Raw genomic sequence first — 55740 nt, forward strand, 5'->3', positions numbered from 1 at the left:
GGCATCGAGGCCGGCGCCGACCGCCTCGGCAACCTGGTCGACAACCTCCTCGACATGTCCCGGCTCCAGACCGGCACGGTCGCCCCCGTCATCCGGTCCGTCGACCTCGACGAGGTGGTCCCGATGGCCCTGGGCGGCGTACCCGAGGACTCCGTCCACCTCGACATCCCGGAAACCCTCCCCATGGTCGCCGTCGACCCGGGCCTGCTGGAGCGGGCGGTCGCCAACATCGTGGAGAACGCCGTCAAGTACAGCCCGCCCGGCACCCCCGTGCTCGTCGCCGCCTCCGCGCTGGGCGACCGGGTGGAGGTACGGGTGGTGGACCGCGGGCCCGGGGTCCCGGACGCGTCGAAGGACCGGATCTTCGCCCCCTTCCAGCGCCTCGGCGACGCCCCCCGCGGCGCCGGCGTGGGCCTCGGCCTGGCCGTGGCCCGGGGCTTCGCCGAGGCCATGGGCGCCACGCTGGACGCCGAGGACACCCCGGGCGGCGGGCTCACCATGGTCCTCAGCCTCCGCCGGGCGGCCCCCGGCGCCGCGCCGGAGCCCCCGACCGGGCAGGATGAAGCGGAACACACCCGACAGAAAGCAGGCCCTTCATGACCCGGGTGCTCGTGGTCGAGGACGAGCCGCAGATCGTGCGCGCCCTGGAGATCAACCTGAAGGCGCGCCGCTACGAGGTGGACACCGCGGGCGACGGGGCCGGGGCGCTGGAGCTCGCGGCCGCCCGCCACCCCGACGTGGTCGTCCTCGACCTCGGACTGCCTGATATGGACGGGGTCGAGGTGATCAGGGGGCTGCGCGGCTGGACCCGGGTGCCCATCCTGGTCCTCTCCGCCCGGCACAGCTCCGACGAGAAGGTCGAGGCCCTCGACGCGGGGGCCGACGACTACGTCACCAAGCCCTTCGGCATGGACGAGCTGCTCGCCCGTCTGCGCGCCGCCGTGCGCCGGGCCGAGCCGGCCGCCGCGGGGGAGGCCGAGGTGCTGGTCGAGACCGAGGGCTTCACCGTGGACCTCGCCGCGAAGAAGGCCGTCCGCGAGGGCCGGGACGTGCGCCTGACCCCCACCGAGTGGCACCTGCTGGAGGTGCTCGTGCGCAACGCGGGCCGCCTCGTCAGCCAGAAGCAGCTGCTCCAGGAGGTCTGGGGGCCCTCGTACGGCACCGAGACGAACTACCTGCGCGTCTACATGGCCCAGCTGCGCCGCAAACTGGAGGCGGACCCCTCGCACCCGCGGCACTTCATCACGGAACCGGGTATGGGCTACCGCTTCGAGCGGGGGCCCGCACGCCGGTAGGCTCTCTGTATGAGCGCTGTACCTCATCCCGAGAAGCCCGCGAAGCCGGCGAAGCAGGGCGGCCGGTTCCGCCGGATGATCGAACGCCTGTCGACCTCGCAGGAGGAGCTGCACTCCGCCGAGCTGCAGGAGGACGCCGAGGCGGCGGGGTGCACCCGGATCTGCGACTGCAACGACCGCCAGATAGTCAAGGTCACCGGTACGCTGCGCACGGTCACGCTGCGGCCGCGGGCCGGGGTCCCGGCCCTGGAGGCGGAGCTCTTCGACGGTTCCGCGGCCCTGGACGTGGTCTGGCTGGGCCGCCGCTCGATCGTGGGCATAGAGCCGGGCCGCAGGATGATCGCCTCCGGCCGGATCGCCATGAGCCACGGACGGCGGGTCCTCTTCAACCCGAAGTACGAACTCCGACCGCTCGGACAGGAGCAGTAGCCGGTGACGTCATTCGACAAACCGACCGCCGACCAGCAGGACCGCGGTACACCGCCCGGACCGGACGCGCCCCCGGCGCAGACGTCCCAGGACGAGGTGAAGGCCGCGACGCAGGCCGCCCTCTTCGATGCCTTCGGCGGCATCCGGGGCACCGTGGAGACGATGCTCCCCGGCCTGCTCTTCGTCATGATCTACACGTTCAACAAGGACGTGAAGATGTCGGCCATCGCGGCGGGCGCCGTGGCGGCCCTGCTGGTCGTCGTACGGCTGCTGCGCAAGGACACCGTCAAGCACGCCTTCAGCGGGGTCTTCGGCGTCGGCGTGGGCGTGGCCTTCGCCCTGTTCACGGGCTCGGCCAAGGGCTTCTACCTGCCCGGCATGATCTACGGTGCCTGCCTGGGCGCCGCCTTCACCATCTCCGCGCTCGTCGGCTTCCCGCTGCTGGGCGTGGTCCTGGGCCCGGTGTTCCGGGAGAACCTTTCCTGGCGCACGCGCAACCCCGGGCGCAAGCAGGCGTACACCAAGGCCAGCCTGGCCTGGGGCATCATCTTCCTCGCCAAGTACGCGATCCTCTTCCCGCTGTACTTCTGGGGGGACGCGACCCAGCTCGGCTGGGTGCTGGTGGCGCTGAAACTGCCGCCGATGGTCCTCGCCGTGTACTTCACCTGGGTCTTCCTGGCGAAGGCCCCGCCGCCCATCGACGTGATCGCCGAGTGGGAGGCCGAGGAGAAGGCCGAGAAGGAGCGCAAGGCGGCGGCGCGCGAGGCGTAGCCGGTACGGCCGGCCCGCACCGGCCGGAGTGTACGAAGAGGGCCCCGCCGCCGTGGAGACACGGTGGCGGGGCCCTCTTCTGCGTGCGGCCGGTGCGCGGCGGCTTCGGCGGATCAGCCGTCGCGGCGGGCGTTGAGCAGCTCTTCGAGCTGCTCCTCGCGGGCCTGGGCGGCCACGAACAGCAGCTCGTCGCCCGCCTCCAGGCTCTCCTCCGGGTGCGGGGTGAGCACGCGGTTGCCGCGGATGATCGTGACGAGCGAGGTGTCCTGGGGCCAGTCGACCTCGCTGATCAGGACCCCGGCCATCGGGGACTCCGGCGGCAGGGTGAGCTCGACCAGGTTGGCGTCGCCGTGGCTGAAGCGCAGCAGGCGGACCAGGTCGCCTACGCTGACCGCCTCCTCGACCAGGGCGGACATCAGGCGCGGGGTGGAGACGGCGACGTCCACGCCCCAGGACTCGTTGAAGAGCCACTCGTTCTTCGGGTTGTTGACCCGGGCGACCACGCGCGGGACGCCGTACTCGGTCTTGGCCAGCAGGGAGACGACCAGGTTGACCTTGTCGTCGCCGGTGGCGGCGATGACCACGTTGCAGCGCTGGAGGGCCGCCTCGTCGAGCGAGGTGATCTCGCAGGCGTCGGCCAGCAGCCACTCGGCCTGCGGCACCCGCTCCACGGAGATAGCGGTGGGGGCCTTGTCCACGAGGAGGACCTCGTGGCCGTTCTCCAGCAGCTCGCCCGCGATGGAGCGGCCCACGGCGCCGGCCCCGGCGATCGCGACCCTCATGCCTGTGCCTCCTCGGGGCCGTCGGCGAAGGCCGCCTCGACCTTGTCGATCTCGTCCGTGCGCATCATCACGTGGACGAGGTCACCCTCCTGCAGGACCGTCTGGGAGCTGGGCAGCATGGCCTCGCCCAGCCGGGTGAGGAAGGCGACGCGGACCCCGGTCTCGTCCTGGATCCGGCTGACCTTGTGGCCGATCCACAGGGGGGAGATGTGGACCTCGGCGAGCTGGACCCCGCCGCTCGGGTCCCGCCACAGCGGTTCGGCGCCGGAGGGCAGCAGACGGCGCAGCATCTGGTCGGCCGTCCAGCGGACGGTGGCGACCGTGGGGATGCCCAGGCGCTGGTAGACCTCGGCGCGCTTGGGGTCGTAGATGCGGGCGGCGACGTTCTCGACGCCGAACATCTCGCGCGCCACGCGGGCGGCGATGATGTTGGAATTGTCACCGCTGCTGACCGCGGCGAAGGCTCCCGCCTCCTCGATCCCGGCCTCGCGCAGGGTGTCCTGGTCGAAGCCGACGCCGGTGACGCGGCGGCCGCCGAACCCCGACCCCAGCCGGCGGAACGCCGTGGGGTCCTGGTCGACGACGGCGACCGTATGCCCCTGCTGCTCCAGGGTCTGCGCCAGAGCGGAGCCCACTCTTCCGCATCCCATAATGACGATGTGCACGGCCGTCCTTCCGGCTGTCAACAGTTTCGGACCCGTGTGGGGTTCGGACTCGGACTCCACAGGGTCTCAGACCATGGGCCAAGCTACACACGCGCCGTCACCAGTGTGACCTCTTGCGGGCAGCCGGACCGCAATTGGAGCGACGTTGGGGTGGTGGTTGGCCAGCGTACTTTTCGAACGCTTACCATCCTCTCCGTGTCCAAACTGACCGACGTGCCCAAACGGATCCTGATCGGCCGGGCGCTGCGCAGCGACCGCCTCGGGGAAACCCTCCTCCCCAAACGGATCGCGCTCCCCGTCTTCGCCTCCGACCCCTTGTCCTCCGTGGCATATGCCCCCGGCGAGGTGCTCCTCGTCCTTTCCGTCGCGGGCGTATCGGCGTACCACTTCAGCCCCTGGATCGCGGTCGCGGTCGTCGTGCTGATGTTCACCGTGGTGGCGTCGTACCGGCAGAACGTGCACGCGTACCCCAGCGGCGGCGGCGACTACGAGGTCGCCAACACCAACCTGGGCCCCAAGGCCGGCCTCACGGTGGCCAGCGCGCTGCTCGTGGACTACGTGCTCACCGTCGCCGTGTCGATCTCCTCCGGAGTCGAGAATCTCGGTTCCGCCGTGGACTTCGTCATCGAGCACAAAGTGCTCTCCGCGACGGTCATGATCCTTCTCCTCACACTGATGAATCTGCGCGGTGTGAAGGAATCCGGAAAACTCTTCGCGATTCCCACCTACATCTTCGTGTTCGGCGTCTTCGCCATGGTCGCCTGGGGCGCCTGGCGGGGGATCGTCCTCGACGAGACGATGAAGGCCCCGACCGCGGATTACGAGATCAAACCCGAACACCAGGGACTCGCCGGGTTCGCGCTGGTCTTCCTGCTGCTCAGGGCCTTCTCCTCCGGCTGCGCCGCGCTCACCGGCGTCGAGGCCATCAGCAACGGCGTCCCCGCCTTCCGCAAGCCCAAGAGCCGCAACGCGGCCACCACCCTCGCGCTGATGGGCGGCCTGGCCGTCACGATGTTCTGCGGGATCATCGGCCTGGCGATGGCCACCAACGTGCGCATGGCCGAGCACCCGGCCAAGGACCTCTACGTGGACGGCGCCCCCGTGGGCCCCGACTACGTCCAGCACCCCGTGATCTCCCAGGTCGCCGAGGCGGTCTTCGGCAACGGCAGCTTCTTCTTCATCCTGCTCGCCACCGCCACCGCCCTCGTGCTCTTCCTCGCGGCCAACACGGCGTACAACGGCTTCCCGCTCCTCGGCTCGATCCTCGCCCAGGACCGCTACCTGCCGCGCCAGCTGCACACCCGCGGCGACCGGCTCGCCTTCTCCAACGGCATCGTGCTCCTCGCCGGCGCCGCGATACTGCTGGTCTGGCTGTACGACGCCGACTCCACCAAGCTGATCCAGCTGTACATCGTCGGCGTGTTCGTCTCCTTCACCCTCAGCCAGATCGGCATGGTCCGGCACTGGAACCGGCACCTCGCCAAGGAGCGCGACACCGCCAAGCGCCGCCACATGCTGCGCTCGCGCGCGATCAACGCCTTCGGCGCCTTCTTCACCGGCCTCGTGCTGGTCGTCGTCCTCGCCACCAAGTTCACGCACGGCGCCTGGGTCGCCCTGCTCGGCATGGTGATCTTCTACGGGACCATGACCGCGATCCGGAAGCACTACGACCGCGTCGCCGCCGAGATCGCCGCCGCCGAGGGGCCCTCCGAGGACAGCGTGCGCCCGTCGCGGGTCCACTCCATCGTCCTGGTCTCCAAGGTCCACAAGCCCACCCTGCGGGCCCTCGCCTTCGCCAAGCTGACCCGCTCCGACAAACTGGAGGCGCTCAGCATCAGCGTGGACCCGGTCGAGACGAAGGCCCTGCGCGACGAGTGGGAGCGGCGCGGGATCAACGTCCCGCTGAAGATCCTCGACTCCCCGTACCGCGAGATCACCCGCCCCGTCGTCGAGTACGTCAAGGGGCTGCGCTCGGAGAACCCGCGCGACGCCGTCAGCGTGTACATCCCCGAGTACGTCGTCGGACGCTGGTACGAGCACCTGCTGCACAACCAGAGCGCCCTGCGCCTCAAGGGCCGGCTGCTCTTCACCCCCGGAGTGATGGTCACCTCGGTGCCGTACCAGCTCCAGTCCTCCGAGCTCGCGAAGAAGCGGGCGAAGAAGCGCCAGGACTGGAACGCGCCGGGCGCGGTGCGCCGCGGGCCGGTGGACACCCGGCCGAAGGAGCCGAGCGGCAGGCCGTAGAGGCGGGCCGTTGCGGCAGGTCTGAGCGGCGGGCCGTAGAGGCAGGCCGTTACGGCAGGTCTGAGCGGCGGGGCGCGGGCGCTGGCCGGGCGGCCCGGTGGCCGCCGTAGGGCGGCCGCGGGGCCCGGTTGGTGAAGGGCCGGGCGGAACCGGCGTAAACTGACGGGTCGGCCGCCCGGCCTTCCGTTTTGCCGTGAACCCCCTGACGGGCCGGCGGCCGTCCCGCCGCCCGGCCCGCCGGCTGCCCCGCACCCCCCCGACCGATGGAGAGTCCCCCCGCCATGACCGAGCAGAACGCAACCCAGTCACTGGTCGGGGAGGAGTACGAGGTCGAGGTCGGCCCCGTCGCGCACGGCGGCCACTGCATCGCCCGTACCGCCGACGGCCGGGTCCTCTTCGTCCGCCACGCCCTGCCCGGCGAGACCGTGATCGCCAGGGTCACCGAGGGCGAGGCGGACTCCCGCTTCCTGCGGGCCGACGCCGTCACCGTCCTCACCGCCTCCAAGGACCGGGTCGAGGCCCCCTGCCCCTTCGCCGGCCCCGGCCGCTGCGGCGGCTGCGACTGGCAGCACGCCAAGCCGGGCGCGCAGCGCCGCCTCAAGGGCGAGGTCGTGGCCGAGCAGCTGCGCCGGCTCGCCGGGCTCACCCCGGAGGAGGCCGGCTGGGACGGCACCGTCATGCCCGCCGAGGGCGACAAGCTGCCCGCCGGACAGGTGCCGCAGTGGCGGACCCGGGTGCAGTTCGCCGTGGACGAGGAGGGGCGCGCGGGCCTGCGCAAGCACCGCTCCCACGAGGTCGAGGCCGTCGACCACTGCATGATCGCCGCCCCCGGGGTCTCGGAACTCGGCATCGAGAAGCGCGAGTGGCCCCAGATGGCCTCCGTCGAGGCCATCGCCGCCACCGGCTCGGGCGACCGCCAGGTCGTCCTCACCCCCCGCCCCGGCGGCCGCCTCCCGCTCGTCGAGCTCGACAAGCCGGTGTCCGTCCTGCGCGTGGAGGAGAAGGACGGCGGGGTCCACCGCGTCCACGGCCGCCCCTTCGTCCGCGAGCGCGCCGACGGCCGCACGTACCGCGTCGGCATGGGCGGCTTCTGGCAGGTCCACCCGCAGGCCGCGGACACCCTGGTCCGCGCCGTCATGCAGGGCCTCATGCCGCGCAAGGGCGAGATGGCCCTCGACCTCTACTGCGGCGTCGGCATCTTCGCCGGCGCCCTCGCCGAGCGCCTCGGCGAGACGGGCGCGGTGCTCGGCATCGAATCCGGCAAGCGCGCGGTCGAGGACGCCCGCCACAACCTGGCCGACTTCCCGCGGGTCCGCATCGAACAGGGCAAGGTCGAGCAGATCCTGCCGCGCACCCGGATCACGGAGTGCGACCTGATCGTCCTGGACCCCCCGCGCGCCGGCGCCGGCAAGGCCACGGTCCGCCACCTCGCCTCCCTCTCGGCCCGCCGCATCGCCTACGTCGCCTGCGACCCGGCCGCCCTGGCCCGCGACCTGGCCTACTTCGCCGCAGAGGGCTACCGCGTCCGCACCCTGCGCGCCTTCGACCTCTTCCCGATGACCCACCACGTGGAGTGCGTCGCGATCCTTGAGCCTGCCGAAAAGGGCCGTTGACCTGCGGTTTTGTTGAGTGTGCATTATGTGCGTTACGTGCGTTACGGGCGATATCTTGACGCATATCTGACGCACGTGACGCACGTTTGACGCACGCCTGACGCACGCCCGGCTTGTTTGCTGACGTGTCGTCAGCAGCAGAAAGCCGCCCTCCCAACCGGTATGACAACCGGGCTGGAAGGGCGGCTTTCTGCTGTGCGGATACCCGTGGTGTGCCGTCTCCCGCAGCACCCACGACCAACGGTGAGCTGACACGCTCTGTAGTCACCTCCCGGTGAGGAAATATGCCTGCGATGCTGAGCGTTGGGGGCATCCACGGAGAGGGGAGGTGTTGGAGCTGCGGTTGTTCCAGACAGCGGACGGGAACGTGAGCGAGTTCGCACCACGGCTTGCTGAGGCCGAAGCAGACGTGCAGCGCCTCGTAGAGGCGAACATGGAGGCGCTGTTGGGGGTCCGGTTCTTGGCGTCCGAGTACGGCACAGGACCCGTCCACGCCGGCCGAATCGATTCGCTGGGCCTCGACGCGAACGGGGCTCCAGTCGTTGTCGAGTACAAGCGCGGCACGGATCCAGGCGTGATCAATCAGGGACTCTTCTACTTGAGCTGGCTCGTGGACCATCGCAGCGAGTTTGAGCAACTGGTCCGCGACAGGCTCGGATCGGACGCTGCGGCCCGGGTACTGTGGAGCGAGCCCAGGTTGATCTGCGTGGCCGGCGACTACACCCGTTACGACCTCCATGCTGTGCGTGAGCACTGGCGCAGCATTGACCTGGTCCGCTATCGCTTCTTCGGCACCCGCCTTATCGGACTCGAGACTCTGGCTGCTGCCACCGGGCGTTCGACGCACCGCAGGCGGAAGCAGCGCACCGAGCCGGTGGGGGCGGGGTGCAAGTCGATCGTCGAGCTGGCGGCAGCGGCGGATGAGGCCCTTCTCGGCCTCGGCGACGGCATCACTAAAGTGCGGCGCAAGCACTACAGCGCCTATCGCCGGCTGCAGAATTTCGCAAGCATTTGCCCGCCGCAGCGAACCAAGGTCCACGTGTACCTTTCGCTCGACCCCGCAGAGGTCGACCTCGTCCCCGATTTCATCAGGAACGTGCGGGGCTTGGGGCACCACGGAACAGGCGACCTTGAGGTACGACTGCGGACGGAGCGAGACCTGGAGCGTGCCCTTGACCTGTTTCGCGCCAGTTATGCGGCGGCGTGAACGGCCAAGCGAACGCGCAACGACCTTCGAGTCGTGAGATTCGAGTTGGTTCTTCTTCGTGAGGCTGCCTTTCGACGGGTGGGCAGGAAGTGGCGGTGGAGTACCCATCATCCCGAGATTCCCCGGTTAGGCTAACCGGGGAATCTCGGGTACCTTTCGCCGCGCGTCGAGACCATGCCGCTCCTCAACAGGGGGACCAGTAAGATCGTCGGCCCCTGCTGGGCGGTTCACTGTTGTCACCTCTCGCCGAGGAATTCCCTAGCACCGCGGAGCCTGATGCCGAGTCGGTCTTGCGTGGCCTGGCTGTCGAGGCGCACGTCCAGGGCACCCGGCAGCCGAGTGTCCGCGCGGCGTCCTGCGGGCAGCAGGGAGGGCGAGATGCCGTCCCGGCGGGCAATGAGCACGCCCAGCGAGTAGCGGCTGAGTGCGTCGGTGCCGGCGAGGTGAAAGACGCCGGCCTCGGTCGAGAACGCGAGATTCCACAGGCCGGCCGCAAGGTCGGCGACGTGGATGGGGCAGCGGATGTCGTCAGTGAACAGGGCGCCCTCGCGCTCGTTGGCGGCTAGCTCCCGTACCACCCGTTCATGTTCGGAACCGCCGTCGCCGATGATCAGCGAGGTGCGGACGACAGCCGCGTCCGGGCACAGAAGCCGTACGGCGGTCTCGCTGGCGGCCTTCGCAGCCCCGTACGGGGTAATCGGGTCGGGGGCGCAGGTCTCGTCGTACCGCGCCCTGCCGATACCGGAGAAGACGGCATCGGAGGAGACGTGCACCAGGCGGATTCCGAGCCTCGCGGCAGCCAAGGCGACGTGCATGGAGCCGTCCGCGGTGACCGCCCAGTCCGCCCCGCTACTGCTCACGTTGATCACCACGCGAGGCGCCACGGTAGTCAGGAGCGCATCCACCTGTACGCGACTTCGGATGTCGAGCTGGTGCCAGACGCCTTCCTGCGTGCGGCCGGGGCGAGAATGGTACGAGGCGTCTGCCTCCCAGCCCCGCCCCCGTGCTTGACGCAGCAGCTCCGTTCCCAGGAACCCGCTGCCACCGATGATCAGCATCTTCATGCCGCCCACGCTAGGCGGTCGACCGCTCGGCCCGGCAGCGGTCGTCACGAAGTGATGCTGGTGCGCGCGCACCAGCCGTCGGCCGCCGGGCCGCCTACTGGTCCCGCTCCTCCGCCGGGGTCGGCTTTCGATGTCGACCCCGGCCTTTGCCCATTGATGGCCGGTCCCACTCCGCAGGCTTCGTCGGCACGGGCGGAGGCGGATATAGAAGTGACTGGGCAGCGGCCAGATTCTCGGCAATGCCGACCACCTGCCACTCCGTGCCCGTCCACTCTTCGATCGCTCTCGGCGCGGCCGGGTCGACATGGGCGCCACGGTGAGGACCGTTACCGAGCGGCACCGCGCGCCGCTTGCCCATCGAGGCGGCCCTGCGCTCGGCGCGCCGGCGCGCCCACTGTTCCAGTGGTTCGTCTTCCTGCATCCAGGCATCGTGGCCGAGTTCAGGTCTGGGCCGCCACCCTGTCCCTCGGATGAGTGATGACGCGTGGTGCGGTCACTCGATGGGGGGAAGTGCGAGGCGGGGTGTAGACCTCCTGCATGTGCCTCCGTAGCGTGCCTGTTCCAGAAATCAGGGCAGCCGTGGGGGAAGCGGCTCATGGAGGGGTCGGGGGATCCGATGGATGGAAACTGGGCGTCGTTCGGGCTGTGCCGGGCGGGAAACGCGGACGACCTCTTCGTCGAGGGGGCAGCCCAGAACCGAGCAAAGGCCTTGTGTGCAGGGTGTCCTGTGCGCGCCGAGTGCCTTGCTCACGCTCTCGACGAGCGGATCGAGCACGGCGTGTGGGGCGGCATGACGGAACGGGAGCGGCGTGCGCTGCTGAAACGCCGCCCCACCGTGCGGTCTTGGGCCGATCTCCTCAGAGCAGCACGCCGGGAGCACGACGCCGCGCTGGCCCCTTCTGCGCTCCGTACCGCCTAACCCTGTGTGCGAGTGCGGGCTGGAGCGAGTCCTGCTGAAGGAGGGGCTCCGTCGGTGGCAGCTGCTGGGACGCCCCTCTGGGAGCGTCCAGGTGCAGGACGTGTCGTTCAGCGGCGATACGCGCGAGGCTGAGGAGCGGCGGCCGGGAGCCGAACGGCGGTCGTTGGAGGAGGCGTCGCGCGAGGAGTAGGGGCGAGCGCTACGGCGGTCGAGGCCAGCTCGGCGAGGAGGTCCTCGGAGGCGCCGGCGGAGAGCCGTATCGTCCATGCTGCGCGGTCGAGGTCGTCGCCGCCATGCACGGTCCAGCGGTCGGTCGTGGAATGTGGGGCGTGCTCGAAGGTGATCGAGCGGTCCTTCGCGGTCCAGCTGGTGTGGGCGGGGTGGCTCGCGGGGTGCCAGCCTGCGGCCTGCAGGATTTCGTGCGGGCCTTCGCCGGACCAGACCGGAGGAGCGTCGAGGTGCTGCAGGATCGCCGCGATCAGGAGGGTGGGTGTGCCGGCGGTGATCGTGGTGTACCACAGGCGTTCGCCGACAGGGCCGTCGTACTCGGCGATCGTCCAGGCGACGTCGGTGCGGTGGCGGGCCTCGTGATCGAACTCGACCCGGGAGAGAAGGGATTCGTGGACAGCGATCGTCGTATCGTCGAACGGCCGATACCTCTCCCACTGCGGGAGGCCGTCGAAGAGGGCCTGCAGGAAGGATTCGTGCTCGCCAGGTCCCGCGGTAGGCGGCTCGACTGTGGGTGCCACGGTCTCCCGGTGATCGGCCTGCGCTGCTCCCGTCAGGACTTGGCGAACGGTGCGTTCGAGGTCGGTCAGCGGGGCGGGGCCGGGGCGGACGGCGACGGAGTACAGCCGGTGGAACTCGGCGATGGCCTCCGTCTCGCTCTCGAACGTGGAGGTGACCTGCCGGACATGGTTCTCGCCGTGGAGGTGGACGTGGCGCCGGACGCCGGTGGCGGAGCTGGCGACGGCGACGGTGTTGAGTCCGTCGTCGGCGTGCAGGTGGACGACGAGGCGGCCGTCGGCGATGTCGTCGTGGATGCGCTGGGCTTCAGCGCTCACCTCGCGGACTTCCTCCGTCGTGCACCAGGGGAAGGGGTAGTTGCTCCACTCCCACTCGGTGTTGATCTCGTCCTGGAGGCCGGGTGCGATGTCCACGGTGAAGCCGCACCGCTTCAGCTGCTCGGCCGTGATGCCGGCGTAGTGGGGCTCGTCGCGGTCGATGCGGGCGAGCACCATGGTGGTGGGGCTGGTGCTGCGCCAGCCGAGGTCGTGGAGGTGGGAGCGGGCTGCGTCGGCCGTGGGGCCGCTGGTGGTGGCGATGACACCGGGGTGGTGGTCAGGGTGGAGGGCGAAGTGGATGTGGGCGTTGGCAGCGGCGTGGAGCATCGGGGTCCTTCGGCTAGGGGACTCGCCCGGCGGTGGGTTGCCGGGCCGGGGGAGGGACTGGGGCACGCTGGGTGGTGAGGGGACCGCGCGGACCGGCTCGTGGGCTGGTGGATTCAGCGGATGAAAGGGAAGCCGGTAGCGGTCGAGTGGCGTTCTGCCAGCGGCTGCGGACGGTTTGCAGGTCGGCGAGTGCGCGGCGGCTGCCGGTGACGAGCTGGTGCACGGTATTGGCCGGGTCCGCGGTGTAGGCGGTGATCTGCCGGGCCGCGAGCAGGGCTCGGGCAAGCAGGTTCCGTTCGAGCAGCCGCTCCCCCCAGTAGTCCGCGGAGCCGACGGGCTCCGACAGCAGGGCGATCACGGCAGCCGGGGCGATGCCGGTGGCCAGGAGGCCGCGCTGCTGGGCCTCCCACAGCATCGTGACCGGGTCCACGGGATCTCCACGGTGGGCCAGCGCGGTCACGGCCTGCCACAGGCCGGAGTGGACAGGGTCGAGGAAGTCGTCAGCGGTCAGCCAGCGCATCTCCCGGACCTGTTCCGGCCGAGACACGACGCAGGCGAGCAACCACTGCTCAGCCTCCCGGTCTTCGTCCCGCTCGGCCGACCGAGGGGGCGACGGTAGAGGGGTGCGGGGCAAGGGGCGGGCGTGGGAGGGGAACCGTTCGGCCAGGTGATCGAGGTGCCGGACGAGGGCGTCGGCGGCGGACAGAGTGTGGCGGGGCCGGTCCGGCACGGTGGTGTCCATGGCTGCCTGCGCGAGTTGCTCGGCGTGGAGGCCGATGGTGCGCCGGGCGTGCTCGGCGTGGATGACGACGGCGTACGCCGCCACGTGCTGGGGCTGGGGGCAGGCGGAGATGAGGGTGTGCATGTAGGAGGGGGTCAGGCCCGGCGCCTGCGGCCGGGCCTTGGCCAGGACGGCAGTGAGCCAGGCGAGCCCGGTGCTGCTGGTCACTTCCTCCGGCGTGGGGACCTCCCGCATCGCTGCGAAGACTGCGGCGTGGACGGGACTGTCGAAGAACGAGGGGCCGAGGTCCTCCACGACCTGAAGGAGCGCCGGCTGGAGAAGGACGGCACCGAGGAGCGCCTGCTCGGCGTAGTGGAGCGGGGGCCGCTCGGTCGGTTCGTGCAGATCCTCGGCATCGGTGTCGGGGGTGGGGTGCATCAGGCGGCCAGGGCGAAGTCGTCGGCGGTGAGCGTGCGGTCGAGGTGCGGGGCGAGGAGGTGTGCGGCGAGCCGGGGCGGGACGGCGTTGCCGATCTGGGAGAACCTGGCGCCCTTGGTTCCCTGCCAGGGGTAGTCGGCAGGGAAGGTCTGCAGGGTGCCGGCCTCGGCGGCCGTTATCCGGATCGGCGCCGGCGTCTCCTGGGCCTGGACGTGGTCCGGGTGGGCGACCCAGGTGCATTCGTTGGCCCGGTGACCGAAGAACAGCGTGCCCGCAGGCTCGTCGATGCTTCTGACGGTTGCGTTGGGCTGGTTGTTGCTGCGCAGGGCCCAGGTCCAGTGGGTGGCCTTGCTGGTGCACGTCGGGGCCGGTCCGGAGGCCGGGCTGCTGCCTCGCGTTCCGTACCGGGCCGTCCAACCCGCTCCGCGGGTCTGGGGCTTGAGGACGATGTCCGAGGGCGCCGGGGGCTCTGTCCATGTCCCGCGGTCGCGCGCGTCGGCCAGGGTCTTGCGGGCGCCGGAAGGGAAGGGCTCGGGGCCACCGCCGGGTCCACCACCGGCGCAGACAGTCGGCACGGGGCGATCGGTGGCGCCCCAGCCGAGTGCCTCGGCCATGGACACCCACCGTTCGCGGCCGGGCCCGAAGAGGGTCTCCGGCTCCGCGAAGCGGGCGTGCGTCAGCGGCGGGGGTTCGGCAGTTCGGACGCGCGAGGCGAGGAGGATCGCTCGCTTGCGCGTCTGCGGGACGCCGTAGTCAGCCGAGTTGAGGATTCCGGTCCAGGCGGAGAAGCCCCAGGACCGCAGGATCGCGGCGTACTGCTTCCACAGGGGGAGGACGTCAGGGACCTCCTCCATCGCCACCCAGTCCGGCTCGCCCGCCGAGGCGAGGGCGCGGAGGTAGCGCATCGGCTCTGCCGCCAGGAGGGAGCGTTCGTCCCGGCAGGCGCCGAGGAGCTTCTCGCGAGTGTCACGGCCGGCGGCGAGGTCGGCGACCGCCTGGTGCACCAGCGGCTGGTCGACCAGCCCCAGACGCTTCCCCGCCATGCTCCACGCCTGGCACGGCGGGGAGGCGATGAAGCCGCGCGTGCGCCCGGCGAAGATCCCGGCCGGATACATCGCGACGTCCGTACGGATGGTGAGCAGGCCAGCGGCGGCCCGTGTCTTGCACGCCCACTCGTCCCACTCCAGTCCGACGTCCCGGATCCCGAAGCGGCGGAGAGGGACGCTCCAACCGCCCGGGCCGGCGAACAGGTCGATCACGAGATCGCGGCCCGTGATCACGCCGACAGCCCGAAGTCGTTCTGGACCGGGTCGGCTTCGCCACGGCACGACCAGGGAGAGCAGCCATTGACGACCCCGTCTTCCAGCGCAGAGGCCGCCTCGTCGCCCAGTGCTGCACGTTCCGCGGCGGTGACATGGTCGATCGGTGCCTGGTCGAGGGGGACGCGAGACCGGTGGAGGAAGGCTTCGCCGAGCAGCTTGTTCCCGGTGGCGTTGGCCCGCGCGTTTCCCTGGCGGATGGCGGCGTCGAATTCCACGACGTCTTCCCATTCGGCAGGTGAGGTGTCGCGTATGTGCCGCCACTGGGCATTTCCGTGGAAGGGGCAAGTTATTGAGAATCGAGACAGGGTTGTGACCTTTCCTCTGTGGCAGGCGAAGCCCGCGTGGATCGGATGAGACGGACGTGGTAGACACGCGGCATGGCTGCGTTCATGGCGTTCTTCGATGGTTCGACCACCACTCGGAGGGTCAGCTCAGCCGTCGTGACTGCCGCGATCACGGGCCTTTGGCCGAAAGTCGAAGTCGACCCGACGCGACTTAGCGAGGCATGTGCCTTCAGCTGGAGCTTCTGCACGGATGAAGGTCCGGGTGAGGTGTTCATGCCGGAAGATGCGACGGGCCTCTATCTGGATGCGGCCCTGGCGGACTCTGCGCAGCTCGCATGCTTGCTGCGCCAGTGGATGCCGGACTCGGTCGACTTGGTGTTCTGCGATCAGGGTTACAACTTCGATGTTCGAGTAAGCCCGGGTGTCGCAGTGGCGGAGCTCATCGAAGAGGTGGACGACCAGCCCTGATGAGACTGTGTCGTGGCAGAGAACGCTCGCCTGGTCAGGGGAGATGGCTCTGTCGACCGGTGGGAGGGTGTAGCCATGGAAATTGCCAACCGTACGCTGACAGTCGATGTGATCACGGCACTGAGGTACTGGCCTGGTGTCATCTGGGGAGGTCAGAAGAACCCTCCGGACCCGGTGGATCTCACGGTTCTGCCACCTTTCTTCAACGACGTGCTGCTGGAACTTCCCTGGTGGAACCGCGACTGGAAGGTCCGCGATGTCGAGCCGGGCCTTCCGGTGGAGATCGAGGGTGATCGCCACGGCCAGCCTTCAAGGGTCACGGAGGTGTCAGTGCCGGGCACGGTCGGTTCCAGCGGTGGTGAGAGCCTGCCTTTCGTCGCGAAGGTCGCGTTTGCGGGCGACCAACTGATCGGATTTCAGGCCAAGATCGGCGAAGTGGTCCTCAGCCCTGCCCTCGCCCCTGCTGGGCGGCTGGAGCCACATCCGTTCGCAAGGGTGCTCACCGGGTTGATGGACTTGCGCGGGATACCGGTCAAGGCGATGGCAAGGGAAACTGCACGATCGATGTCCACCATCCACATGCTTCGCAGCGGCAGTCTCAACCCGGGGCCGCTGCTTACCCAGGAAATTGCCAAGGCTCTGGGCATGTCCGAAGCGGACGTCAGAGTCATCGCTGGACTTGACGACGGCAGGACTCGGTAGCTGACAGGCGACGGCGTCACGATGCAGCGTTGCCGTCAAGCGACTCGCTCACCGGGCGTCCTTTTGCCGGGCGACGGTGTCCGTGAGCTGAGTGAGGGGGATGAAGGCGGACCCTGTTCCGAGTTCTTTGGGCGTGGGCCCGGCGGGAGTCGGGATGTCGGCGAGTCTCTGGACGAGGGCGGTGACAGCGTCGCGGTCGCCTTCGAGGGCTTCGCGTTCGTCATCGGTGAGGTTGACCTGTTCGAGCATCTTGTTGATGCCGTCCTTGACCGCGAGGAGCTGGCCCTTGGTCGATTCCTTGGGGACGTAGAAGGGGCAGCGGGCGCAGGCCATGCGGTGGGGGCACTTGGCGAAGAAGTCGTAGCTGCAGTAACCGTCGCCGAGGTCGTAGTACTTCCAGGGCTGTTCGCCGCCCGCGGCGGCGCCGGTGAGGATGCTGTCGCGGTCGATGAGGACCTCGATGGTGCGGATGTTGCGGGCGAAGTAGTCGGCCTTCCGGTAGGCGGCGGTCAGGGTTCGTTGGAGGATCTTGGCGTAGTAGCGGGTGCTGGCGGGGTGCTTGTGGCCGAGCCATTGCTGCAGGTCGCCGAGGGTGAGGGGGTCGCGGGCGTTGAGGAGTTGCGTGGCGATGGTGCTGCGGGCACGGTGGCTGGTGAGGGCGCCACGGGAGTCTTCGGCAGGGATGCCGGCTTTCTGGCAGAGGGCCGGGATGATGTTGTCGTTGAGGTAGGCGTTGCCCACCAGTTGGCCGCGGTGGCAGAAGAGGTGCTGGCGGGGTAGGCCGGTCTTGCGGTCCGCGAGGTCGGGCTGGGGCGAGCGGACGAGTTTCCAGGCGTCGATCAGTTCTCCGACCAGAGGGTCGACGGGCTTGGCGAAGGGCCGGCTGGTCTTGTTCTGCGGGATGTGCAGCAGGCAGATGGGGTAGGTCTCGCCGGTCCGTTCGTCGGTTCCTTCGTCCCAGGTGATGCAGTCCAGGTCGAGGCGACGCAGCTCGTCCATGCGGCAGCCGGCGAACAGCCAGACGCCGACCATGGCCCGGACCATCTCGATGGGGTAGTAGGTGGCCTGCCAGCCTGCGGAGCGGGCCCGCGGGGTGCCGTAGGGCTTGAGGTCCTCACTGTTGAGCGTCAGCCCTGCGGCCATGAGCTTGGCCCAGGTCGCGTCGTCGATGATCCGCGGGTTGGGTCCCATGAGCGCGCGGAGCGACAGCGGCATGCTCAGCACCTGCCGCGGGTCGAACCTCGGCTTGATCCACTCCCATTCGATGAGGTCGTTGAAGAAGCCTCGGATGCTGTCGATCCGGTTGGCCTTCCCGGCGGGGCTCAGCGGCTGGCCGAAGCGGGAGCGGTTGCGGCTGTGCCCGGCCCACTGCCCGACGTTGGCGGTCATCGTGTCGGCTATGTACTCGGCCGCGATGTCGCGCGTCCAGTGCTCGGGAGCGATCGCTTCAGGGTGCTTCTCGGCTGCCCAGCGGCCAGCGACCAGGATGGCCGAGAGCATCGACCGCTTTGTCCCGGGTTCGTGGGTGACTAGCCGCATCCACCGCAGGGCCGCATCCCGCCACGGGGACGGGACCGTGGCCAGAGCTGCGGTTTCCGGTCCGGCCTTGTCCTGGTTGGTGCGTAGGGGCGAGGAGATGATGCCCTTGTCGGCCAGGACGCGGGAGATCTTGAACAAGCCGCGGCGGCGGCTCGTCGCGCCGGTGGAGCGGTAGTGCTCCATCAGGTCTTCCAGGAGGGGTTCGCGCAGGTCCTCCAGGTGAGGGCTGTTGTTGCTCAGGAGCACGTCGATGGTCGCGTTGCGGACCTGCCAGGGCAGGAGGTGGGTGGAGTTGCGCCAGGCCGTCAGAGTCTCCGCGATGGCATCGACCGCGGGCTGGATGGCCTGCGGGCCGAAGACGAGATCCGCGAGCCGGGCCAGACTGGTGATGCCGGCGGTGCCGTGCAGGCGGTGGTGGCCACCGAGCTGGTGGCCTAGAGCCGCCACATGAAACCGGAAGGCCCCGGCCTCCGCTGCGGCCTCTGCCCAGGTTTCCTCGTCCCAGGTCCAGTACGGCCTCTGCTGCCGGTGGACCTCCTTCAGCAGGCGAAACCGGGCCGAGCGTGCCTTGCCCGGATCCCAGGCGGATGTGACCTTGTCGATCGGGATGATCAGGCGTGCCAGATCCTCCGCTGCCCGGGCGTGCATCGCATTCAACGGGGCGATGTGCTCCAGTGCGGTCACCTCCTTCGGTATCAGGTCGGGCAGCAGGTGCATGGTCAGCCGGTGGCCGGGGGTGTGGTTCACGGTGTCTCCAGAAGACGGGCGAGGAGCCGCTCGCGGTCGGCGTGGAGGGTGGTGTTGGCCCGGTGGAAGCGTGCTGCGAGCTCACGGCCGGACAGGTGGATGTAGCGCATGGTCGTGGCCAGGTCGCGATGGCCGGCGTACTGGGCGATCTGGTCGATGGTCCAGTCGGCCCGGGCCAGGTCCGTCAGCCGCAGGTGCCGGAACGTGTGCGTGGAAAGGCGGCTGACGCCGGATGTGCTGCTGAGACGTTCGACGATCTTCGACCAGCTCGACGCTCCGAGCGGACCACCCGGGTTCCGATTCGAGGTCGATCGCAGCAGCGGTCCGCCGACCCTGCCGACCGAACTGCGTCGCTCGGCCAGGTAGGCCATGAATAGCTGGCCCGTCGCCTCCCCGTAGGTGACTTCCCGCGACCGCTTGGACTTTGTCGTCTCCGCCCTCAGCCGGATCAGACTGTAGGCGGGATCGAAGTCCTCGCCGGACAGCTGGACGAGTTCCTCGCGGCGTAGGGCGCCGTCGTAGGCGAGAGAAACCATGAGACGGTTCCGCAGTGGCTCGGCACGAGCCGCCTCAAGGATCCGCTGCCAATCGGCCTCCGTCGGTATCCACGGCGCTTGCTCGATACGCCGCACCAGACCCCGCTTGGGCCGGCGCCCTCGTCTGCCCGCCTGCCCGCGCCGAACCGGGTTCCGCTCCCGCAGTCCGTCCTCCACCAGGAACTCGTAGAAGGATCGGACCGCCACGAGCCGCTGCTGCACCGTCGCGTTCGCCAGCCCCGGGCCCGCCCGACTCGCGCCCTTCCCCCGCGGCCGGCCAGGCGGGCGCTCCAACATCTCCCCGACCCACGCCGCCACTGTGTCCGCCTTCGCGTACAGCGGTTCCGTACCCTCCACAGCGCAGAACCGCAGATGGTCCTCCACCGCGCGGCCGTACGCGTCGATCGTGTTCGGCGCCCGCCCGATGTTCGCCATGAACTGCAACCACCTGCGGGCTTCTTGATCCGCTGCCAGGGTAGGGAACTTGCCCCACGGGACATCGACCATGGCTCCAAGCTAGCCCCAGCCGATTCCACATAAGGCAGCCGAGGCAGCTGGACTTCGGGGTGTCGGCGAGACCGAGAGAGGTGAGATAGCGGACGCAGTCCGAGCGGGACCAGTCCATCTCGATCAGCGGGTGCAGGTTCCGCATGTACTGGACGTCGGCGTCCTTGGCGCGGTGGAATTCGTCGGTGGATATGCCGATCCACTGCTCGACGAATATGCCCTTCGGTACGCGGGTCGGGTACGGGTAGCCGAGGATCTTCCGGATCGTCTTCTTGATGGGCTTGACCTTGTATTCCCCGGTGCACTGGCGCCTGGTCATCCCAGGTCGGCCGTCCCTGTTCAGGATGTAGAGCGGCATCGAGGCAAAGCGGTGATCGGGGTTAAGGGCGTCGTTGCGAATATTGCCCGAGGAGACGCGAAGGATCGGTATCCCGGCAGGGGTTGCTATCTCTTCTTCGAGGCGGTCGAGGTGGCGGTAGACGGATTCGGGTTCCCAGCCAGTGTCGGCGAATATCGCGTAGTCGACCTTGGGGAGGATTCCTTCCGCAGAGAGCGCGAGTAGCGTACTGGACTGAACTCCGGCACCGAGGGACAGGGCGCGGAACTGGGGGGTGGGGGAGAGCGAGCGAGAAATGGAAATTCCTTGGGCGAGGTGAAGGAGAGGCGTGATCGAGAGGCGGGCGAGAGGGGGGAGGGCCGGTGTGGGGCGAGGAGCCAGGTAGGCGAGGAGGCGCAACCGGGCGCCGGAGGGGCCTCGGCGGTCAGCGGGTGCGTGCCCGAACGGGCTGGACAGCCGTCGCGCGAGGACGCGCGTCGGCAGGGGCCCTGCCGAGACGCGATGCGAGTGCGAAGCATCCGGTGTCGGTCAGGTGGAGGCGGACCGACCGCGAACCGGGTACGGGGCGGCGCGCTTCGCGCAGGACCCAGCCGCGAGATTCCAGGGACCGGACGGTGGCCATCGAGATCGAGACCCGGTCGTGTCGGGCCGAAACCCACTCCCCGGTTCCGTGGGCTTCGACCGTGATGTACCCGGACGCCGCCGCGTGCAGCGCGGCGTACTGCGCGGGCGACATCGGCAGCGGCCTGCTGACGCCGTTCCTCCCGGAGCGGAGGGCGACGGCGAGACCGGTGGCGGCGCCCACCGCGTCGGGCGCACCCAGCGCGGTCAGCATGTCCGCTTGCCGCAGATGGCGACCGGCGTCGAGGAGGGTGTCGAGAACACGTCCGGGCGGGTACGGCGGCGCCGCGCGCTCCTCAGGTTCCAGCTCGCCGAGGTAGACACTGACCCACGCCAGATGCTCGTCGGCCAGCTGAGCCTGGGCGGCCAGGAGCCGCAGGCGGCTGAACGTGTCACCGAGGGCCGGGCTCCTGTAGATCCGGACCGTGCCGAGTTCGGCCGCCACCGATTCCGCGGCCTGGCGGAGGGCACCGGCGCGCTCGGCGAGATCCAGGGCCCTGGCCGGGGCGCTGGACTCACCGAACTGGAGGGCGGCGAGGTGGTCGCGGAATCGTGTGGTCTGACTGGCGAGGGTGAGGACCGAGGCAGGAGGAGCGTCCGCCACCCACTCTCGATCCGCTTCGTGTGTGCTCGTCATCGCTGTCGTCCGGTCGCGCCGGCGGCGGGAGGCATCGGCAGCGGGGTGGCGCCGGGCCCGGAGCGGCTGGTGGTGAGGCTGATCTGCTCTGTCCGGCCCCGGGCTTCGGAGTCAGCGGCGGTGCGGCTGGGGGGCGGGGTTCCCGCAGGGTCGGCTTCGAAAGCCGGGGCGACGCGGTCGAGGGTCGTGGCGATGAACTGGGCCTGGTCGAGGGCCTCGCGGAGATATTCGGCGGTGTTGTCGGGGAGCTGGTCCCACTGGGCCCGGTACTGGTAGCGCTGGATGATTTCCGCGGCGTTGCGCATCTGCTCGGCGACCTGCCGCAGAATGGCGACCTGCTGGTCGCGTGCTGTCGCGGTGTGGGTGGCCTGGAGGAGTTCGTCCAGCGCGGTCGGCAGCGGATCGTCGTCTGCGGGCAGTCCGAAGAGCGTGGCGTGAATGACTTGGGCGAAGCCCGTGACCGGGCCGCCGCGGGAGCGGTGGTTGTAGTCGGCCGCCGCCTGCCGGCGGACGCCGAAGCTCACGGTCACGTCACGGGGCGCGGCGCCGGGGCGGATCTGGTCGGCGAGTGCACGAGCGACATCGTGCGCGGTCGGGATGTCGGGGGACGTGGGAGAACCTCCATTTGTAAGGGGGTAGTTCGCAAGGAGGGGTGGCTCGGTGCGGGGTCGTCGGCGGGCCATCCCGAGAGGGGGTGTGGTTGAGGGCTGCGCGGGTGGAAATGGCTGACCCTTACGGGCAGGGGGCCTTCCCGGGCCCGCGCCGGCCGGGTCAGTGGCGAAGGCCGGCAGCGGAGGAAGGGCGTGCGGGACGTGGGAGCGCCTGTGCTGACGGCAACGAGGTAGACACGCCCGGCTCCGGGCGCTGGCCGGCGGGCGGCCTTCGTACGGTGAGTACGGGTGCGGGGGAGCCGTCTGTCGTGACGCCGAGCACGCGGTCGCCCGGAAGCAGCTGGTCGGCGGTGATGGTGATCAGGTCGTGCACCGCGGCAGGCTCGGCCTGAGGGCTCCAGCCCAGGGCGTGAAGTACGGATTCCAGCGGAAGTTCGTGCTGGGCCATGGCGTAGCGCAGGGTGCCGACGGGGATCTGGGTGTGCCGGGCCCAGTCCTCCAGCCCCATGCTGAGGCCGTAGGCCCTATGAGGAATGCCGGTGCCCAGGGTCGAGCGGTTCTGTGGCTCCGCGGCGATGGCCTGTTCGGGATCCCAGCCCTGGGTGAGGCGCCGTCGGATGGTGGTAGTGCTGCAGTTCGCACGCGGGTCGACGCCCCAGTGGCACAGCGGCTTGGTCTCGCCGAACGCGGTGATGTGCATGGTGAAGTCCGGGCCGTCGGCTCCCTTGAGCAGGGCTTCCTCGAAGGTCATCCCGAACTTCGTGATCCGGTTGTAGAGCGTGTGGTACTTGATCCCGGACTGGTCCGCCCAGCCGCGCAGGGTCAAAGTCCTTTCCTGGTAGGTGTGTTCCAGCACGGGCTTGTCGTGGCGCTGCCGGGTGATGGCGTCCTCCGGGAGCCACCCGAGAGCGAGCCGAGTCCGCAGGGCTTCGCGGTTGACCGCGCAGCGGGGGTCTTCGGCCCAGGACGCCAGCGGCTTGGCCTCACCGAACGCGGAGATCTGCCCGCGGGCCAGTTCCCACATGTAGCGGTCTCGGCGCCGCTCCTTCGGCCAGGCCGTGCGTCGGCCCGCAGGCGTCGACTGGGCGACGGGACCGGGCGCTTTGCTGGAGGAGGGATCGTTCATGTGCGTTCTTTCATCTGGCCCCCTGGACTCGGGTACCGGTTCGGTCGGAGGAGTTCGTGGCCGTTGCTGCCGGCCGTGTGCTCAGGGCGGGGCCTGACGGCCTGCCGAATGTGGCCGGCGAGCTCGAGGACGTGAGCGGCGAGCGGTGTCTGGTCGAGCGTGTCACCGGGCTGTGTCATCGGCTTCGCCTCCGTGAGGCGGCGTCGCCCAGCCCGCCGAGCGCGTGCGCGACGTGCGCACCCAGCGGCTGCTTCCCGTTGAGCGGCGTCAGCCTCGCCTCGCTGAGAGCGAGGAACGGGATGTCGCCGTGGGCGCGCTCGACCGGGTCAGGCGTAGCCAGGAAGGTGAGGAACTGGGCGGCCAGCTCTTCCGGGAGGTCGCCTTCGGCTCGGAGCGACCAGTGGGTGCCGAAGCCGTCGTACACGGAGTGCTCCACGCGCCAGGGCCCGCCCGGTTCGTGGTGCATGGTGCAGTGCCCGTCGGGCGAGGTGAACGAGGACCCGTCCGTGGTCCATCCGTTCAGGTCGGCGATCTCGGGGACCGATCGGGCGGTGAGGGGGATCCGGTCGGCATGCCGCGTGTCGCCAAGGAGCTGGGGCAGGGCCTGGGTGATGGCGGCAAGGGGTTCGAGCGGGGTGAGGTGGGTCGCGGTGATCTTCCAGAGAGGATCGTGGTGCGCGATCGTCCACCATCTCCCGTGGGCGTTGGTCGGTGCGAAGTCCAGCAGCAGGTCGTGACCTGGGCTGTCCACGCTGATGTGGCCGGATGCCGGATCGTGGACGTGGTCCCATCCGAACAGGTGGATCAGGGGGCCGAGGACATCCGTGAGCCGGTCACCCGTGCCGGCCAGGTGCCGGGGCGACACGAGGAAGCGGCCTGTGGGGTTACTGTCCATGGCTACCTGCTCCGGGTAGAGAAGGCGTCGGCCCGCGTGGGCGCGGATGGCACCGTGCTCAGGGCCGGCCGAGGCGTCGCGGAGGTGGCCAGGTCGATCAGGAGCTGGTCCTCGGCACGGGCGGCGGCGGAGGCCAGCCGCCGGGAGAGGTTCTGGGCGAGACCCTGGTAGGTGCCGGCGGCGCGATCGAGTTCTTCCGTTGCCTCGGAGAGGTAGCTGCGGCTGGTATCCGCCGTCCGGTCGCCGTCCTCGTAGAGGAGGGCGTCGGTGCGGCCGGTGATGCCGTACGCGCACAGGGAGGCGGCGACGGAGATCCGCAGGGCTGCCTCCGACATGTAGGCGAGGTTCTCGTGGCCGTTCTTCATGACGGCGTACTGGCTGGTCGAAAGGACGTCGAGCTGCTGCAGGCACCTGATCGCCAGCTGGTGGGTGCGTACGGCGATGGGGGCGATCTCCCGCACGGGCCGGGCGATCTCGCCGGCCCGGACGCCGTCGATCTCGGTGCGCAGGTCGCCCAGCTCGCCCGGCAGGAGCCCGAGGAGACGCGTCTGTTCGGCGAGGTCGATGATCTTCACTGGTCTCCACGAAGAGGGGATGTGCGGACAGGGCTGGGCCGGTCAGGGGGAGTTCTTACGCGGCCTGGTCGAAGTCGCCCTGAGGCGGCTGCTGTTTGGCGATGGCGCGGGCGGTGATGGCCTTCGATGCGCGGGCAGAGGCGGCTGCGAGTTCGTCGGAGCCGGGTTCGGCGTACCAGGGGCGGAGGGCCAGCATCGCGACTCTCATGCCGGTGGCCAGGCACAGGGCAGAGCCCTTGGGCAGTGCGCGGATCGCGTCGGCGGGCAGGATCCGTTCCTGCCGCATCGACACCGAGGTGGACTTCCCGGACTCGGAGGTCGAGGTGGATGTTGTCTCGACGTCGTGGTCGCCGACCATCCGGCTCAGCTTGTCGGCGAAGTCCGGATCGTCGATGCCGGAACCGATGATCTTCACGGTGGCCGCGCTCCACATGGCGTCCATGCCCGCGTCGCCCCACACCTTCTGGCCCTGGCGGTAGGACTGCAGGATGGTGATCGGGATGATCCCGCGGCTGCCGAGGTGCGAGTACAGGTCGGGAAGATCGCTGATCTTGCAGACATTTGCGGCCTCGTCGAGGATCGCGAGCATCGGCGGGTCCAGTCGCCCGCCGGCGCGCTCGGCCTGGGCGGTCGCGGCCCGCATCACCGAGTCCGCGCACGCCGCGATGAGCGCGCTCGCGCCGCCTCCACCGTCCTTCGACAGCAGGAACAGGGAGTCGGTGGAGGTGACGAAGTCGGCGGGGCGGAACTCGGCGACGCTGCTCTGTGGGGTGACCCAGGCCGCGATGTCCTGGTTGAGCAGGGCGGAGGCGTACTGCCTCGCGGTCTCGTAGATCCCGTCACGGGTTTCCGGCGGGCCTTCCACGGTCCCCTTCAGCTGGGAAGCGACCGCGGTGAACTTGTGGTCTCGCAGGATGTCCAGCGGGGTACGGTCCGCCGGGAAGGCGAGCCATCCCATCACGTCCGTGATCGGCCGCTCGTCCAGGGCGGCAGCCAAGAAGAGCTGCGCCAGGATGTTGGATCCAGCCTTCGACCAGAAGTCGCCCTGCTGACTCGCGTCGACGCTCGCGGCGAGGAAGTGCCCGGCGAGCCGTCCCGCGCCGTCGAGAGTCTTGGCATCGGCGAGCGGGTTCCACCACATCGTCCGCTCGGCGTGGGCGATCTGCTGAGGGTCCATCGACCACACCCGCCCGACCTGGCAGCGGGCGTCGAAGCACGCCGTATAGGCATCGCCGGCCGCCTTGTTGGACGTGAGCAGGACGGGCCCAGGGGCGGCCAGGATTGACGGGATGGCCAGGCTGGTGGTCTTTCCCGAGCGCGGGGCCATGATCGCGACGGCCACATCCTCGAAGCCCATGCGGACCTCGTGGCGGGTCCCGGCGAGGTTGCCGACCAGGATGCCGGCGTCGCGGGGGGCGATGTGCTTGGAGTTTTTCAGGCTCGGACGCAGGGAGCGGGCCTTGGCTTCCACGGCCTTGGCGAGCAGGGGCTGGATGTCGCGGGCCGTCGCCATCCCGGCGACGGTCTTCTTCCTGCCGCCGCCGGCCCGGTTCTTGTACCGCATCCACAGGAGGCCGGCTGCGACGGCGAGGAGCAGGGTCAGCAGGACGGGGATGACGCGCGTGGTCAGGAGCAGGGACGTTTCTCCGGCTGCTGGCCAGAGCTGTTCGGGGCGAAGGAGGGCGTCCCCCGGGCGGTAGGGCACCCAAGGGCCGGTGCCTGCCGCCCAGGCGGCGATGTTGCTGCTCAGCCAGGCGATGGAGGCGGCGGGAAGGCCGACGGCGAGGGCGGCGAGGAGCACCTTCAGGGCTATGTCGTAGCCGTCGGAGCTGGAGGAGGGGGCGGATCGCAAGCGGAGGGTCCTTGGACGATGTGGGCGGGGAGCGTCAGCGGGTGCGGCGGCGCGGCGATGGGGGCGTCGGCGGCGCGGGCGGCGTGCTCGCGCGGCGGGCGGCGAGTTGCTCGATCCGCTCCGGCAGCACCCGGGCCACGCTCTCCGCCGGCTGCTCCTGCCACCGCAAGGCGACCCGGTGGAGGGAAAGGCCCTGGGTCTGCTCGGAGGAACGGCACACCGGCTCGGGGTCGGCGAGAGCCGCGAGGAAGGCGGCCACGAGCACCCGGGGCGTGGCGCCGGAGAACCTGGCCTTCCACACGGGGTCGTCCGTGTAGAGGCTGGCCGTGACGCGCCAGTCGGTGCTGCCGGAGTAGTTGTGGCGCTCCCCCCGGACACGGTTGTCCGGGGAGCGGAAGTCGCTGGTGGAGGCGACGTCCCATCCAGCCCGCGTGAGCACCCTGTACGGCTCGGCCATCGCTGCGGCGTTGTAGCCGGGGTGGCTGAGCGCGTCGGTGACCGCAGAGATCAGCTCGACGGGGGTGGCGCCGTCGAACGATGCCTGCCACTGCGCACCCGTGCGGCCGTCACGGTGGGAGAGGTGCCACCACGGCTCGTTGAGGGCCGGTTCCAGGCGGAGCATGGACTTGTGGTCCGGGCTGGTCAGGATGACGCGGGGCATGAGCGGGTCCTGCCCGTGGCTCCATCCGGCGCCGGCGTGCAGAGCCGCGGTCCCCCACGCCGGGTCGCCCGGGCCGGCGAGGTAGCGGGGGGAGACGAGCGCCTGCGCGACCTTCGGGGTCTTCATCAGCGCCTCCCCGCCGGTCGGGCGGGCGTCGTAGCTGGAGCCGGGACCGGTATCCACCGGGCGGGCGCCTTGTGCGCGGCAGCGTGGATGTCGAGGAGGGTGTGGCCGGCGGTGGCCCACGTGCCGAGGTAGCCCCATGCCTCCTCGTTGCGCTCGGCTACGGAGTCGACGAACTTCTCCGGCGAGACGGGTGCGACGCGGTGGGTTTCGCGGACCTCGGCGTGCTCGCGGCGCAGTTCGTCCAGCCGGTCCAGCGCTCGGTTCAGCTCGCGCAGCTGATACGCCCATTGAGGCGAGATGTCGCCCGCGGGGAGGTGCTGCAACTGGACGGAGGCCGTGGCGAGGAGCTGGCGGGCGCCGGGCCGGACGGGCAGGAACGCTCGCCAGGTCTCGGAGTCACGCTGGACCATGCGCCAGCCGTAGGCGACTTCATCGATCGCACGGCCTTCGGCATCAGAGTGCTCATCGGAGTAGGCGTCCCAGGCGGCGAGGACGGTCTCGCTCTCCGCCAGAAAGGTCTTCAGCTTTGCGAGCAGGAGGGGGTGGGAGTAGGAGGGCGTGCTCAGGGCGGATCCTTCGGTGCGGGGTGGGGCAGGCAGGCCGACTCAGGTCAGCGCCGGCGTGCGGGGGCGGCTGCCGGTGAAACGGGGCCCGTAGGGGTGGTGATCGTGGGGGGCGCGGGCCGGTAGCTGCGGGCCTGGGCGAGGCGATTGCGGTGTGCGGTGACGATGCGGGTGCCGATCCCGACTTCCCGCCCAACGCGAAGGTGGGGGCCTTCGTCGATCTCGAAGCGGGGACGCAGCACGGGAGCCGGGTCGCAGAGCGCGGTGGCGATCGCGTTCAGCACGTGGCCAGGGGCGCGCGAGTCCAGGGCCACTCGCCACAGGAATCCCTCGGGGCCGTAGGGCCCCCAGTTCCGGGCGGCCTCGACCTCCCAGCCGCACAGGCCCATGGAGGGCGAGACGCGCCGCTCGGCCACGGTGGTGCGGTCGGGGGAGACGACCTTGTGCCCGCCATCGCCGTCGGCTGTGTGCTTCCAGCCCTGCTCGGCGAGGATGCCGGCCAGGTCGTCGGAGGCGCTGTCTGGCGTAGGGCGCACGAGAGCGTCGGTGAGTCCGGCGATGATCTCCACGGGCGCGTCCCCGGTGAACGAGGCGTACCAGTTGTCTCCGAGCGTGCTGTGGACCTTCCACCAGCCGTGGAAGTGGTGAGGCGATGGCTTGAAGACGAGCTCGTGCTGACGGTCGGGGCTCTTCATGCGGATGACCGGGTGCAGGGGATCGGAGTGCACAGTCCAACCGGCGGCGTACAGAGCGTGGGTGATGTGCCGGGGATCGCCGGGGCCGGCCAGGTAGCGGGGTGAGACCGGCGAGCCGAGCTTGCTCAGGTAGTCGTCGTTGAAGGCATCCAGCTGACGCGAGTCGATCACGGAGGAGCTGCTCCTTCAGATGGCATTCATCGGGTTCGGGCTCCGCCGCTCGCTGCGTACGGGCGGGCGGGAGCGGGCTTGCGGGTGCGGGCGCGGGCGGCGGCCCAGGAGTTCCGCCCCCAGGTGGTGGCGCGGGCGGCGGTGATCCGGGCCTGCTGCCATGCGCTGAGTTCCGAGGGCCGTACGGATACGGAGGTGACCTGGATCCACTTCGAGGGCGGGACGTGTCCGCGGGGCCGCATGGCCGGTTGAGGGTCGGCGAGCGCGGCGGAGAAGTTCTCGATCAGGTGCATCGGGGTTGTGGAGGAGAAGACCGCGTCCCAGGTCCGGCCGTGCTCGGTGCGGGCGCCGGCCCACCAGTGCGCCTGACCTGGCTCGTTCTGGTGGAACTGCAACCAGGCGTTGCGGTCGGGACTGATGGCGGTGAAGTGCTGGTCGCGCTCGGTTTCCCATTGCTGCTGCTGGAGCGGCGACCACGGGTTGGGGGCGTGGGCCGAGCGGTCTCGGGTGAGGGCGTCGGTGAACCCGGCGACGATCTCCACCGGCGTCTGCCGGGTGAAGGTGACCCGCCAGGCCGCCTCGGTCGCGGTGGCCTGGCCCTGGATGTGCCAGCCGCCCGGGTGCTGTCCGTCGGGGTGTTCGATGGGGTCGTAGACGACGCGCACCAGGTGGTCGGCGCGGTCGAAGACGAGAGGCCCGCCGGTGACGGAGCGGTCCGTCCAGCCGGAGGCGCGCAGGAACTCGGTCACGTGCCGGATGTCACCGCCGCCGGCCAGATGCCGGGGCTCGACGAGGTAGTGCTGCTCGGCCTGGTCACCGGCCCCCCAGTTGGGGTGCTGTCGAGGGCTCACCGGTGCCTCCGTACGACGAGGGGAACCGGCACGGGCGGCTTGACGGGCGTGGTGGCGGGGGTGCGGGCGGCGACCAGGGTGTCGAGGTGCTCGTCGAGGTCGAGGCCGATGTCGTTGAGCTCGTTGGCGGCTCGCCCCAGGGCGAGCCACACCTCCGGCGGCAGCAGTCCTTGCGTGGCCTGCTGTTGGGCGAAGCGGCTGGCGGTCGCGGCCAGAGTGGTGAACGCGCCAAGGGCGCCGTGCTCGGGGTCGAAGACGTCGGCCAGGACGGCGATTGTGTCCGGTGGAGTGCCGGGCCGGGTCAGGTACTCGTTGAGGTGGTCGAGCCGGGCGGCGATGCTGCGGGCCTGGTAGGCGCCGTAGGTACGGGGGGTGGGCTGTTGGTTCAGGGCGTGGCTCCAGTAGCGGGGATCGGTGCGAGCCGGGGGTGCGGTCAGCGCCGGGGGCCCGGCGGGCCGGCGGCCGGGGGCGGCGGAGGCTGGGAGGGATCCGCGTTCGGCTTCTGCGAGGTGCGGTGGGCCAGCATGCTCTGGGCCCAGGCGGTGACGTCGAGTTCCTCGGGGTCGATGTTGACGTTGAACCCGGCGATCATGAGCGGGAGGATCGCGCGGGTGGCGAGCTGCCGCTGGGCTCTCTGGCCCAGACCGTCGGGGGTCTCGTGCCAGGTGTAGACGGGCCCGGCGGTCACCTCTTGCCGGCGCTCCAGACCGGAGGCATCGAGCCGGGCGAGGAGTTCCTCGGGGGCGCCTGTCCTGGTGACGATGTGGAGGCGATCGGGGTGGTCGGCCTTGCGGTAGATCTCCACGTCCGTGTTGTTGTCGTCAGCGAGGGTCAAGACGTGCTCCATGGGGTCGGCGGCGGAGCTCATCGGCTGCGCGCGGCGGAGGTCGTCGGCCGGGCGGGCAGCGGCCGGGTCGTGGCGGGTGCCGGCGGTGCGGGGTGCCGCATCCCGACGCCGACACCGAGTTCGGCGAGCAGTGCTCCGACGGCCCGGACGTACCGGGCCTGGAGGGCGGTGTCATCGCCGGGCAGCACGAGCAGGTCCTGACGGGTGTCGTGGACGAAGCCGTGGTCGGTCAGGAGCCGGGCCAGCGTCACGGAGTCGGGGACCGGGGTGGTCAGGGCGTCGGCGGCCCAGGTGAGGTCGACCTGCTCGGGAAGCGGGGCGTCGAGCGCGGCGGCATTGCGACGGGCGTGTGCCAGGGCGTCCGCGTAGCGGGGGAGCAGATGCAGGGTGGTGGCCTCGGCGGCGTGGAACGGGTCGGCGGGGACGGCGAGACCGTCGGGTTCGCGGACTCCCGCGTACGCGGCGTCGGGGAGGTCGGCGGGGGCCAGGGCGGCGACGAGGAAGCCTTCGGCCTGGCCGAGGTGGTCGATGACGAGCAGGCGGGTGTTGTCGTCGGTGCGGGTGAGGACCGCGCAGTGGGTCACGGCGTGGGAGGCGATGGCGTGGGCTGTCTGGTCCATGTCCCACACGGCGGTGGTGAGGTGGTCGTAGTCGGTACCGCCGTGGTCGGGGTGGTACTGGCTGGTCCACCGGCCGGGCAGTTCGCCGGCGAGGATGGTGGCGAAGGATTCGAGGTCGCTGGGGTCGGTGTCGTGCAAGGCAGTCCTTGGTGCGTGGGTCAATGGCGCCGGGCCGGTGGCGGGGAGGCTGGCCGGGGCGGCGGTGCGGGGACGGGGCAGGGGCAGTGGACGGACGCTTCGCGTTCGTGGTCAGCGACTTCGCCGGGGCAGGGGCGGCGTGCGGGGTGGTCCTCGTGCCGGTCGGTGAGTTCGTTGCGCAGCTGGTGGAGCTGGGCGGCGATGACCGCGAGGTGGTGTCCGCTCAGGCCGCGCACGGTGGCGGCGGTCTGCCGGTCGGAGTCCTTGTCGAGGGTTTCGAGGAACTCGTCGACGGAGGCCAGGACCTGGGCGAGACCGGCGAGGACGCCGTCGTGGGAGGCGGTCAGCTCGGTCAGGACGGCTGCTGCGTCCTGGGTGGTGGAGGCCCGCCGCAGCTGGTCGGCGAGGGCGGCGACCTGCGCCCCGAGGGGCAGATAGTGGGAGGTGCGCTGGTCGGTGTCGAAGGTGGCGTCGCAGGCGACCCAGTAGCCGACCGAGCGGAGTGCGGACACCGCGGCGGTGGCGAGGGTTTCCTCGTCGGCCTCTTCGAGGCCGGTGGGGAGGCGGTGGTACTGCTCGTGGCGGCGGAGGATGTGGACGAAGCCGGTGCGCTGCAGGACGCTGTGGGCCTCCGGGTCGCCTCCGTAGGCGAGGACTTCGCCGGAGTCCGGATCGCGCCGTAGTTCGATGTGGCGGTTGCTGAGCGCCAAGCAGGAGTCTCCTTACATAGGGGGCCGTGCTCCCGTTCGTGCCGCCGGGACCGCGGCCGGGAGGCTCGGTGCCATGGCGCCCGGGGGTGTCGGCGGCCGACGTAGTTCCGCGGCAGTGGTGGTGAGGTCCTGCTCGAGGTCGAACAGGCGGCGGGCGAGCCACTCCAGGCGGTGACCCGCCTCGCGGAGGGGGGCCTGCGGGTGCCCGGCGAGGAGCTGGGCGTGCAGCTCGACGACGCGGCGTGCGTCGGCAAGCGGGGCGGTCACCTCCGCCAGGGGAGCGATGCGGTCGGTGGTGCTGAGCGTGCCGGGGGTGAGCAGGCCGAGGTCGCTCTCCAGGCGGCGGGCCTCGGCGGCCAGGCGGCGGGGAAGGACAGGGGGCTGGCGCTGCCAGGCGCCGTCGAGCCGGATCAGGCTGGCGATCAGGCTGAGGTGGTGTGGACGGGCCTGGAAGGCGACCCATCGGCAGCCCTGGTCGTCGCCGGGGATCTCGATGCCGGCCGCGCGGGCGATGCGGTGGGCGACCTCGGACCACTCCTGTCCGGTCAGTGACCGGTCTTCGGGAGCGAGGCGGACGTGCAGGTGGAAGACCGAGCGCCGGTCCTGGCCGGGGCTCACCGCGAAGGGATGCTCGAACAGCGGATCGTTGATGTGCTCCGCCCAGTCCAGCACCGTCCACGACCCCGGTTCTCCGACGGCCGTGTACGCGTCCAGCCCCGGCCAGTAGGCCACCACCATGTCCGCGGGGAGCTTCTCCTCGTAAGAGAGCGGGGTGTCGAAGACGTCGTCGGCCAGAACCGGTCCGGCGTCGCTACCTCGCTGGTGGACGCGGATGATCACCGTCCGGCCGCCTTCCCGTCCGTGGTGTGGACGAGCTGGCCGAGGTCGGTCACCCGGTACCAGCCGAGGTCGACCTCCTGCGTGCCGACGACCTTCGGGAGGAGGAAGTCCTCCAGGGCCCGCAGGTAGATCAGGCAGTCGGGGCACCGCTTGGAGAGGTGGACGAGGTAGCGGGGGTGGGCGGTGATGAAGGACTGCGAGCCGCCGAGCGGGTTGCGTACCCGCCATCCGTCCTCGTCGGTCGGGGTGTGCCAGGAGGGCGCCACGACGGTCATCGACTCGCCCCACAGTTCGCCGTCGGCAACGCCCTTGATCACCACGATCTGGTCGCCGGGGGCGAAGTGGGCGTGGGTGATGTCGCGGTCGGAGGTGATCGTGTCGACGGGGGCGAACACGGGGCGGGTGGGTTCGGGCACGGTGGGTCCTTCCGCAGAAAGCCGCAGGTGGCGTTGGGGGCAGGACTCCATGGTCTGGAAATCGGCCGGTTAGGCTAACCGGCGAACGTGCGCTATATATGTGCGATTTCGCGTCGGTGCGCAGGCGGTCAGCGGTGCGGGTTCTCGGTGCCGATGTCGGCGCTCGTGGCAGCGTCGAGCAGCTCGGGGAGGTCGGTGCCGTCGGTGTCGCGCTGGTCGATCCACCACCCGGCGCGGCTGATCGAACGGATCTTGTCCTCCAGGACTGCCCAGTCCGCCTCGTCCCAGGTGCCTTCGCTGACCAGGGCCGTGTATGCGGCGGTGACGAGCTGGAACCGGGAGCGCTCGCCCCAGGCCAGGGCCCGCTCGGACCCCTCCAGCGGGGGCATGTCGAACCGCTCGGCCCACTCGACGGCCGCGGCCTGTTCCTCCGCGCGGCGGGCGGCGAGCCACTGGTCCTTCGCGACGGTGTCGGCGTCGCGGGCGGCCTTCCAGCAGTCGGTGCACTCCCGGCCGGCGAGCCAGCGGGCGAACCCCGCCCGGCGGTCGGCCGCCCGGTCGGAGAGGTTGTGCATTACCTCGTGTCCACAGCTGTGGATCATGGTCCAGACGGTCTTGACCCCCGGGGAATTCCGGTTGCTGGGCGTTACGTTCGAGGTCGGGCTGCTGGTCTGGGGCTTCAAGTCGAGTGCCTTTCGTAGGCGGTTGGGGTGGTGGCCTGTGTCGCTGCGGAGGATCGTGCATCAGATGCACGATTCGGGCAGCGGACGGAGGTGGTCCGGGGTGCTCGGCGGTGGTCTCGGGGGACGCTTCAGCCTTCTGCGTCGTCTCAGCGTGTCCTGCGGATGGCGTCGGTGGCCGCCGTGGCGATGGCGGCGGGAGCGCTGGAGGGCTTGGGCAGGTGCAGCAAGGTGGTACCCGGCAAGTGGAGGGACCTCGCGGTAAGGGTGAGCTGGAGTACGGCGCAGCCCGCGGTCGTGAGCCGCTTGACGCGGGTGACGGCCGCAGCGGTTTCGTCGCTGCGGTACTGGGCGTCGGTGACGATCACGAGGAGGCGGCCGGCGCCGGGGAGGCTGAGTGCGAGGCCATGGTCGAGTGCGTCGATGGCGTCGCCGAGGTTGTGGGCGCCGCCGTTGGCCTTGAACGTCGTCACGTGCTCTGGTGCCCGGTGGGTGGGCCGGGTCAGTGCGGTCAGGTGCCTGTCGTAGGCGATGGTGGCGGTGAGGGAGTCGGGGTCGGTCAGGGCTGCTGCGCGTGCCACGATCCAGGCAGCGGACGCGACGGGCGCGCAGGCGGCACGCATGGAGCCGGAGACATCGACGGCGATACCCACCCGCAGCGGCGGGGTGGGGGAGTTCCGGCGGCGGGTGTGGGTGAACGGCTCCGCGGTGGGGACCGACCCGGCCGCGCGCTGAGCGTCACGGGCGAGGGCCGCGCGCATGTTGAGGCGGCCGGGCGGGGTCGGGCTGGTGGTCCGCTCCTCGGTCCGCTCGCGGTAGGCGGCGGCACGCAGGGCGCGGCTCAGGCGCGAGGCGGCACTCTGTTCGGCGGCGGTGGGCCGGCGGGTACCGGTGACCGGGTTGCTGCGGGGCTCCGGTGTGCCGTTGGGGCTGACGGTGCCGCGGGCACTGAAGACCGACTTGGCGGTGGCGGCGGCTTGGCGTCGCTGGCCGGCCCGCTGGGCACGGTCCTCGGCCTGCGCCTTGGACTGTGCGGCCATGGCATTGTTCGCTGCTGCCTGTTCCGCGAGGTCGGCGGCGTCGGTGGCGGCCATGCTGTCCATGACGACCCCCACGGCGCCGGACAGCAGATCGGCGAGACCCGCTGGCACGGGCAGGGCGGGGGCCGCGATGTCCAGAGCGTCGCACCATTCCTGGGCGTGCGCGAGCATGGTCGTGGCGTCGTGGTCGGCGCACTGGTGGGCTGCGGTCCAGATGCGGGTGAGGGTGGCCAGCAGGTCTGCGCCCAGCACCGTTTCGCACAGATTGGCGACGGCCCGGGTCTCGCCGGCGTCCAGGATGCCGACGTCGCGGCGGCCGAGGATCAGGGCCGCCACGGAGGCGGCGTGCTCGATGCCCTGGAGGGTGGGGTGGGCGATGTCGGGCATGACCAGGGTTCGGGCGCTGGTGCGCAAGTACGTGCGGTCGGTGGGCCGCCTGGTCAGGTGTGCGCCTTCGGCGCGGCTCTCCTCCAACAGGAACGCGGCCTCGACGACCCGGGGGTCCGCTCCGGCAGGCGGTGTCCAGACGGAGTGGGCCGCGTGCGCGGCCTCGTGCACGAAAACTCCCCAGGCGGCGGGATAGCGCTCCTCGTCGCCCACGATCCGCGGATGGATCTCGTGGGCCTGGAACGGGGCGAACAGGCCGGCGTCGAACTCGACCTCGCCCAGAGCGGGGAAGAACGCGGCCGGTGCCCCGCTGCGCGTGCCGGGGCGGCAGGTGACGAGGAGGTCCTGGCGGCCGGAGAGGGCGACCAGCCGGTCACCGAGCTCGGCTCCCACGCGCAGCCACGCGTCCGGGGAGGAACGCGGCTGCGCGGGCGGGGCGCCGTCGTCGTCCCATCGCGCGAGGTCAGCTTCGTCGTCCGGCGTGGTGGCGGGGTACTGGACGTGGTGGTGGGCGCTCATCGCGAGCGGCCCCGGTGCGCGGAGACGGTGCTGCCCGGAGGCTTTCGGGCGGCTGAGGCGGGGAGCTGCTTGCCGAGGGTGAGGGGCGCGATCTTCTTGACGCCGACGGCCTTGATGACGGCGTCGGCGACAGCGTCGCGATCCTCCAGAGGAGCGATGCCCACCAGGTTCGCGAGCGCGGCGTTGGTGCCGAGGACGGCCTCGGTCTTCTGGTAGCTGAGCAGTTCCCGCAGCTGGGGGGCCCAGCCCAGCTCACCGAGTTCGACCTGGCGGGAGAGGTGTCGGGCGACCCGGACCACCCGGGCATCGATCTTCAAGGCCAGGGCGAGGTCATAGTCCGTGCCGACCTGGATCTGCACGCTGAACCGGGACGACAGCGCCTCCGTCAGAACGGCACCGTGGACGCCGGGATTGTGGCCCGCCACCACGTAGAAGCCCGGCTCGGCCTTGATGATCTCGCCCTTGTGGGCCTTGACCTGGATCTGCCGGCGCCCGTCCATCGCGGGATACAGCGCCGCCAACACCTTCGGCGAGATCAGAGTGGCATCGTCGATCAGCAGGGCGCGGCCCTCGGTCATCGCGGTGACCAGCGGACCGTACTGGAAGACGTAGCCTCCGCCGTCGGCCTGCGTGTACTCGCCGATCAGGTCGCCGACCGTGGTGTCGCCGTCACCGGCGACGGTGAGCAGGTCCGGGAACGCCGCCTCGACCAGGCTCGTCTTGCCGGTGCCCGGAGGGCCGTAGAGCAGCACCGGCACGTCGGCGTCGCGCAGGCGGTTCAGCGCCTCGACGTCGGGCAGGTCGGCCAGCTCCCGGGGGTGGTAGAGCTGGCCCCCCGCGCGGCGGATCGGGCCGGTCTGCCTGGGCGTGGCTGCGGCGGGAGAGGCCGTGCGGGTCGTGGCCGCCTGGGCGCGGGGGGCGTGGGTGCCCGGTGGGCTGATCACAGCGGTCTGCGCGGCTGCGGCGGTCTTCGCGTTCGCGCGGAACTCCGGCTGCCCCGTTCCGCTTTGGTCGGCCTCGCCGCGTCGCACCAGGGTCAAGGAGGCGTTGCGGACGGCGCCGTGGGAGTGGCCCAGCTGCCGGGCCATGTCCCCGATGGTGAGCTTGTCCGCCGGCCGGTCGGCCAGCAGTCGGGCCACCTTGGCCCGCAGTTCGCCACCCTTGGTCCGTGCTGGACTGGTAGGCGTTCCGGGTGTCGTCAAAACAAGGGTCCTTCAACAGGTACGGGAGCGGGCGGAGTTGGCGAGGTGCCGGAGGGGCTGGCCGCTGGCGGAGCAGATCACGGAATGTGCCGACACCGGCGACCGGGCCAACCGGGGCGTACGTCGGCGCTCACCGGCCGACCGGGGGCTCGGTGCAGGTGCAGGGGATGGCCGGCGACGAGCAGCTCGCTGGCTGCCGAGCAGACCCGTGCGCCTGCTCCGTACCGGGTTCCGTCGCTCGGCAGGCGCAGCCTGGCGCCTCTTCGAAGCCGGACTGGAGCAGGATCCGCCGGGCGGCGGCGCCAAAGCGGGTGGTGGTGATCTCACCGGTGATGCTGTGCCGGATCGGCACGAACGGCTCTGCTGGTGATTCGGGCAAGGCGGGAGTCCTATCGGCGGTGGCGGGGACGCGGTGGGGTGGAGGTGCGGCGGTGCCGGCCCGGCCGGCGGCGGGGGCCGAGCACGGGCCGGGAGAGTACGAAGACGGTGGTGGCGATGGCGGCGCCGGTGGCGGGGAGCGCGGACAGGCCGAGGAGGTGGTCGGCGAGGGCGCCAGCGAGAACGGTGCCCGCCGCCTGGCCGGTGCCGACGGCGAGGATCAGCCACGAGTACGCCTCAGTGGTCCGCGAGGCGGGGGCGAGGGCATCGATCGTCTCGAAACCGCAGGTGATGACCATGGTGAGGAAGAGCCCCGGCAGGGCGGCGGCGACGATCGCGGCGTGCGGGCCCGGCTGGATCAACAGCGCCAGCCACCCGACCGTGAACAGGGCGGCCGTACAGCTGAGTTGGGTGGCGGGCGCGGCGCGACGGGCGAGGCGTGCGAAGAGCAGGCCGCCGACGAACGATCCGGTGGAGAACGCGGCGGGCAGTACGCCGGTCAGCCAGGCGGCCTGATTGGTTTCGGCGATGGCCGCGGCCCAGACTCCCAGCCCGCCCAAGGACACCCCGAGTGCAGCGAGCCCCATGCACAGCAGCACCATGCCGCCGCTCACGAGCCGGTGTCGTTTCGCCGGCCGGGCGGACTCAACCGCTTCCTCTCGGTGGGGGCGCCAGGTGCGCGAGGGCGCGGAGGTGAGGACGGTGGCGGTGCCGACGAGTACGAGCGCGGAGGCCGCGGCCAGTGCGGCGTCGGCCCCGAACGTGGTGGCGAGCCAGGTGGCCAGGAGCGGGCCGGCGACATACATCAAGCCCTGGGCACCGGTGTCGAGGGCTTGGATGACCTTTCGCTGCCCCAGGTCGGTCACGACACTCGGCCACAGTGACCGCAGACCGGATTCCAACGGCGGGGCGAAGAGGCCGGCGAGCGCGACCGCGGCTCCGATCAGCCACGTGCTGCCGCCTGGACCCATGACGGGCAGGGCGAGCAGGCTGCTGCTGGAGACGATGGCGGCGGGCGCGCTCACACGGGTCTGCCCATGCCGGTCCATGAGCCTGCCCTTCACCGGCTGGGTGACGCTGGCGGTCAGCCCGTAGATGGCGGCAAGTGCGCTGGCCGTCGCCAGGGACCCTCCGCCGCGCGTGACCCACAGAACCAGGGAGACGGCGACCATGCCGCTGGGCATCCGGCCGGTCAGGGTGCCGGCGAGCAGGCGCAGGACGTGGCGCGTGCCGAGAACGGCCCGGTAGGTCACGGGCGGTGAGGCGAGGGGGCGTTCGGCCAAGAGCAAGGAGGGCGGAGACTTTCCGGGAGGTGGCCGAGGCTCGCCCGCGGCCTCGTGCTGGAATCAGAGGCGGCGCGGGACGCGGGGCGGGGCGGCCTGGGCAGGCGGGGGCGGCGGGGTGGACCGCACGGCGGGCGGGGGTATGAGGTGCCGTGGCTGCGGGGTGCGGTGCGGCGGCAGGACGGCGATCGTGTCCTGGAAGGCGATGAGCGCATGGCGGAGCTGCCGGTCCAGGACGTCGGTCTGGACCATGAGCCCCCGCAACCGCACCGACAGATCCCGACCGGTGACGGTCTCGGTGGCGAGCGCGAAGTCGGCGCATTCGGCCAGGAGGTCGGAGAGCTGGGAGAGGTGGCGAGGGCCGGCGCCGTCGCTCACGACGTAGTCGAGAACCTCGGCGATCTCCTGGCTCTGCGTGGCGCCGACGATCTGCTCGATGAGGTCGGCCAACGGCGGAACCTTCCCCGCGCTGCGGGGAAACCTTCCGCTGGGGTGCAGCACGCCGGGCTGAACGGCCGCAGGCAGGTCGGCCTGCGCCTGGTCGAGCGTGTCGTAGCGGCCCAGGACGCGCATCGTGGCGCTGTCGACGTCTCCGGCGACGACGAGGACGCAGTCCTCGGTGGGCTGGTCGAGGTCAGGGACCTCGACGACGGTGATCTGCCGACTAGCCGCGTCGTACCTGCTCTCGTACAGGTACATCATGTGGCGTCGGCGGACATCGTGCGCGTGGGCGGTCCACCGTGCCTCTTCGGCAGCGGGCAGTTCGGGTCCGGGAGGCGGCGGGCCCTCCTGTACGGCGAGGTCGCGCAGGAACCGTGCCCGGTCGGCCCAGGTGACGTGGCACTGCCGCGAGGTCGACCGGTCGGCGATCGACTGCTCGGAGAGGTGGCGGGCATGGTCTGCGGCGGCTTCGAGGTCGTCCACGAGCAGGTTCCACCCGGCTACGTGCCGGGCGGATGGCTGGAACTCCAGGGCGGTACGGGCCCGGTCGATGAGAAGGACCGTATGGGGCAGGAGCGCGGCGAACTCCATCTCCTGTTCACGGTGTTGTTCCGCCACGATCGCTCGCTCCATGGCGACGTGCTCGGGCCACCCGGTGCTCGCCCGCACACGAGCGACCGCGTCGTCGCCGCGCGCCTGGATGGAAGCGAACCGTTTGGCGTAGGCCGCCAGAGCGTCGAGCGCCGCACGGACCGCGGGAGAGCCGGACTCGCCAGAGTTGTTGCGAGGTTGCGTCACCGGCGTCTCACCGTGAGCTCCGCCAGGGCAGGCGCCGGTGCCGGAGCCAGCGTTCGGCTCCCGGCGCGGTGCCCTCGTTCGAAAGGCAGCGGCACGCTGGCGAGGGCACGCAGGGAGAGGTCGACGAGCTCGTCGCCGCCTTCCACGAGCCACCAGCCGAGCGGGTCGGGGTGCGCCGTGACAGGCTTCGGCCCAGTCGCATCGGTCGGCGCCGTGACGATGGTCTCCACCCGGTCGAGGAAGTCGCCCTCGTAGTCGGTGGGGGCGCCCAGGGTCCGGATCGCCGCGATGACGAGCGGCGCGGAGGCTGCGAACCGGACGTAGGCATCGACGAGGTCGGCCGGGGCGGGATCGGGGATGGTGCCGGCCTCGTAGGTCTCCCGTGCCCAGGTGAGATCGTCCGACAGATCGGCGGCGTGCGCCTGCAGGACCGAGCGGGTGTAGGCCGGGAGGAGACCAGTGCGGATGACGTGGGCGGCGGCCGAGGCGGTCGGCTGCACCGTCACGCCGGGTGGGGCGGTCGCGTTCGTCGGGCCCGGGACGTGGCCGGGCCGGAGGGCGCCGACGTGGTACGTGTCGAGGTGGGCGTCCTTGACGACGGCGAGTTCCGTTCCGTCGTCGCGCTTCAGGATGGCGGCCTGCCGTACCCGGTCGGCTGCCAGAGTCTGGGCGATGGGCCCGGTGCTCCACAGGCCGCCGGCGAGGTCCTCCTGCCAGACACGGAGCGAGTAGTTCTCGACCCTCGCGGTCCACTGTCCGGGCAGGTGCTCGGCCACGTCGAGCGCGATGTCCCCGATGTACCGCTCGCTGCTGGGCGTGAGCTGCAGACCGAGAGTCCGCTCGGCGACGGCGCCGAGGGTGATCAGGACCTGGCGGGCATGGGCGAGATCGGACAGCGGCAAGACCATGTCGCCGGAGTCGTTCTTATCGAACCCGGACAGCTCCATGGCAGTGCGGGCCCACTGTCAGGCGTCACCGTCGACGAGGCCGACGATGCCATCGCGGTCGCTGGTGAACAGAGTGATCCGGGTGACGGAGCCCGCGGCTGGTTCACGGGAGTTCAGGTGCAGGGTCCTCTCGGTGTTGGTGCCCGGGCGGGCACGGTTCGGTGTGGAAGGCGGTGAGGTGGTCGATGCCGAGCTGGTAGAGCTGACGGTCGGCGATGTCGAGGAGGTCGGCGGCGCGCAAGTACCGCTCGGCGAGAACGGGCTGACCGTGCTCGCGGCACCAGCCCCCTGTGGTGCGCAGCGCGTCACGGAGGGCGACGAGCGGGCTGGTCGCGGTGCCGGTCAAGGCGTCGACGATGACGTGGACCTCGGCGGCGCACCGCTCGTCGCCCAGGTGCTGTGTCCAGGCCCGGACGGACTCGGCGGGATCCGGCAGCGCGAGGGCGGCCAGGTAGCGGAGCGTCTGTGCACGGGCGCGGCGGCGTAGCTCCGTGCCGGCCGGAGTCTGATCGGCGACGGTCACCGGCTTCGTCCCGGCTCACCAGGTGCTGCCGGTACAGGGAGATGGGCCTCGTACTCGCGTACTCGGGCGTGGCCGAGCCGGTGGATGAGGCTCTGCAACTTCGCCGGGACCTCGACGGCGGCCTGCTTCGTACGGCCTGCGGACGAGGTGACGTCGGGTGCGGCGCGCAGGCGAAGGGCGATGCGGTCGACCTCGGTTTCCACGACCCGTAGGACACCGCTGAGCTCGGCCAGACGCCGGGCGTCGCGGTCGTGAGCCGGGCCGGGGAGGCTCGAGACGGCAGTGGCGACGGCAAGGAGCACGTCGGCGGCGGGACGCAGGAGACTGTCCTCGCCCTGGGCCAGAGCGGCCAGCGCGCGCCCCGCTTCGTGCGGCTGCTGGAGGTCCGGCCCGCCCGCAGCCCGAGCCTTCAGGGTCTGGGCCGCCGCTGCCACGGACGGCGGGACGTCCACACCGTCCGCCGACGGGACGGACACCGGCGCCAGAGCCGCGTCGAGGCGCACGGGGTAGCGGGCGGCGCGCAGCATCTCCGCGGCCCGGGAGGCGTGCTCCTTCTCCCACTCCACGCCCATGTCGAAGGGGAGACGGTGCCAGATGCCGCGCAACGTGTACTGCCTGACGAACCCCGCACGCGCGAGCAGCTCGGAGGCCAGGCTGTCCATCGGCCCCTCCGCCTCCACCTCGCCGCCCCGACCGCGGACGATCGTGATCAGGCCATCGGTCACCGGCCACGCCCCTGGCCCGAGACCGGGATGGAGCCCACCGGCCGTGAGGGTGCCGGCGCGGCCTGGGCGGAGACGGTCGGCCGGTACTGCGCCGAGCGGATTCCGGCGGCCTGCGCGATCCGGGAGCGGCGCTCCATCAGCCCGACCCGGGGCTGGACCCGGGGCGGACCGGCGCTCTGGGACGGGTCGAGGGTGTAGTCGGCGTAGACGTCGAAGCCCCGCTGGCGCAGGTCATGGACGGCTTGCCGCGCACGGCGCACTCCGTCGTACTCCGGCATGGCCAGCCGGTACAGCCCCGGCTGCTCGGGGACGGGCTCGAACTGCTCGGCGGTCAGATACCAGTGCGCCAGATGAGGCGGTGTATGGGCGGTGGCGGAAGCGACGAACCCGTGGTCGGGGTGCCGGCCGAAGGTGAAGTGCTGATTCAGGAGGACTCCTTGAAGAGAGCGGTCAGCGGCGTGGTGGTCGAGTGGCGGTCCGTGCAGGAGCTGCTGGCGGCGTGGGAGTGAGCTTGGGCAGATCGCGTGGCAGGGACATCGGCGGCGGAGTGCCGGGCATCCACAGCGCCATTGCCTCGCTGAAGTGGGTTCGGGGGTCGGTGTCCCAGGAGATGACCGGGCCGTGAGCGTCCATCTGGCGGCTGATGACCTCGATGCCGGCCGGATGGAGGACGTACCCCCAGTGATGGCCTTCGGAGCTGTGCTGGGTGATGACGTCCCGCTCGGCGGGTGTCCCGTCGAGGTTCACGACGCCGGTCATCTCGCGGCTGGGCCACTGCTCGCCGCCGGTCAGCCGCTGGAGCAGGCCCGGGGGCGCTCCGTCGAGGAGGTCGGTTCCGATCTCCTCCCAGGCGAAGACGACGTCGTCCACCAGGTATCGGCTGAGGGCTTCGAGGTCCCGGCTGAAGCGGAAGCGGTAGGCGGCGAGGAGCAGCGGCACCATGTTCGGAGGGCTGCTGTCGTACTGGAGGTGAACGCCGGTGTAGCCGCCGTCCGGGTCGGGGCGGGCGATGAAGGCAGGGGATCCCAAGAAGGCTCCAGGGGATAAGGGATTACAGGGCGTGCCTGGGCTGGGGCGCGGAGGACACGGGCGGCCGGGGCGTGCCTGCTGGGCGAGCGTCGGGCAGATCGGCGCGGTCGAGGCTCGAGCCGTGCACGCCGGCCGTCGCCGGACCGTGGTCGGCAGAGTCGGTTCGGGAAGGCAGGGAGCCTTCTGTCTGCAGCGGTATGGCCTGGGTTACCGCGCGCGGCCCGACGAGCGCGGGGCGGCGGGGTGCAGAGCCGCCCCGGCAGCGACCCGGCTCGCCTGGGGTGCGTTGGTGCGGCCCGTCGTGACCACGGCGGTGCCCGATACAGCTGCGGGATGGCGGTAGTTGAGCCCGATCCCGAGTTTGGCCAGCCGGTCGGCGAGGACCTGGATGCGTACGGCCGTGGCGACGGGCCCGGACTCAGAATGCAGGAGGAACGCACCCTGATTCGGGACGTACTGGAATCCGGTCAGGTACAGGGTGTCTCGGGCTTCAGCGGGGACGTGTCCGTACGGGGCGCCGAGGAGCCCGTCCTCGTAGCGGACGAGCGTGACCGCACTGGTCTCTGCCGGTGCCTGTCGGTGGGCCGGAGGGGCAGGCCGTCGTCGCGCTTGCTCGCGCACGGCCTCCGCGGCCCGGGCGTATCGGGGGAGGAGTCGGCGGGAAATCGCGGCGGCGGCACGGACGGGATCAGCGCTGATCACGATCCCGTTCGGCTCGGGTACGCCATGGAAGTGGTGCGGCAGGAAGCCGGGCGGCTCCAGCGCGGCGACGAGGAACTGCTTGGGTCTGAGGGGCCGGTCGATGATGTAGAGCTCTTGTCCGGCCGGTCCGGTGAGGACCGAGTCGTGGCCGAGGACGAACTCGCCGACAGCCCAGTCGACGTGACCGTTGTCCCACAGCCGGTCAGCGGTCGGGAACTGATCGGGGTAGGAGGGGTGAAGGTGATACGCGCTTGTCCAGTCACCCGGGAGCCGATCTGCGATCTCCAGGGCGAAGGTTTCGAGTGGGGGTGAATTCCGCAGCATGGTCTCCGATATGTCGTGGGTGTGGCCAGTCGAGGTACGAGGCTGGGGCGCCTACAGGTCCTCGTGGTCGCGGTCCCAGTCGGCGTCGTCGAGGGTGTCCTGCTGGTACTGGAAGACGGCTTCCTCCAGCGGGTGGAGGCTGGAGATTCCGGGGTGGGAGCGGAAGGCGTCGGTGCGCTCGTGGATGTACTGCTGGGTGTCCGCGGCGGCGGTGATGGTGCGGACGGTGTTCCGCGAGGAGATCAGGCCCCACTGCGTCATGTCCGTCGGGGTGGTGTGCTTCATCCACACCCAGATCCCGTTGCCGAGCTTGATGATGCTCTCGGGGTGGTACAGGCCGCCGGTCCTCTTGTTGCGGCGAGGGCTGCGGCGCTCGCCGAGGTCCCGCATCAGGCCCTGGGCGGCCTTCCTCAGGACGGCGCCCTCCAGGTCGTCGCGCTCGCGGATCCGGGCACACAGGTCGTCGAGGAAGTCGTCCTTGTGCATACGGCCGACGTCGGTGGTGACGTGCTGGGCGGCTTCGAGGGCGAGCTGGCGCAGCTGGGGGTCGGAGGAGTACTTCACGGGAGGTCGCGGTCCTTCCAAACGGTGGCGATTTCGGCCAGGGCGGTTGCGGCGTGCTCGATCACTTCGCGGGTGACGGCGCGGCCGGGCGGGGCGAGTTCGGGGTCGTACTGGGCGAAGGTGCGGCTGCCGCGTATCTGAGCGAGGGCGGGGAGAACCTCACAGAGCAGGCTGGTGGCAACCCGGCGCTGCCGCAGGTCTTCCTCCTGCCGGGCCTTGCGTTCCGCCCATGCGCCCTGGATGGTGAGTTCGCCCTCGGCGACCCGGTCGGCCAGTTGGGGGTCCTCGGCACGCAGGCGTGCGAGCTGGGCCTCCGACGATTCGGCCTGGGCCTTGTTCTTCTGCGCTACCGAGTACGCCTCGTTCAGGCCCATCGTGCCGTTGATGACGGCCTCGGCCAGGTCCGGCGCATGCCGCAGGACCATGCTGGCCTGTCCGATGCGTCCTACCGAGACGCCGGCCTGCTCACTGAGTGAACGAACGGACTGTCCACCCGGAGAACGTCCGTCATGTTCACCGAGTGAATGCGACTTAGCCGTGATCATGGCGAGCTGGCCCTTGGTCAGGTTCCGGCGCTGCTTGTTGGCCGACAGTACGAACCGGCCGGTGTCGTCGCCTTCGTAGGTGGTGTAGGTCGGCTCGATGCCGGCGATCTCGCAGGCCCGAAGTCGGTTCTTGCCGTCCAGGATCCGGCCCGATGTGTCGAGGACGACGGGGTTGTCGAGGCCGTGTTCGCGGATGTCGTCCGCGAGGAACTGGAGCTCTTCCTCGTCGAGTAGGGGGAAGAGCGCGGTGGTCGGGTGTAGGTCGATGGTGTTGTCCTGCCGATCTGTGGTGTTGGTCGGTTGGGCACTCAGTGCATGCGGGCATCGGTGTCGAAGAGCGACTTCTCTGTGGGGTGGAGGAGGTGCTGGACGACGAAGCTCCGGCCTGCGACGCGCCACAGGCCGCGTCCGCGGGTGAGTTGCGAGATGGCCTCGGTCTCGACGGCGGTGAGGCCGAGGAGGGTGGCGGCGGCCTGGATCTGGTCGGTTTCCTGGCGGTAGATGATGCGGGTGGAGCAGTCGGCCAGGAGTCCTTCGGCGAGGGCGCGGCCCTGGGATCCGGCGTCGCCCGCGGTGAGCAGGTCGGACAGCCGGTGGATGACCATGAGGTTGGCGATGCCGAGGCCGCGGCTCAGCTTCCACTGGGCCTGCATGCGCTGGAGGAGGCCGGGGTGGCGCATCAGCCTCCACGCCTCGTCGTAGACGATCCAGCGCCGGCCGCCGTCGGGGTCGGTGAGTGCTGCCTCCATCCACGCTGAGGCGCAGGTCATGGCCAGTACCAGCGCGGTGTCGTCGCCGGATCCCCCGAGCCGGGACAGGTCGATGGAGAGCATCGGGCTTGTCGGGTCGAAGGCCACCGTGGAGGGGGCGTCGAACATGCCGGCGAGGTCGCCGTGGACGAGGCGGCGCAGGGCGTGGGAGAGGTCGCGGGCAGCGTCGCCGAGGTGGCCGGAGACGGTGCCGGCGGCGGCGTCGAGGAGGTGGGGCTGGGCGAGGGTGTGGGCGATGTCGCCGAGCAGCGGGGCTCGGCCAGCGGCGGTGGCGGCCTGGACGACTCCGTCCAGAGCGATGTCGAGGGCGGTGTGCTCCATGGGGAGCAGGTCGCGGCCGAGGACGGTGCGGGCGAGGGAACCGAGCAGGAGCAAGCGCCGTTTGCGGACCTCGCCGGCCCAGTCCGCGTCCGAGATGGACGGAGGCTTCGGGGCGGCGTCAAGCGGGTTCAGCCGTCCCGGGAGCCCGGGGCCGAGGGCGATGGAAGTGCCGCCGAGCGCGGTGGCGACCGGCGTCCATTCGCCCTTCGGATCGCACGGGACGTAGACGCGGTAGCCGAAGGCGACCGAGCGGAGCGCGAAGGACTTCGCGAGGGCGGACTTGCCCTGGCCGATGACCCCGGCCAGAAGGATGTTCGGGTTGGTGAAGCCCTCGACTTTCCCGTACAGGGAGAAGGGGTCGAAGACGAAGGACCCTTCGGCGTGGACGTCGCGGCCGATGTAGATGCCCTCGGCGCCGAGGCCACCTTCGGCGAGGAAGGGGTAGGCGCCGCTCGCGGTGGCTGTGGTCATGCGGTGGGCGGGCAGGCGCAGGCGTTTGCCGCGGGCGGAGGCGGTGCCGGGGCGGCCGGCGGGAGCGTAGAGCGGCGCGGGCATCTCTGCCTCCGCCGCCGTGGCGCCGGTGGTCTCCACGGCGGCGGCCTGCGCTTTGGCGCGGGCTTCGGCGAGCTGCTTGCGGGCTGCGCGCCGGGTGGTGCGGTCGGCGCCGTGCGGGGTGAACAGGGGGCTGGCCGAGGCGCGGCGAGCCCGTCGTCCGGGGCGGTGTCGGGACATGGCTGGGGGATCGTTTCTGCGCGAGGTGGCTCAGGCGGTGCCGTGGTCGGCCGGGGTGGTCTTGCGGCGGACGGCGTGGCCGGAGGCGAGGTGGCGCTGGCAGATGGTGAGGACGAGCGGGCCGTCGGGGAGCCGGTCGGGGGTGCAGGCGGGGGCGGCGGGCAGGGTGTGGAAGGCGTCGTGGAGGCTGGCGGTGGCCTGCCACAGCCGCAGGTGCGCGGTGGCCAGATGCCGTCCTGACGTGGGGTGTTCGGGGCGCACGGTCTCGGCAAGCTGGTCGAGGAGCAGGTGCAGGCGGGTGACGTGCTCGTGCAGGTTGTCGAGGTGGCGCCGGTCGGCCGGGGTGCCCCGGCCGATGGACCGGGCGTGGTGGCGGATGCCGGCGGTCGCGGCCCGCAGGTACGGGTGGGCGTCCGTCGGGTCGGTCGTGGTGGTGGCCAAGAGGGTGGGGGTCTTTCTGCGGTGGCCTGGATGGATCAGGCGGCGGGGCCCTACTTCTCCTGGGCGGTGCGGGCGAGGGGGAGTGCGGCAAGGGCGAACGCGTCGGGCTGCTGGTAGTCGAGGCGGCGCAGGTCGACCTGGGCGGTGACGGCGGCGGTCTCGATCTGGGCGCAGGCTGCGTCCAGGGCCTGGTCGGTGTCGGCGGAGACGGTGAGCAGGCCGGTCATGGCGACGTCGGCGTGGCCGGCGATGAGCTGCCTCTCGCGTTCCTTGACGTCGCCGTACTCGACGACGTCAGCTTCGGAGTCGACCTGTCCGCGGCGGGCGCGCTCGTTGGCGTCGGCGATGATCGTCGCCTTGGTGCGCTGGACGTCGCGGATCGCAGACTCGAAGCCCTGGGGGACGTAGATGAGGGAGAAGGAGCGGCGCACCCCGGCGGTGAACAGCAGCTGGTGGAGGAAGCCCGCGAGGACTTCGGTCCGCGGCCAGTTCTCGACCCAGTAGGTGGTGTGGCGGGCCGTGTCGGTGATGAGCCGGTCAGGCTCCTCGACCTGGACGACGGGGCCAGCGGCGGCGGGGTCGGCTTCGGCGCGGCCGGTGTCCGACCACTGCTGCAGCGCGGCCAGGGCCTTGGGGTCGTAGGCGGTGCGGATGACGGCTGCGATCTCCCGCGCGTTCAGCCAGCCGTTCACGGTCAGACCGGCGTTGCGGGCGGCCTGGGTGAGGGAGGAGGTGGCCTGGCCGAGGACGGTGAAGGCTCCGGGCAGCCCGCCGCCGGCCTGGCTGATCAGGCGCTTGGCGGCCTTCAAGTCGAGGGAGATGGCCAGGTACGTCTCGTGCGGGGCGGCGGCCGGGCCGGCGGAGGCGACGAGATCGCTGTAGACCTGGCCGGCGAGCTGTGTACCGGGCCGGCCGTGGGTGTTCCAGTGCCGGGTCAGGGTGTCGCCGGAGTCGGGGACGGTCCGCTCCAGGACCTGGACGGTGGCGACGTGCCCGGTGCGCGCGATCCCGGCCAGGGCCCGCCCCCACGCCTGGACGTGAGAGTTCTGGGTGGCGGGGTCCAGCAGGGCGAAGGCGCGGCTGGTCACCCGGGCGACCGCGGTGAGGGTCTGCTGGTGGGGATCGTGCAGAGCCGCTGCCTGGCCGTCGGCCGGGGTGACCACCTTGATCGAAGCGGCTGTTCCCGGCAGGTGAAGGGTTCCTTCGGCGCGCGGGCGGGACACCGGACGGGCGAGCCACAGGGTCTGCCCGGTGCGGCGGCGCTGCGCGTAGCGGGCGACGATCGGCGCCCAGTCGATCAGGGACCGGCCCCGGCGGCGGACGGCGACGAGGGCGGCGACCCCCGCCCACAGCGGGGTGAGGATCAGGGCGCCGGGCAGGCCGGTGGTCACGACGGTGACCAGGAGCAGCGCGAGTGCTGCGGAGGTGAGGGCGAGCTGGGGCAGCGAGAGGCCGAGCAGGATCCCGCGGCGGGACCTGGTCGGGAACTTCACCGTCATCGGGGTGATCGTGAGGTCAGACAAGGCAAGGGCTTTCCGAAGGAGGCGGCCCCCGGGACGGGACACAGCGTTCGTGTCCCGTCCCGGGAACCAGGGGAGTGTCGGGTGTCAGGAACCGGCGGGGGACTGCGGCGTTGTGAACGGGCTGCCGCCCGTGCCGGACTCGGAGCCCTGCGCGGCACCGACGACGCCGGCGCTCGGAGGCGCTCCGTCCTGCGTGCTGCGCGGTGTGGCACCCGCGGGAGGTCCGCCGGGGGCGCTGTTGCCGGCCCCGACGGAGTTGCCCGAGTCCTGGGCCGCCGGGTTGGTCGGCATGGAGCTGACTGCCTCGTTCAGGCCGCTCTGGACCTTGTCCATGGCCGGTGATGCTCCGGTGCCGCCACCGCTTCCGGAGGGGCTGGAGGCGATGTCGCCGGGGAAGGCGCCGGATCCTGCGGCCGGGCCCTGCGGCGATGCAGCTCCGGCCCCGGCGGCGGCGCCGCCGGTTCCCGCGGTGGCTGCTGCGGCTGCCGCCTTGCGGGTCGCGTTCTCGGCGTGCTGCTTGGCGAGCTGGGCACCAGCCCCGCCGGAGCGGTGCAGGGTCTCACCGTCGGTGGACTCCGCCGCCCAGTGCACGAACTTGAAGGTCGCGTAGGGGCAGAGCATCACCAAGAGCATGATGACGATGCCGGCCATGACGTCGGCGAGCGCGGCGATCCCGCCGTCCGCGTCGGTCTTGCCCATGGCGGAGATGCCGAGGAGGAAGACCACGGTCATCAACAGCTTGGAGACGATCAGGGTGGCGGTCGCCTCGATCCAGCCGCGCCGCCAGCGGCGGGCAGCCTCCCATCCGCCGCCCGCTCCGGCGAAGACCGCCAGGGTCACGAGCACGAGGATGCCGACCTTGCGGACCATCATGACGCACCAGTACATGACAGCGCCGACGGCGGCGCCGAGGGCTGCGAGGGCGGCCACCAGCCAGCCCAGCGGGGAGATCGCCGCGATCTGCGAGACCTTCACCATGCGGCGGACAGCATCGTCGATCGAGGTGCCGGCTGCCGCGAACAGCGAGTCGGACAAGGCGTCGACGACTTCGATCGCGACCGTCGTCAGGGCGATGGCAGCGAAGCAGAAGATCACGCCGCCGACGGTGCCGGTGAACGCCTGGCCGAGTGCCTGTCCGTCGCGCTTCATCGCGGCCCGGACAAGCTGGGCGCAGAAGGTGGCGACGAGGATGGTCAGCCCGATCGGCAGCAGCATCTCGTAGTTGTCGCGGAACCATCCGGCGCCGAGGTCGATCTTGGTGGTGGTGTTGACGGCCTCGGCGGCCAGGTCGGCTGCTGCGGCGGCGAGTTCGCCGCAGGATTTGGCGATCCAGTTGCCGATGCCTTCGGTGATCGCCTTCCCCGGGTCGGAGACGAAGTCGATCGCGTCGGCCGCGTCGCAGAGCTTGCCCGCGACCGGAAGAGCGCAGAAGTCCACGACGGACTCCTCCTATCTGTTGCGGGTCAGGGGGCGGTGTTCGGCGCGATGGCGACCAGGGCGCAGTCGGCGCTGGGCCGGCACTGCACGGCGAGGGTGACCGAGCGGTCCTCGGCGCCGCCTCCGCCGTCCTTCCAGGTGATGGCTTGCTTGCCGGTGACGGTGACGGCGTAGATGTACGCCTCGGTCAGGGCGGCCGGGTTCTCGGCCAGGGCCTGCTTGAACGCCGAGGGGAAGTGCGACTGGGAGACCGTCGCGGTGGCGTGCTGGCCCTGGTCGTGCATCCGCGACCACAGCAGCGGGTCGGGCACCTGAGCCTGGATCGAGGTCCAGTCGGTGTACTTCGTCTCGGTCGTCATCCACGCGTGCATGCCGGCGAGCTGCTGGTCGCGGGTGGTGGCCCGGGTGTCGTAGGACCAGAGCATCACCGCCGCGGCGCGGCCGTAGGCGAGAGGATCGGACAGCTGCGGCGGCGGGGAGACCGTCCCCGTCGCAGCCTCCGCGACGGGTGCGGACGTGCCTGGACGGGCGGCCGGACCGCTGACGGACGGCTTGCCGGAGGGTGCCTTGCCCCGGCCGCCGCCGGAAGTGAGGTAGGCGGCAAGGCCGGCGCCGGCCAGGAGCAGGGCCAGGACCGCGGCGAGGACGGCGACGCGCCGGCCGGTGGACCAGTGCGCGGTGGCGGCGCGAACGCGTGGGCGGGAGCGCTTGCCCATCAGCGGACCTGCGTGCCGAGCGTGGAGAAGAACGCGATGATCCCGTTGGCGGCACCGAGACCGAGCGCGGCGCCCGCGGACACGAGGGCGCCCTTCTTCCCGTTGGCCTCGGCCTGGTGGCCACCGGTGTGGTGGCCCCAGGCCCACACGCCGAGGGAGACGGCGAGGGCGCCGACGACGGCGATGATCGCGGCCATGTTGATGGAGCTGACGACGTTGCGCAGCAGGTCCAGGCCCGGCAGGAAGCCGCCCTTCGGGGAGACGCCGGGGTCGTAGGCCAGGTACGTGACGCGGTCGGCTATCTGCTGGAGGTGAGCGAGGGTGGGGATGGTCGAACTCCTTGCGAGCGCAGGACAGATGGCCCAGCGGGAAAGAGGAAGAGGGGAAGGCGCGCGGCGGCATGCGGCTCGCGGCGGCCGGGGGAAGCGGCCCGTGGCCCGGGAAGCGGGCGGGGAGCGCTAGGAGTTGAGGGCGGGGATGCGGCGGACGGCGAGGATCTGCCAGTCGGCGACCTTCTCGATCCGCACGGGGCGCCCGGTCTTCGGCGCGTTGATCACGAGACCCGCTCCCATGTACATCCCGACGTGCTCGGGGACGGCGGCGGTGCCGCGGGTGAAGAGCAGATCACCGGGCTTGAGCGCGGTGACCGGGACCGGGGCGCCCTCCTTGACCTGGGTGTACGTGGTGCGGGTGAGGGTGACGCCGGCCTTCGCGTAGGCGACCTGCATCAGGGAGCTGCAGTCGCAGCGGCCCATCGGATCCGGTCCGTGGGAGTCCTTGCAGGTACCGCCCCACTGGTACGGGGTGCCGAGCTGGTGCATCGCCCAGTCGATCGCCGTGCGGGCCTTCGGGGAGGCGTCGGCGGGAATCTTGTAGCCCGCGGGGACGGTGCCCTGGGGGATCTCGCCCCACTGCGTTCCGTCCTCGCCGGGTCGGCAGCCGCCGCCCGCCGGGCCGCCCGGAGCCCCGGTTTCGCCTCCGCCCTGAGGGAGGGTCTTGACGATCGCCTCCTGCAGAGCACGGGCGAGCGACTCCCACTGGGCGTACGCGTCGGGATAGCCGGAGATCTGGACGGCCTGGGCGGCCTGGGTGATCGTCATCTGCTGCCAGCCCGCGACCTTGAGGAGTCCCTCGTAGAAGCGAGTGGAGGCATGGACGGGGTCGAGGATCTCCTCGGCGGTGCCCCAGCCCATGCTCGGCCGCTGCTGGAACAGGCCCAGGCTGTCGCGGTCGCCGTAGCGGAGGTTGCGCAGGCGGGATTCCTGTATCGCGGTCGCGAGGGCGACGACTTGGCCGCGCTCGGGGACCTTCATGGCGATCCCGGTGGCGATGATCGTCTTGGCGTGAGGGATCTGCTCGGCGGGTAGCTCCAGGCCCTTGATCTGGATGCCGGGGGTGGCGCCGGAGCCGCCGAGGATGCCCGCGACCTGCTGGGCGACGGCGTTGGCGTCGACCGTGTTGTCGACATCGCACTGCGTGGCGCGGGAAGCGGAGCTGCTGGCGGCAGCCGCTGTGGCGGCTGCGCCGGCCAGGAGGAGCGGAGAGAGGACGACGACGCCGACGGCTGCGGCTATGCCCTTCAATCCGCCGAGCCTCCCGAGGGAGCGAGGGTTCTGCGCAGGGTTGGAGGCAGGGGAGGGTACGGCTGTGTCACGAGTGGTCCTTGAGGTGAAGTCCGGCCGCGCTGGTCCGAGGTGAGAAGGGCGCGAGGGCCGGGATGAGGTGATCGGAAAGCCTGGGAGGAGTGGCCGCGGGGCGAGTTGCCTCTCGCCGGTCGGGCGTCCTCGGGGGCGTCGGGAGCGGGGTCAGGACAAGGCTGTGCCTCCAGAAGGCAGGGGGAGGGGTGGCCGTTCGGCAGCTGGGGCCGGGCGGTGGTCAGACTGTAGGTGCCGATTCCCGGTTGACCTAATTTCTCGCCTCGCAGGGGTCAACCGGGAATCGTGTCCTACAGTGTGGCTTCCCCCGCTTGCCCGCCGCTCTCCTTCGGCATGCCGGCCTTCCGTGCCTGTATTCGCCGCCGCGGCGCCCGCATTCAGTGCGAGGCGGGATTCCCACTCTCTTTCGTGACCCGAATCGGGGTACCCCTTTGCCTTTTTCCCTTCACCACGGCGACGCGCTCGGCGTCCTGGCCGGCCTTCCGGACGACTGCGTGGACGCGGTCATCACCGACCCGCCGTACAACTCCGGCGGGCGGACCGCGAAGGAGCGCACCTCCCGTACCGCTCGACAGAAGTACACCTCCGCCGACGCCGGCCATGAGCTGGCGGACTTCCCCGGCGAGAACATGGACCAAAGGAGCTACGGCTACTGGCTGACGCAGATCATGACCGAGGCCCACCGGCTGACGAAGCCCGGCGGTGCGGCGCTCCTGTTCACCGACTGGCGGCAGCTGCCGGTCACTACCGACGCGATCCAGGCGGCCGGATGGCTGTGGCGTGGCGTCCTGGCCTGGCACAAGCCGCAGGTCCGCCCGCAGAAGGGCCGTTTCAAGCAGTCCTGTGAGTTCATCGTGTGGGCGTCGAACGGTGCGATCGACGGCTCCCGTAATCCCGTCTACCTGCCCGGCCTTTACTCGGCGTCGCAGCCGTCGGGCAAGGCCCGGCAGCACATCACGCAGAAGCCGGTCGAGGTGATGCGCGAGCTGGTGAAGATCTCCCCGCCCGGCGGCACCGTCCTCGATTTCACCTGCGGCTCAGGTTCCACCGGCGTGGCCGCTCTCCTGGAGGGTCGCGACTTCATCGGCGTCGAGAAGACCCGGCACTACGCCGAGATCGCCTCCGACCGCCTCACCGAAACGCTCCAGCAGACCCTCGGGCAGGACGACCTCACCCTGACGTCCTGACCCGGATGCGCGCAACCGCGAGTTACGGGCGGTTCGTTATCCGCGCCTGCGCGCATTCGGGCCCTGCCGTCCCATCACCCGTTCTTGAATTTCCGGCTGCCGTGTGCGCCGGAGGAGGAGATTTCCTTGGAGCCTGACCCTCTGGAGGAATTCGGCGCCGCCGGGGAATTCGACCCGGTGCGCCTTCCGGAAGGCGACCTGGACAGCATCCAGGCCACCGTCCGCAAGCTGCTCGACCGCTCCGCCGAGCAGGCGCGGCAGCTCGACCACCTCGCCGCCGCACCGGGACCGGTGTCGCTGCCCGGCTTCGGCCTGCCGCCGATGCCGTCCGCGGCGATGATGCCGCCGGAGCCGCGTCCGATTCTGGAGCTGGACGGCGAGGAGTACGAGAGCGAGCTGGACCTGCTCACCGACTGGGTGGAGGACTTCCTCATGCCCACCTACGGGAGCGAGGTCACGACCGCCTCCCCATGGTGCGACCAGTGGCAGGAACACCTCGACGTCGTCGCCTGGCTCCACGCCCTGTGGATGGCCTACCTGCAGCACAAGGACCCCGAGGCCGGACCGGCCGGTCCCTTCGTATGGCACCGGGACTTCCTCACGCACTGCATGGCCGCCATCCGGGCCGCCGGCGGACCGCTGTCCGCCTGCCAGACCGACCCCGAGCGACCGTCACATCGCCTCCTTCGCGGCCCTGGCCGCTCCGTGCGCGCCGTAGCCCGCGACGCTGAGACGGCGCAGGCGGAGGAGTGATCGCCGAGGGCCGGCCGCCCGCCTTCGGCCTCACCTTCGACCCTCGCGCTTTGACCGACCTGCTCCAGGCCCCCAGCGACATCCGGGACCTGTCGCTCGCGCTGCTCCAGGAGGTCGTCAACGCCGACCGGCACGGGGGCAAGCTCACGGCCGAACTCGCCGGACTGCGCAAGCTCTACGTCGACCGCCAGGCCGCCTGGCGGATCGTCTACGCGCTGAGGCCGGCCCCGCCGGCCTCGGCCTATCCCATGGAGATCCACGTCGTGGCCGTCCGCCCCCGGGCCAACCACGACATCTACGACACCGTGGCCCGGCGCCTCGGCATCGACCACCGTCCGGTCGGCGCCCGCGCGCATGCCGCACGCACCCGCTCACCCCAGATCGACGCCTACCGCGAGATCCCGAAGCCCGGCCCGCCCCCCGGCCTTCCCCGTTCCGCCCAGCCCACCGTCCTCACCACGAAAGCCGTACGTTGACAGCCTTCCCGAACTTCCTTGACCACTTCGGCGAGAACCTCCTTGAGCTCCCGGCCGAGCCGGAGAACCCCCACCACCGCGCGTTGCTGGAGACCTACATCGAGGTCCAGCAGCTGGAGCGCCGCCTGCTGGAGGCCCTGACCAATCCGCACCCGGACATCACGCCGGACGGCTTCCACGCCTGCACCGAGATCCTCATCGACCGCATTGCCGCCGGTCAGGAACTCGCCGTCCTGCTGTCCGCCCCCTGCTGCTGCGCTCCCGCGGAGGAGTCCTCCTGCGAGGAGGACCCCGACAGTTGCTCCCCGGACTGCTATGAAGCCGTCGACCGCGCCGGCGACGAGGACGCTGCGGGGCGGCGTGGCTGCCGACGGCAGTGACCGGGGCCGCGCGAACGTGCCCCGGTCCACGACGACGCCCGTCCGCAAGGCGCTGACGTCCCTCGACCACCGCGTCGAGCTTGCCGTCGGCTACACCGTCGACCGGCTCTGGCGCGACCACGACCGCGGCTTGCTCGACGAGCAGACCGAGAGCGTCGCCGCCGCCCACCGATCCCTGTCCAGCGCCGAGCGGTCCGTCACCTTCTACCGCGTGCTCCTCCAGCGCCTCGCCAGCGGCGAGTACCCCATGGACTCCGCGCTCTTTGACCGCATCGGCCGCACGGTCACGCAGCTCCAGGAGGCTGTGCGCATCCGCGGCGTTCGCG

62 protein-coding genes and 1 pseudogene (1 of these 63 only partly in view) are annotated in these 55740 nt (G+C 70.9%); 15 read left to right on the top strand and 48 right to left on the bottom strand.

The window, feature by feature from the left end:
• The 4 genes from ACZ7JZ_RS15530 to ACZ7JZ_RS15545 all read left to right on the top strand — a co-directional run.
• Positions 1–600: sensor histidine kinase (locus ACZ7JZ_RS15530; RefSeq protein ID WP_470938708.1), on the top strand; the 600-nt coding region annotated here is incomplete at its 5' end.
• Positions 597–1295, top strand: a complete 699-nt coding sequence (locus ACZ7JZ_RS15535) for a response regulator (RefSeq protein WP_470938711.1) — start codon at positions 597–599, stop codon at positions 1293–1295. The genes ACZ7JZ_RS15530 and ACZ7JZ_RS15535, both read left to right, overlap by 4 nt.
• Before the next feature lie 9 nt (positions 1296–1304).
• Positions 1305–1724 (top strand): OB-fold nucleic acid binding domain-containing protein, encoded by a 420-nt coding sequence (locus ACZ7JZ_RS15540; protein WP_470938714.1) that lies wholly within the window; start codon positions 1305–1307, stop codon positions 1722–1724.
• A 3-nt stretch (positions 1725–1727) separates the two neighbouring features.
• Positions 1728–2495 (top strand): DUF3159 domain-containing protein, encoded by a 768-nt coding sequence (locus ACZ7JZ_RS15545; RefSeq protein ID WP_470938716.1) that lies wholly within the window; start codon positions 1728–1730, stop codon positions 2493–2495.
• A 113-nt stretch (positions 2496–2608) separates the two neighbouring features.
• Here ACZ7JZ_RS15545 and ACZ7JZ_RS15550 read toward each other — a convergent pair whose 3' ends face one another.
• Positions 2609–3277 carry a potassium channel family protein gene (locus ACZ7JZ_RS15550; protein ID WP_470938719.1) on the bottom strand — a complete coding sequence of 223 codons (669 nt, stop codon included), beginning with the start codon at positions 3275–3277 and terminating at the stop codon, positions 2609–2611.
• A complete protein-coding gene (locus ACZ7JZ_RS15555) occupies positions 3274–3942 on the bottom strand; it encodes a potassium channel family protein (protein WP_470938722.1) in 669 nt (222 codons plus the stop codon). Before ACZ7JZ_RS15555 ends, ACZ7JZ_RS15550 begins: the two co-directional genes overlap by 4 nt.
• A gap of 195 nt (positions 3943–4137) precedes the next feature.
• Here ACZ7JZ_RS15555 and ACZ7JZ_RS15560 point away from each other — a divergent pair, with 195 nt between their 5' ends.
• The 3 genes from ACZ7JZ_RS15560 to ACZ7JZ_RS15570 all read left to right on the top strand — a co-directional run bounded on the left by ACZ7JZ_RS15560 (position 4138) and on the right by ACZ7JZ_RS15570 (position 9006).
• The gene (locus tag ACZ7JZ_RS15560) at positions 4138–6186 is read left to right on the top strand and encodes an APC family permease (RefSeq protein WP_470938725.1); all 2049 of its coding nucleotides are present in this window, start codon (positions 4138–4140) and stop codon (positions 6184–6186) included.
• Between the two features lie 281 nt (positions 6187–6467).
• Complete coding sequence (locus ACZ7JZ_RS15565; RefSeq protein ID WP_470938728.1) at positions 6468–7799, top strand: class I SAM-dependent RNA methyltransferase; 1332 nt, start codon at positions 6468–6470, stop codon at positions 7797–7799.
• Positions 7800–8127: 328 nt separating this feature from the next.
• Positions 8128–9006: a DUF5655 domain-containing protein gene (locus ACZ7JZ_RS15570; RefSeq protein WP_470938731.1), complete on the top strand. Its 879-nt coding sequence runs from the start codon at positions 8128–8130 to the stop codon at positions 9004–9006.
• A 236-nt stretch (positions 9007–9242) separates the two neighbouring features.
• Here ACZ7JZ_RS15570 and ACZ7JZ_RS15575 read toward each other — a convergent pair whose 3' ends face one another.
• Positions 9243–10070: an SDR family oxidoreductase gene (locus ACZ7JZ_RS15575; RefSeq protein ID WP_470938734.1), complete on the bottom strand. Its 828-nt coding sequence runs from the start codon at positions 10068–10070 to the stop codon at positions 9243–9245.
• A gap of 94 nt (positions 10071–10164) precedes the next feature.
• Positions 10165–10491 carry a DUF6087 family protein gene (locus ACZ7JZ_RS15580; protein WP_121831797.1) on the bottom strand — a complete coding sequence of 109 codons (327 nt, stop codon included), beginning with the start codon at positions 10489–10491 and terminating at the stop codon, positions 10165–10167.
• Positions 10492–10686: 195 nt separating this feature from the next.
• Between ACZ7JZ_RS15580 and ACZ7JZ_RS15585 the strand changes: the two genes are divergently transcribed.
• A complete protein-coding gene (locus ACZ7JZ_RS15585) occupies positions 10687–10989 on the top strand; it encodes a WhiB family transcriptional regulator (RefSeq protein WP_121831799.1) in 303 nt (100 codons plus the stop codon).
• A 107-nt stretch (positions 10990–11096) separates the two neighbouring features.
• On the opposite strand, the gene ACZ7JZ_RS15590 is transcribed toward ACZ7JZ_RS15585, so the two are convergent.
• From ACZ7JZ_RS15590 to ACZ7JZ_RS15605, 4 genes are read right to left on the bottom strand one after another with little or no spacing between them, the layout of a single operon-like run.
• Complete coding sequence (locus ACZ7JZ_RS15590; protein WP_470938737.1) at positions 11097–12380, bottom strand: DUF317 domain-containing protein; 1284 nt, start codon at positions 12378–12380, stop codon at positions 11097–11099.
• A 13-nt stretch (positions 12381–12393) separates the two neighbouring features.
• Entirely contained in the window at positions 12394–13539 is a 1146-nt protein-coding gene (locus tag ACZ7JZ_RS15595) for a DnaB-like helicase N-terminal domain-containing protein (protein WP_470938740.1), read from the bottom strand.
• On the bottom strand, positions 13539–14819 hold the full coding sequence (locus tag ACZ7JZ_RS15600; protein ID WP_470938743.1) for a DNA cytosine methyltransferase: 1281 nt from the start codon (positions 14817–14819) through the stop codon (positions 13539–13541). Before ACZ7JZ_RS15600 ends, ACZ7JZ_RS15595 begins: the two co-directional genes overlap by 1 nt.
• Positions 14816–15076 carry a hypothetical protein gene (locus tag ACZ7JZ_RS15605; protein ID WP_470938747.1) on the bottom strand — a complete coding sequence of 87 codons (261 nt, stop codon included), beginning with the start codon at positions 15074–15076 and terminating at the stop codon, positions 14816–14818. The genes ACZ7JZ_RS15600 and ACZ7JZ_RS15605 overlap by 4 nt, the downstream gene beginning before the upstream one ends.
• Positions 15077–15238: 162 nt before the next feature.
• On the opposite strand from ACZ7JZ_RS15605, the gene ACZ7JZ_RS15610 reads away from it, so the two are divergent.
• The gene (locus ACZ7JZ_RS15610; protein WP_470938750.1) at positions 15239–15613 is read left to right on the top strand and encodes a hypothetical protein; all 375 of its coding nucleotides are present in this window, start codon (positions 15239–15241) and stop codon (positions 15611–15613) included.
• A gap of 75 nt (positions 15614–15688) precedes the next feature.
• Complete coding sequence (locus ACZ7JZ_RS15615) at positions 15689–16315, top strand: XRE family transcriptional regulator (RefSeq protein ID WP_470938753.1); 627 nt, start codon at positions 15689–15691, stop codon at positions 16313–16315.
• 48 nt (positions 16316–16363) lie between these two features.
• Here ACZ7JZ_RS15615 and ACZ7JZ_RS15620 read toward each other — a convergent pair whose 3' ends face one another.
• From ACZ7JZ_RS15620 to ACZ7JZ_RS15815, 40 genes and pseudogenes are all read right to left on the bottom strand, one after another.
• A complete protein-coding gene (locus ACZ7JZ_RS15620; protein WP_470938757.1) occupies positions 16364–18601 on the bottom strand; it encodes a tyrosine-type recombinase/integrase in 2238 nt (745 codons plus the stop codon).
• Positions 18598–19572, bottom strand: coding sequence for a tyrosine-type recombinase/integrase (locus ACZ7JZ_RS15625; protein WP_470938760.1), 975 nt, complete (start codon positions 19570–19572; stop codon positions 18598–18600). The genes ACZ7JZ_RS15620 and ACZ7JZ_RS15625 overlap by 4 nt, the downstream gene beginning before the upstream one ends.
• Positions 19573–19678: 106 nt before the next feature.
• Positions 19679–20239: pseudogene (locus ACZ7JZ_RS15630) on the bottom strand (hypothetical protein); the annotation flags it as partial.
• A 166-nt stretch (positions 20240–20405) separates the two neighbouring features.
• Complete coding sequence (locus ACZ7JZ_RS15635) at positions 20406–21239, bottom strand: hypothetical protein (protein WP_470938763.1); 834 nt, start codon at positions 21237–21239, stop codon at positions 20406–20408.
• On the bottom strand, positions 21236–21763 hold the full coding sequence (locus ACZ7JZ_RS15640) for a hypothetical protein (protein WP_470938765.1): 528 nt from the start codon (positions 21761–21763) through the stop codon (positions 21236–21238). Before ACZ7JZ_RS15640 ends, ACZ7JZ_RS15635 begins: the two co-directional genes overlap by 4 nt.
• Positions 21764–22010: 247 nt before the next feature.
• Positions 22011–22976, bottom strand: coding sequence for a hypothetical protein (locus tag ACZ7JZ_RS15645; protein ID WP_470938768.1), 966 nt, complete (start codon positions 22974–22976; stop codon positions 22011–22013).
• 175 nt (positions 22977–23151) lie between these two features.
• Positions 23152–23871, bottom strand: coding sequence for an SPDY domain-containing protein (locus tag ACZ7JZ_RS15650; protein WP_470938770.1), 720 nt, complete (start codon positions 23869–23871; stop codon positions 23152–23154).
• A 2-nt stretch (positions 23872–23873) separates the two neighbouring features.
• Entirely contained in the window at positions 23874–24446 is a 573-nt protein-coding gene (locus tag ACZ7JZ_RS15655; RefSeq protein ID WP_470938773.1) for a hypothetical protein, read from the bottom strand.
• 55 nt (positions 24447–24501) lie between these two features.
• Positions 24502–26298, bottom strand: coding sequence for a type IV secretory system conjugative DNA transfer family protein (locus tag ACZ7JZ_RS15660; RefSeq protein ID WP_470938776.1), 1797 nt, complete (start codon positions 26296–26298; stop codon positions 24502–24504).
• Positions 26299–26332: 34 nt separating this feature from the next.
• Positions 26333–27142, bottom strand: a complete 810-nt coding sequence (locus ACZ7JZ_RS15665) for an SPDY domain-containing protein (RefSeq protein WP_470938779.1) — start codon at positions 27140–27142, stop codon at positions 26333–26335.
• Entirely contained in the window at positions 27085–27495 is a 411-nt protein-coding gene (locus tag ACZ7JZ_RS15670) for a hypothetical protein (protein ID WP_470938783.1), read from the bottom strand. Before ACZ7JZ_RS15670 ends, ACZ7JZ_RS15665 begins: the two co-directional genes overlap by 58 nt.
• A 200-nt stretch (positions 27496–27695) precedes the next feature.
• On the bottom strand, positions 27696–28514 hold the full coding sequence (locus ACZ7JZ_RS15675; protein WP_470938786.1) for an SPDY domain-containing protein: 819 nt from the start codon (positions 28512–28514) through the stop codon (positions 27696–27698).
• A gap of 26 nt (positions 28515–28540) precedes the next feature.
• Positions 28541–29365, bottom strand: coding sequence for an SPDY domain-containing protein (locus ACZ7JZ_RS15680; protein ID WP_383786370.1), 825 nt, complete (start codon positions 29363–29365; stop codon positions 28541–28543).
• The gene (locus ACZ7JZ_RS15685) at positions 29362–29517 is read right to left on the bottom strand and encodes a hypothetical protein (RefSeq protein WP_386067337.1); all 156 of its coding nucleotides are present in this window, start codon (positions 29515–29517) and stop codon (positions 29362–29364) included. The genes ACZ7JZ_RS15680 and ACZ7JZ_RS15685 overlap by 4 nt, the downstream gene beginning before the upstream one ends.
• 281 nt (positions 29518–29798) lie before the next feature.
• The gene (locus ACZ7JZ_RS15690; RefSeq protein WP_470938790.1) at positions 29799–30200 is read right to left on the bottom strand and encodes a hypothetical protein; all 402 of its coding nucleotides are present in this window, start codon (positions 30198–30200) and stop codon (positions 29799–29801) included.
• Positions 30201–30229: 29 nt separating this feature from the next.
• Positions 30230–30970, bottom strand: a complete 741-nt coding sequence (locus tag ACZ7JZ_RS15695; protein WP_470938793.1) for a hypothetical protein — start codon at positions 30968–30970, stop codon at positions 30230–30232.
• 20 nt (positions 30971–30990) lie between these two features.
• Entirely contained in the window at positions 30991–31680 is a 690-nt protein-coding gene (locus ACZ7JZ_RS15700; protein WP_470938796.1) for a hypothetical protein, read from the bottom strand.
• Positions 31681–31692: 12 nt separating this feature from the next.
• Positions 31693–32520, bottom strand: a complete 828-nt coding sequence (locus ACZ7JZ_RS15705) for a relaxase/mobilization nuclease (protein WP_470938800.1) — start codon at positions 32518–32520, stop codon at positions 31693–31695.
• A complete protein-coding gene (locus ACZ7JZ_RS15710) occupies positions 32517–32936 on the bottom strand; it encodes a hypothetical protein (protein ID WP_384511722.1) in 420 nt (139 codons plus the stop codon). The genes ACZ7JZ_RS15705 and ACZ7JZ_RS15710 overlap by 4 nt, the downstream gene beginning before the upstream one ends.
• 128 nt (positions 32937–33064) lie before the next feature.
• Complete coding sequence (locus ACZ7JZ_RS15715) at positions 33065–33538, bottom strand: hypothetical protein (RefSeq protein ID WP_470938803.1); 474 nt, start codon at positions 33536–33538, stop codon at positions 33065–33067.
• Between the two features lie 227 nt (positions 33539–33765).
• On the bottom strand, positions 33766–35562 hold the full coding sequence (locus ACZ7JZ_RS15720; RefSeq protein ID WP_470938806.1) for a hypothetical protein: 1797 nt from the start codon (positions 35560–35562) through the stop codon (positions 33766–33768).
• A complete protein-coding gene (locus tag ACZ7JZ_RS15725; protein ID WP_470939171.1) occupies positions 35559–36701 on the bottom strand; it encodes an AAA family ATPase in 1143 nt (380 codons plus the stop codon). Before ACZ7JZ_RS15725 ends, ACZ7JZ_RS15720 begins: the two co-directional genes overlap by 4 nt.
• Positions 36702–36894: 193 nt before the next feature.
• On the bottom strand, positions 36895–37116 hold the full coding sequence (locus ACZ7JZ_RS15730; protein WP_383786429.1) for a hypothetical protein: 222 nt from the start codon (positions 37114–37116) through the stop codon (positions 36895–36897).
• Positions 37117–37153: 37 nt separating this feature from the next.
• Complete coding sequence (locus ACZ7JZ_RS15735; protein ID WP_470938809.1) at positions 37154–38425, bottom strand: MFS transporter; 1272 nt, start codon at positions 38423–38425, stop codon at positions 37154–37156.
• Positions 38426–38488: 63 nt separating this feature from the next.
• Positions 38489–39484: a hypothetical protein gene (locus ACZ7JZ_RS15740; RefSeq protein WP_470938812.1), complete on the bottom strand. Its 996-nt coding sequence runs from the start codon at positions 39482–39484 to the stop codon at positions 38489–38491.
• Positions 39485–39660: 176 nt separating this feature from the next.
• Positions 39661–40572 carry a hypothetical protein gene (locus tag ACZ7JZ_RS15745; RefSeq protein ID WP_470938814.1) on the bottom strand — a complete coding sequence of 304 codons (912 nt, stop codon included), beginning with the start codon at positions 40570–40572 and terminating at the stop codon, positions 39661–39663.
• Positions 40573–40714: 142 nt separating this feature from the next.
• Positions 40715–41134, bottom strand: a complete 420-nt coding sequence (locus ACZ7JZ_RS15750; protein ID WP_470938816.1) for a YjeF N-terminal domain-containing protein — start codon at positions 41132–41134, stop codon at positions 40715–40717.
• Positions 41131–41859, bottom strand: a complete 729-nt coding sequence (locus ACZ7JZ_RS15755) for a hypothetical protein (protein WP_470938818.1) — start codon at positions 41857–41859, stop codon at positions 41131–41133. The genes ACZ7JZ_RS15750 and ACZ7JZ_RS15755 overlap by 4 nt, the downstream gene beginning before the upstream one ends.
• On the bottom strand, positions 41856–42137 hold the full coding sequence (locus ACZ7JZ_RS15760; protein WP_470938821.1) for a hypothetical protein: 282 nt from the start codon (positions 42135–42137) through the stop codon (positions 41856–41858). Before ACZ7JZ_RS15760 ends, ACZ7JZ_RS15755 begins: the two co-directional genes overlap by 4 nt.
• 172 nt (positions 42138–42309) lie before the next feature.
• Positions 42310–42888: a hypothetical protein gene (locus tag ACZ7JZ_RS15765; RefSeq protein ID WP_470938824.1), complete on the bottom strand. Its 579-nt coding sequence runs from the start codon at positions 42886–42888 to the stop codon at positions 42310–42312.
• A 207-nt stretch (positions 42889–43095) separates the two neighbouring features.
• Complete coding sequence (locus ACZ7JZ_RS15770; RefSeq protein WP_470938827.1) at positions 43096–43914, bottom strand: hypothetical protein; 819 nt, start codon at positions 43912–43914, stop codon at positions 43096–43098.
• 51 nt (positions 43915–43965) lie between these two features.
• A complete protein-coding gene (locus ACZ7JZ_RS15775; RefSeq protein WP_470905647.1) occupies positions 43966–44478 on the bottom strand; it encodes a hypothetical protein in 513 nt (170 codons plus the stop codon).
• Positions 44475–45422: a plasmid replication/partition related protein gene (locus tag ACZ7JZ_RS15780; protein ID WP_470938830.1), complete on the bottom strand. Its 948-nt coding sequence runs from the start codon at positions 45420–45422 to the stop codon at positions 44475–44477. Before ACZ7JZ_RS15780 ends, ACZ7JZ_RS15775 begins: the two co-directional genes overlap by 4 nt.
• Positions 45332–46846 (bottom strand): VirB4 family type IV secretion system protein, encoded by a 1515-nt coding sequence (locus ACZ7JZ_RS15785; RefSeq protein ID WP_383786327.1) that lies wholly within the window; start codon positions 46844–46846, stop codon positions 45332–45334. Before ACZ7JZ_RS15785 ends, ACZ7JZ_RS15780 begins: the two co-directional genes overlap by 91 nt.
• A gap of 30 nt (positions 46847–46876) precedes the next feature.
• Positions 46877–47287 (bottom strand): DUF6238 family protein, encoded by a 411-nt coding sequence (locus ACZ7JZ_RS15790; protein ID WP_329283908.1) that lies wholly within the window; start codon positions 47285–47287, stop codon positions 46877–46879.
• 50 nt (positions 47288–47337) lie between these two features.
• Positions 47338–48786, bottom strand: a complete 1449-nt coding sequence (locus ACZ7JZ_RS15795; RefSeq protein ID WP_376394104.1) for an SCO6880 family protein — start codon at positions 48784–48786, stop codon at positions 47338–47340.
• Between the two features lie 108 nt (positions 48787–48894).
• A complete protein-coding gene (locus ACZ7JZ_RS15800) occupies positions 48895–50247 on the bottom strand; it encodes an SCO6881 family protein (protein ID WP_470938834.1) in 1353 nt (450 codons plus the stop codon).
• A gap of 26 nt (positions 50248–50273) precedes the next feature.
• A complete protein-coding gene (locus ACZ7JZ_RS15805; RefSeq protein WP_470938837.1) occupies positions 50274–50963 on the bottom strand; it encodes a hypothetical protein in 690 nt (229 codons plus the stop codon).
• A complete protein-coding gene (locus ACZ7JZ_RS15810) occupies positions 50963–51265 on the bottom strand; it encodes a DUF6112 family protein (protein ID WP_041662993.1) in 303 nt (100 codons plus the stop codon). Before ACZ7JZ_RS15810 ends, ACZ7JZ_RS15805 begins: the two co-directional genes overlap by 1 nt.
• A gap of 156 nt (positions 51266–51421) precedes the next feature.
• On the bottom strand, positions 51422–52546 hold the full coding sequence (locus ACZ7JZ_RS15815) for a C40 family peptidase (RefSeq protein WP_470938839.1): 1125 nt from the start codon (positions 52544–52546) through the stop codon (positions 51422–51424).
• 503 nt (positions 52547–53049) lie between these two features.
• Here ACZ7JZ_RS15815 and ACZ7JZ_RS15820 point away from each other — a divergent pair.
• The 5 genes from ACZ7JZ_RS15820 to ACZ7JZ_RS15840 form a co-directional block, all read left to right on the top strand.
• Positions 53050–53805, top strand: coding sequence for a DNA-methyltransferase (locus tag ACZ7JZ_RS15820; RefSeq protein ID WP_470938842.1), 756 nt, complete (start codon positions 53050–53052; stop codon positions 53803–53805).
• Between the two features lie 126 nt (positions 53806–53931).
• On the top strand, positions 53932–54558 hold the full coding sequence (locus ACZ7JZ_RS15825) for a DUF4913 domain-containing protein (RefSeq protein ID WP_240449772.1): 627 nt from the start codon (positions 53932–53934) through the stop codon (positions 54556–54558).
• Positions 54555–55034, top strand: a complete 480-nt coding sequence (locus ACZ7JZ_RS15830; RefSeq protein WP_383794082.1) for a type II toxin-antitoxin system RelE family toxin — start codon at positions 54555–54557, stop codon at positions 55032–55034. Before ACZ7JZ_RS15825 ends, ACZ7JZ_RS15830 begins: the two co-directional genes overlap by 4 nt.
• Positions 55031–55414 carry a hypothetical protein gene (locus tag ACZ7JZ_RS15835; RefSeq protein ID WP_470938846.1) on the top strand — a complete coding sequence of 128 codons (384 nt, stop codon included), beginning with the start codon at positions 55031–55033 and terminating at the stop codon, positions 55412–55414. Before ACZ7JZ_RS15830 ends, ACZ7JZ_RS15835 begins: the two co-directional genes overlap by 4 nt.
• A protein-coding gene (locus ACZ7JZ_RS15840; RefSeq protein ID WP_470938849.1) for a hypothetical protein crosses the window boundary here: on the top strand, positions 55395–55740 show its 5' end (the start). 380 nt of this gene lie beyond the right edge of the window; 346 of the gene's 726 nt are visible here — the first part of the coding sequence; the start codon lies at positions 55395–55397; its stop codon lies off the right edge, out of view. Before ACZ7JZ_RS15835 ends, ACZ7JZ_RS15840 begins: the two co-directional genes overlap by 20 nt.

This window comes from Streptomyces sp. NPDC038213 (assembly GCF_055600495.1).

What these genes read in the sequence shown, in the direction of transcription:
- ACZ7JZ_RS15770 (WP_470938827.1), bottom strand. Translation starts at nt 43,914, where the DNA reads ATGCTGCGGAATTCACCCCCACTCGAAACCTTCGCCCTGGAGATCGCA.
- ACZ7JZ_RS15745 (WP_470938814.1), bottom strand. Translation starts at nt 40,572, where the DNA reads ATGGTCTTGCCGCTGTCCGATCTCGCCCATGCCCGCCAGGTCCTGATC.
- ACZ7JZ_RS15580 (WP_121831797.1), bottom strand. Translation starts at nt 10,491, where the DNA reads ATGCAGGAAGACGAACCACTGGAACAGTGGGCGCGCCGGCGCGCCGAG.
- ACZ7JZ_RS15575 (WP_470938734.1), bottom strand. Translation starts at nt 10,070, where the DNA reads ATGAAGATGCTGATCATCGGTGGCAGCGGGTTCCTGGGAACGGAGCTG.
- ACZ7JZ_RS15540 (WP_470938714.1), top strand. Translation starts at nt 1,305, where the DNA reads ATGAGCGCTGTACCTCATCCCGAGAAGCCCGCGAAGCCGGCGAAGCAG.
- ACZ7JZ_RS15645 (WP_470938768.1), bottom strand. Translation starts at nt 22,976, where the DNA reads ATGAACGATCCCTCCTCCAGCAAAGCGCCCGGTCCCGTCGCCCAGTCG.
- ACZ7JZ_RS15590 (WP_470938737.1), bottom strand. Translation starts at nt 12,380, where the DNA reads ATGCTCCACGCCGCTGCCAACGCCCACATCCACTTCGCCCTCCACCCT.
- ACZ7JZ_RS15550 (WP_470938719.1), bottom strand. Translation starts at nt 3,277, where the DNA reads ATGAGGGTCGCGATCGCCGGGGCCGGCGCCGTGGGCCGCTCCATCGCG.
- ACZ7JZ_RS15635 (WP_470938763.1), bottom strand. Translation starts at nt 21,239, where the DNA reads ATGACGAGCACACACGAAGCGGATCGAGAGTGGGTGGCGGACGCTCCT.
- ACZ7JZ_RS15785 (WP_383786327.1), bottom strand. Translation starts at nt 46,846, where the DNA reads ATGTCCCGACACCGCCCCGGACGACGGGCTCGCCGCGCCTCGGCCAGC.
- ACZ7JZ_RS15650 (WP_470938770.1), bottom strand. Translation starts at nt 23,871, where the DNA reads ATGGACAGTAACCCCACAGGCCGCTTCCTCGTGTCGCCCCGGCACCTG.
- ACZ7JZ_RS15565 (WP_470938728.1), top strand. Translation starts at nt 6,468, where the DNA reads ATGACCGAGCAGAACGCAACCCAGTCACTGGTCGGGGAGGAGTACGAG.
- ACZ7JZ_RS15615 (WP_470938753.1), top strand. Translation starts at nt 15,689, where the DNA reads ATGGAAATTGCCAACCGTACGCTGACAGTCGATGTGATCACGGCACTG.
- ACZ7JZ_RS15805 (WP_470938837.1), bottom strand. Translation starts at nt 50,963, where the DNA reads ATGGGCAAGCGCTCCCGCCCACGCGTTCGCGCCGCCACCGCGCACTGG.
- ACZ7JZ_RS15720 (WP_470938806.1), bottom strand. Translation starts at nt 35,562, where the DNA reads ATGAGCGCCCACCACCACGTCCAGTACCCCGCCACCACGCCGGACGAC.
- ACZ7JZ_RS15585 (WP_121831799.1), top strand. Translation starts at nt 10,687, where the DNA reads ATGGATGGAAACTGGGCGTCGTTCGGGCTGTGCCGGGCGGGAAACGCG.
- ACZ7JZ_RS15595 (WP_470938740.1), bottom strand. Translation starts at nt 13,539, where the DNA reads ATGCACCCCACCCCCGACACCGATGCCGAGGATCTGCACGAACCGACC.
- ACZ7JZ_RS15760 (WP_470938821.1), bottom strand. Translation starts at nt 42,137, where the DNA reads ATGCCGGAGTACGACGGAGTGCGCCGTGCGCGGCAAGCCGTCCATGAC.
- ACZ7JZ_RS15625 (WP_470938760.1), bottom strand. Translation starts at nt 19,572, where the DNA reads ATGGCGAACATCGGGCGGGCGCCGAACACGATCGACGCGTACGGCCGC.
- ACZ7JZ_RS15535 (WP_470938711.1), top strand. Translation starts at nt 597, where the DNA reads ATGACCCGGGTGCTCGTGGTCGAGGACGAGCCGCAGATCGTGCGCGCC.
- ACZ7JZ_RS15670 (WP_470938783.1), bottom strand. Translation starts at nt 27,495, where the DNA reads ATGGTCCAGCGTGACTCCGAGACCTGGCGAGCGTTCCTGCCCGTCCGG.
- ACZ7JZ_RS15610 (WP_470938750.1), top strand. Translation starts at nt 15,239, where the DNA reads ATGGCTGCGTTCATGGCGTTCTTCGATGGTTCGACCACCACTCGGAGG.
- ACZ7JZ_RS15715 (WP_470938803.1), bottom strand. Translation starts at nt 33,538, where the DNA reads ATGATCCACAGCTGTGGACACGAGGTAATGCACAACCTCTCCGACCGG.
- ACZ7JZ_RS15795 (WP_376394104.1), bottom strand. Translation starts at nt 48,786, where the DNA reads ATGACGGTGAAGTTCCCGACCAGGTCCCGCCGCGGGATCCTGCTCGGC.